The sequence below is a fragment of the Thermodesulfobacteriota bacterium genome, assembly GCA_035559815.1.
Taxonomy (GTDB): domain Bacteria; phylum Desulfobacterota_D; class UBA1144; order Nemesobacterales; family CSP1-2; genus DATMAT01.
Map to the genome: position 1 here is coordinate 57,672 of DATMAT010000010.1, position 47,182 is coordinate 104,853.

The 47,182-nt window shown below is 45.0% G+C and carries 43 protein-coding genes and 2 pseudogenes (1 of these 45 running past the window's edge); 25 read left to right on the top strand and 20 right to left on the bottom strand.

From position 1 onward, the window contains the following. A protein-coding gene (locus VNN20_02175) for a PstS family phosphate ABC transporter substrate-binding protein (GenBank protein ID HWP90992.1) crosses the window boundary here: on the bottom strand, positions 1-344 show its 5' portion. 622 nt of this gene lie to the left of the window's left edge; only the first 344 of its 966 coding nucleotides appear in the window; its start codon is at positions 342-344; its stop codon lies off the left edge, out of view. A 228-nt stretch (positions 345-572) separates the two neighbouring features. On the opposite strand from VNN20_02175, the gene VNN20_02180 reads away from it, so the two are divergent. Together VNN20_02180 and VNN20_02185 are read left to right on the top strand one after the other, a co-directional pair. Next, positions 573-926, top strand: a complete 354-nt coding sequence (locus VNN20_02180; GenBank protein ID HWP90993.1) for a metalloregulator ArsR/SmtB family transcription factor — start codon at positions 573-575, stop codon at positions 924-926. A 75-nt stretch (positions 927-1,001) separates the two neighbouring features. Next, positions 1,002-1,391 (top strand): arsenate reductase ArsC, encoded by a 390-nt coding sequence (locus VNN20_02185; GenBank protein HWP90994.1) that lies wholly within the window; start codon positions 1,002-1,004, stop codon positions 1,389-1,391. A gap of 297 nt (positions 1,392-1,688) precedes the next feature. On the opposite strand, the gene VNN20_02190 is transcribed toward VNN20_02185, so the two are convergent. The 5 genes from VNN20_02190 to VNN20_02210 form a co-directional block, all read right to left on the bottom strand. Then, complete coding sequence (locus tag VNN20_02190) at positions 1,689-3,392, bottom strand: hypothetical protein (GenBank protein ID HWP90995.1); 1,704 nt, start codon at positions 3,390-3,392, stop codon at positions 1,689-1,691. Positions 3,393-3,607: 215 nt separating this feature from the next. Further along, positions 3,608-6,868: a molybdopterin-dependent oxidoreductase gene (locus VNN20_02195; GenBank protein ID HWP90996.1), complete on the bottom strand. Its 3,261-nt coding sequence runs from the start codon at positions 6,866-6,868 to the stop codon at positions 3,608-3,610. Beyond that, the gene (nrfD, locus tag VNN20_02200; GenBank protein ID HWP90997.1) at positions 6,865-8,130 is read right to left on the bottom strand and encodes an NrfD/PsrC family molybdoenzyme membrane anchor subunit; all 1,266 of its coding nucleotides are present in this window, start codon (positions 8,128-8,130) and stop codon (positions 6,865-6,867) included. The genes VNN20_02195 and nrfD overlap by 4 nt, the downstream gene beginning before the upstream one ends. A 12-nt stretch (positions 8,131-8,142) precedes the next feature. Next, a complete protein-coding gene (locus VNN20_02205; protein HWP90998.1) occupies positions 8,143-9,087 on the bottom strand; it encodes a 4Fe-4S dicluster domain-containing protein in 945 nt (314 codons plus the stop codon). A gap of 569 nt (positions 9,088-9,656) precedes the next feature. Beyond that, the gene (locus VNN20_02210) at positions 9,657-10,082 is read right to left on the bottom strand and encodes an OsmC family protein (protein HWP90999.1); all 426 of its coding nucleotides are present in this window, start codon (positions 10,080-10,082) and stop codon (positions 9,657-9,659) included. Here VNN20_02210 and VNN20_02215 point away from each other — a divergent pair. The 18 genes and pseudogenes from VNN20_02215 to VNN20_02300 all read left to right on the top strand — a co-directional run bounded on the left by VNN20_02215 (position 10,040) and on the right by VNN20_02300 (position 25,246). Next, on the top strand, positions 10,040-10,759 hold the full coding sequence (locus VNN20_02215) for an ArsA family ATPase (protein ID HWP91000.1): 720 nt from the start codon (positions 10,040-10,042) through the stop codon (positions 10,757-10,759). The genes VNN20_02210 and VNN20_02215 overlap by 43 nt on opposite strands. 941 nt (positions 10,760-11,700) lie before the next feature. Beyond that, entirely contained in the window at positions 11,701-11,967 is a 267-nt protein-coding gene (locus tag VNN20_02220; protein ID HWP91001.1) for a ferredoxin family protein, read from the top strand. 11 nt (positions 11,968-11,978) lie between these two features. Then, positions 11,979-13,097 (top strand): 2-oxoacid:acceptor oxidoreductase subunit alpha, encoded by a 1,119-nt coding sequence (locus VNN20_02225; protein HWP91002.1) that lies wholly within the window; start codon positions 11,979-11,981, stop codon positions 13,095-13,097. 16 nt (positions 13,098-13,113) lie between these two features. After that, positions 13,114-13,953 carry a 2-oxoacid:ferredoxin oxidoreductase subunit beta gene (locus VNN20_02230; GenBank protein HWP91003.1) on the top strand — a complete coding sequence of 280 codons (840 nt, stop codon included), beginning with the start codon at positions 13,114-13,116 and terminating at the stop codon, positions 13,951-13,953. A gap of 5 nt (positions 13,954-13,958) precedes the next feature. Then, a complete protein-coding gene (locus VNN20_02235) occupies positions 13,959-14,513 on the top strand; it encodes a 2-oxoacid:acceptor oxidoreductase family protein (GenBank protein HWP91004.1) in 555 nt (184 codons plus the stop codon). A 138-nt stretch (positions 14,514-14,651) separates the two neighbouring features. Further along, positions 14,652-15,941, top strand: a complete 1,290-nt coding sequence (locus VNN20_02240) for a citrate synthase (protein ID HWP91005.1) — start codon at positions 14,652-14,654, stop codon at positions 15,939-15,941. A gap of 311 nt (positions 15,942-16,252) precedes the next feature. Then, positions 16,253-16,540 (top strand): hemerythrin domain-containing protein, encoded by a 288-nt coding sequence (locus VNN20_02245; protein HWP91006.1) that lies wholly within the window; start codon positions 16,253-16,255, stop codon positions 16,538-16,540. Between the two features lie 512 nt (positions 16,541-17,052). Next, positions 17,053-18,423, top strand: coding sequence for a porin (locus tag VNN20_02250; protein HWP91007.1), 1,371 nt, complete (start codon positions 17,053-17,055; stop codon positions 18,421-18,423). Between the two features lie 59 nt (positions 18,424-18,482). After that, a pseudogene (locus VNN20_02255) lies at positions 18,483-18,701 on the top strand (radical SAM protein). A gap of 2 nt (positions 18,702-18,703) precedes the next feature. Next, complete coding sequence (locus VNN20_02260) at positions 18,704-18,901, top strand: MoaD/ThiS family protein (protein HWP91008.1); 198 nt, start codon at positions 18,704-18,706, stop codon at positions 18,899-18,901. Beyond that, positions 18,898-19,215, top strand: a complete 318-nt coding sequence (locus VNN20_02265) for a carboxymuconolactone decarboxylase family protein (GenBank protein HWP91009.1) — start codon at positions 18,898-18,900, stop codon at positions 19,213-19,215. Before VNN20_02260 ends, VNN20_02265 begins: the two co-directional genes overlap by 4 nt. A gap of 74 nt (positions 19,216-19,289) precedes the next feature. Further along, a complete protein-coding gene (locus VNN20_02270; protein HWP91010.1) occupies positions 19,290-19,682 on the top strand; it encodes a hypothetical protein in 393 nt (130 codons plus the stop codon). Positions 19,683-20,086: 404 nt separating this feature from the next. Continuing rightward, positions 20,087-20,569, top strand: a complete 483-nt coding sequence (locus VNN20_02275) for a hypothetical protein (GenBank protein ID HWP91011.1) — start codon at positions 20,087-20,089, stop codon at positions 20,567-20,569. 204 nt (positions 20,570-20,773) lie between these two features. Further along, on the top strand, positions 20,774-21,358 hold the full coding sequence (locus tag VNN20_02280) for a hypothetical protein (GenBank protein ID HWP91012.1): 585 nt from the start codon (positions 20,774-20,776) through the stop codon (positions 21,356-21,358). Positions 21,359-21,562: 204 nt separating this feature from the next. After that, positions 21,563-21,742 (top strand): hypothetical protein, encoded by a 180-nt coding sequence (locus VNN20_02285; protein HWP91013.1) that lies wholly within the window; start codon positions 21,563-21,565, stop codon positions 21,740-21,742. Positions 21,743-21,762: 20 nt separating this feature from the next. Next, positions 21,763-22,119 (top strand): preQ(1) synthase, encoded by a 357-nt coding sequence (queF, locus tag VNN20_02290; protein ID HWP91014.1) that lies wholly within the window; start codon positions 21,763-21,765, stop codon positions 22,117-22,119. A gap of 335 nt (positions 22,120-22,454) precedes the next feature. Beyond that, positions 22,455-23,225 (top strand): ABC transporter permease, encoded by a 771-nt coding sequence (locus VNN20_02295; GenBank protein HWP91015.1) that lies wholly within the window; start codon positions 22,455-22,457, stop codon positions 23,223-23,225. A 5-nt stretch (positions 23,226-23,230) separates the two neighbouring features. Next, positions 23,231-25,246: a transglycosylase SLT domain-containing protein gene (locus VNN20_02300; GenBank protein ID HWP91016.1), complete on the top strand. Its 2,016-nt coding sequence runs from the start codon at positions 23,231-23,233 to the stop codon at positions 25,244-25,246. 220 nt (positions 25,247-25,466) lie between these two features. Here the strand turns inward: VNN20_02300 and hisH are convergent, their stop codons facing one another. Together hisH and hisB are read right to left on the bottom strand one after the other, a co-directional pair. Continuing rightward, positions 25,467-26,105 carry an imidazole glycerol phosphate synthase subunit HisH gene (gene hisH / locus VNN20_02305; GenBank protein ID HWP91017.1) on the bottom strand — a complete coding sequence of 213 codons (639 nt, stop codon included), beginning with the start codon at positions 26,103-26,105 and terminating at the stop codon, positions 25,467-25,469. Positions 26,106-26,296: 191 nt separating this feature from the next. Continuing rightward, on the bottom strand, positions 26,297-26,884 hold the full coding sequence (hisB, locus tag VNN20_02310; protein ID HWP91018.1) for an imidazoleglycerol-phosphate dehydratase HisB: 588 nt from the start codon (positions 26,882-26,884) through the stop codon (positions 26,297-26,299). Positions 26,885-27,557: 673 nt separating this feature from the next. On the opposite strand from hisB, the gene VNN20_02315 reads away from it, so the two are divergent. Further along, positions 27,558-29,936 carry a hypothetical protein gene (locus VNN20_02315; GenBank protein HWP91019.1) on the top strand — a complete coding sequence of 793 codons (2,379 nt, stop codon included), beginning with the start codon at positions 27,558-27,560 and terminating at the stop codon, positions 29,934-29,936. A gap of 399 nt (positions 29,937-30,335) precedes the next feature. Here the strand turns inward: VNN20_02315 and VNN20_02320 are convergent, their stop codons facing one another. Genes VNN20_02320 through thiL form a run of 3 tightly spaced genes read right to left on the bottom strand, consistent with a single transcriptional unit; the run spans position 30,336 to position 33,866 of the window. After that, on the bottom strand, positions 30,336-31,559 hold the full coding sequence (locus VNN20_02320; protein HWP91020.1) for a hemolysin family protein: 1,224 nt from the start codon (positions 31,557-31,559) through the stop codon (positions 30,336-30,338). Beyond that, a complete protein-coding gene (locus tag VNN20_02325; protein HWP91021.1) occupies positions 31,549-32,889 on the bottom strand; it encodes a hemolysin family protein in 1,341 nt (446 codons plus the stop codon). The genes VNN20_02320 and VNN20_02325 overlap by 11 nt, the downstream gene beginning before the upstream one ends. Then, positions 32,889-33,866 carry a thiamine-phosphate kinase gene (thiL, locus tag VNN20_02330; GenBank protein ID HWP91022.1) on the bottom strand — a complete coding sequence of 326 codons (978 nt, stop codon included), beginning with the start codon at positions 33,864-33,866 and terminating at the stop codon, positions 32,889-32,891. Before thiL ends, VNN20_02325 begins: the two co-directional genes overlap by 1 nt. Positions 33,867-34,193: 327 nt before the next feature. Between thiL and VNN20_02335 the strand changes: the two genes are divergently transcribed. Further along, positions 34,194-35,267, top strand: a complete 1,074-nt coding sequence (locus tag VNN20_02335) for a hypothetical protein (protein ID HWP91023.1) — start codon at positions 34,194-34,196, stop codon at positions 35,265-35,267. Positions 35,268-35,994: 727 nt separating this feature from the next. Here the strand turns inward: VNN20_02335 and VNN20_02340 are convergent. The 4 genes and pseudogenes from VNN20_02340 to VNN20_02355 form a co-directional block, all read right to left on the bottom strand. Continuing rightward, entirely contained in the window at positions 35,995-37,152 is a 1,158-nt protein-coding gene (locus VNN20_02340) for a carbon-nitrogen hydrolase family protein (protein ID HWP91024.1), read from the bottom strand. A 255-nt stretch (positions 37,153-37,407) separates the two neighbouring features. Further along, entirely contained in the window at positions 37,408-37,839 is a 432-nt protein-coding gene (locus VNN20_02345; protein HWP91025.1) for a DUF4231 domain-containing protein, read from the bottom strand. A gap of 132 nt (positions 37,840-37,971) precedes the next feature. Then, positions 37,972-38,184: pseudogene (locus VNN20_02350) on the bottom strand (DUF4071 domain-containing protein). Positions 38,185-38,288: 104 nt separating this feature from the next. Then, entirely contained in the window at positions 38,289-38,645 is a 357-nt protein-coding gene (locus VNN20_02355) for a hypothetical protein (protein ID HWP91026.1), read from the bottom strand. A 572-nt stretch (positions 38,646-39,217) separates the two neighbouring features. On the opposite strand from VNN20_02355, the gene VNN20_02360 reads away from it, so the two are divergent. Further along, positions 39,218-40,909, top strand: coding sequence for a thiamine pyrophosphate-binding protein (locus tag VNN20_02360; GenBank protein HWP91027.1), 1,692 nt, complete (start codon positions 39,218-39,220; stop codon positions 40,907-40,909). Positions 40,910-41,085: 176 nt separating this feature from the next. Here VNN20_02360 and lepA read toward each other — a convergent pair whose 3' ends face one another. Beyond that, positions 41,086-42,879, bottom strand: a complete 1,794-nt coding sequence (lepA, locus tag VNN20_02365; GenBank protein ID HWP91028.1) for a translation elongation factor 4 — start codon at positions 42,877-42,879, stop codon at positions 41,086-41,088. Positions 42,880-43,073: 194 nt separating this feature from the next. Here lepA and VNN20_02370 point away from each other — a divergent pair, with 194 nt between their 5' ends. Continuing rightward, positions 43,074-43,721, top strand: coding sequence for a hypothetical protein (locus VNN20_02370; protein HWP91029.1), 648 nt, complete (start codon positions 43,074-43,076; stop codon positions 43,719-43,721). A gap of 520 nt (positions 43,722-44,241) precedes the next feature. Then, entirely contained in the window at positions 44,242-44,505 is a 264-nt protein-coding gene (locus VNN20_02375; GenBank protein HWP91030.1) for a type II toxin-antitoxin system MqsA family antitoxin, read from the top strand. Between the two features lie 45 nt (positions 44,506-44,550). Here VNN20_02375 and VNN20_02380 read toward each other — a convergent pair whose 3' ends face one another. The 4 genes from VNN20_02380 to VNN20_02395 all read right to left on the bottom strand — a co-directional run. Then, positions 44,551-44,952 (bottom strand): type II toxin-antitoxin system VapC family toxin, encoded by a 402-nt coding sequence (locus tag VNN20_02380; GenBank protein ID HWP91031.1) that lies wholly within the window; start codon positions 44,950-44,952, stop codon positions 44,551-44,553. Beyond that, positions 44,888-45,175, bottom strand: a complete 288-nt coding sequence (locus VNN20_02385; protein HWP91032.1) for an AbrB/MazE/SpoVT family DNA-binding domain-containing protein — start codon at positions 45,173-45,175, stop codon at positions 44,888-44,890. The genes VNN20_02380 and VNN20_02385 overlap by 65 nt, the downstream gene beginning before the upstream one ends. A 349-nt stretch (positions 45,176-45,524) precedes the next feature. Continuing rightward, complete coding sequence (amrS, locus tag VNN20_02390; GenBank protein ID HWP91033.1) at positions 45,525-46,607, bottom strand: AmmeMemoRadiSam system radical SAM enzyme; 1,083 nt, start codon at positions 46,605-46,607, stop codon at positions 45,525-45,527. Positions 46,608-46,983: 376 nt separating this feature from the next. Continuing rightward, positions 46,984-47,182, bottom strand: a 199-nt coding sequence (locus VNN20_02395) for a hypothetical protein (protein HWP91034.1), incomplete at its 5' end; no start/stop codon positions are given.

A 47,182-nucleotide genomic window follows, 5' to 3' on the forward strand; every position in this document is an offset into this window, starting at 1 on the left:
TCAACCCAATTGTTATTAAGGTTAACCAGATTTGCGAGGGCATCAAAGCAAACCGGAAGTTCAACGTATTCGATTCCTGCTTGTTGACATGCCTCGATCTCAGAGGTTTTAATGGGTCTTGAGGCATCAGAAATGTCAGTTTCCCCCCTACAGAACTTCTTAAATCCGCCACCTGTTCCGGAAATGCCAACAGTTATATTCACCTCGCCTCTTCTCATATTTTGAAAGTCCTCTGCGGCTCCTTCCGTAACCGGGTATACCGTGCTAGACCCGTCTACTTTTATTTCCTTCGTAGCCGCCCTAGCTACATCAGTTACATCCACTGCAAAAAAAAGTGAAACCATAAAACTTAGACCTAAAAGCAACTTTCTAATCATTTTCCTGACCTCCTTTGAAATTTTTAATAGGCTATAGGCTAAATGTTAAGAGAATGTTAAGAAGATGTTAAAGCCCAGCTAAAATCTTTTAAATTAATCGCTTAATTATTTATTTTTTTTAGGATTATAACAATACTATGCAAAATACTCATAAAAAGCATTTAGATGATTCTATATTTTTACTATAATAGAAATATGAAATCAACGGACTTGGATAAAAATAATGATGCAACAGGTTATGCCAATATTTTATCAGCAATGGGAACCGAGCCACGTCTCAGGATTATGCGGCTACTGCTCTCTGCACATCCAGAGGGCATGGTAGTTGGCGATATACATGCGGAACTGGGAATAGCTAACTCTACACTTTCTCACCACTTAGAGAAGTTAAAAAACGTAGGTCTGGTTACGGTCAGGCGTGACCGACAGTTCCTATGGTATACGGCCAATACTAAAGTATTGCAGGAACTATTAGCTTTTTTGTTTTCTGAGTGTTGTTCCCATAACCGTGCAATCAAACCCGAAACCATAATTTCATCGTGCAAATAATAATAGCTAATGGGCAAAATTTAGGATGTCGTTTAACACAGCAAAAGCATGTGTCGTATACCGGTAGAGGAAGTGATGAAGAAGAAAGTTCTTTTTGTCTGCGTCCATAACAGTGCTAGGAGCCAAATGGCGGAAGCGTTTCTCAAACTATATGGTGGTGAATTCTTCGAAGCTGAAAGTGCTGGCATAGAACCGGGTACTCTCAATCCACTGGTTGTTGAGGCAATGCAAGAAATTGGAATCGATATTTCAAAGAATAAGACCAAAAGCGAACTTGATTTCCTCAAGCAAGATAAAACCTTCCACTATGTTATACCAGTATGCGATGAGACGAGTGCGGAGCGATGTCCTTTATTTCCGGGAGCAGTGCAAAGACTCCACTGGAGTTTTGAAGATCCCTCCATTTTTAAAGGAACGAAGGGAGAAAAAACTGGCAAGGATAAGAGAAATTCGAGATTCCATTAAAGCTAAAGTTCTTCAACTCGTAAAAGACATAACTAATAAAAAAAATGAACCCGGTCAAAACGTGGGCCATTATACGGTTTATGCTCGGCATTGCACAGATGTTTGGAGCCGTATTCTCAGTTCGCTTACTCATCAAAACAGGTTTAAACGAGTATTCCTTAATTGCGGTCGTGGTTACATGCATGCTGACGATCATTAGCGTTGTTTTATTTGGAGGTAGATCAAGGAAGAACGAGATTGGGAATGAAAATATAATAAAAGAATAATCAAATGAAAGCATTATCTGATCTAAGTTATTCAAAACTCCAATTGTATCCTTGAAAACAGCTCGTAAATATTTCTATCAAGCTGCTGATCCTCTGCTATAAGCGATTCGAAGAAGTTCCCTAATCTCGCGTAGGCAAAACCAATATTTACGTTAAGCGGCCTAACTATGGGAAAAGTAAACATCCCACCTACTTCGGTGCCCATGTAGTTAGCTCCTGCTCTTTTTTTAGCAGACCAAAAGCTGCCACTTTCCAGTTCTAATCTAATCAGTCTATGTAAAGGCAAATTTAACTTGACTTGCGCAGTAAGAAGGCCCGCTCCGCTACCCAGTCTTGTGTTTCCAATATCAAGCCCAAAGTCATTGACATCGGAAGGTCCGTTTGCCGTGAATATATGGGTGTAAGCCCAATATCCCTCCGTGCCTACCAAACCTTCAATTGTATTGAAGCGATTATCCATTTTTCCTTCTTCGTCTCCAGTGGCAAAGATAAATAGACCACTCAGAAGTAATGGACCGTAGGGAAGATCAGTAAGGGGAACTACACCCTCGCCTTTGAATGCCACTCCTTGGTGTGAACCCTCCGGTATTGTGAGACCCGAGGGAAGAGAGGTTGGCTGGTCAAACTCACCCACATTTAAAACAAAGAAACCATTTAATCCCACTAAACCTATTTCTGTTCTTCCGCTGACTCCAATCCATGCTTCCTGAAAATCCCCCACGGAAGGTTCATCAATGTCATTTAGAATATAATAAACATGAAGTCCCACCCTTGTGGCTTCATTAAAAAAAGGTGTGGTAAAATCGGCAAGGATTAGGTGAGCATCTTCTCCCAGTTCATTGATTATGTTGAATCCGAGTCCGTCAATGAGTCTTAAATAGCTTAACCTGTAAGTAAAGTCACTAATCTCCCCGGTAAGAGCCACCCCTCCGACATTAAAATCCCAGTCCGCACTGAACTGTGTGTCTCCCAAGTAGTCTGAAGATGGGATAATCCCTGCTACAAACGTAGCTTCTTTAATCGGGGAAGCATAGAAATAAGCGTAACGGAGTCCTCGGTCATCTAACCTATTGAAGGCAATATTATCAAAATCAATTCCCTCTCTCGGATCGCTAATGTCGGGCCCAACTCCTAGTCCGCTTCTATACTCAAGCTGTACATAACCGCCTACGTTCTCTAACGGTCTTATATCAATCCCTAATCGCGCTCTCTGACGTAGGAAATCGTAGTTCTTAGTGTTGCCAAAATTGGTGTTTGCCGGACCAGGAATATTACTTGCGTTGTACATAAGGCGCTGCTGAACCCAGAATCCTACGCGGAGCTTGTCTAGTGAAACTACTCTTTCAGGGAGGTTTTCGTTAAGACCCAGTCCTTCAAAATATAGATGCTCATCAGAAGGCGTTTCAGGAGAAATTTCTGCATCTGTCTCATAACTGGTTTTAATCTCCTTCTCTTCTTCACCCGGTTTTCCCTTCATCTCGCTTAGTTCTCTAGTGAGTTGATTGAGCTTCTCTTTTAGCTCCGTCATCTCTTGCTTTTCTTCAGCACGGTCTTCTATTACTTTCTGAAAATCTTCACTCAGCTTCTCCAGTTTTTTCTCAAATTCCTCCATTTTGCTTTTCTCGGTAGTTTCTTTCTCCGTAATCTCTTCAGCAAAGACTAGGGATAATCCTGCACTGAAAATAATTCCCAAAAAGACGGCAGGAATACAAAGAATAAGGGAACTTTTTCTCATTGAACTTTCCCTCCTAAGCTTTGAATTACAGGTAGCTATAAACTCAAACACACCGGTACGGATTCGTTTTGAAGATGCGATTCTGCTCTTAGGTAACTTGGGGGCTAATTTTTCATAACGGAGCGTAGAGTGATTCCCTAGGAGGTAAGAAGCCCCAGACGTCAAGATTGTTAGCTCCGCACCCCATCGATCTCCTCTACGCTCCGGCATTACGTTTATACTTTCAACAATTTTACTTTCGTGTCATAAAAAGAAACGCTTGCGCCTACGAGGTCGGACAACGTACTTTTCAGGTAAGGATCTATCAACATCGCTGCGTTCGCGTGAACCCCTTTTCCTCTTCGTGAATCACCCTCAATTCTCTTACCATCAATCACTATGTCTTTTGAACCGTAAGACCAGTGTCCCCATCCTAGGCCAAACGTAACCACTCCCGGCCTTATTCCCTGGACCACTTTCAACTTACCAATCATCTTCTTTTCCACGCCGTTTCCTATATCCCATACCCCTTCGGGGTTAGAAGGAGATATTACTAAGACCTCGTCACCATTCTTCAAGCCGAGATTGTCGGCGTCGCGTTTGTTTATGACAATGGCGTTATCGGGCATAAGAGAAAGCAACCAGTAATTGGAAGGCGTTCTGGATTTAGTCATGGATATTTCTCTATGAGTTATGAGATGAAGATTGTATTCATCGAACTTGATTTCGTTACCTTGTGAATCGGTTATGGGATAGTGTTTTGCGATACCGCTAAATTTTTTGCCGGTTATACTATTTTTGGTTGTTGCCGCTTTTTCCGAGTAGAGGTTTACGAGGGTACCGTATTTGTTCTTGACCAGATCACCTTCGTAGCCATCTTCATAGTTCTGGTATCTACCGCCGCGATTTAGTACATAAACAACCCGACGCCAGGTTTTCTCATCATCGCCTACCGCTTTTTTCCATCTTTTAGCGTCATAAATGGTATCTGGCAAGTGTCTTCTTGTTTTTTCAAACATTTCTAACTCTTGCCCATCAGCTTCAGCTACTGGTTTTCCGTCGAAACCGACATTCGCCACCATTTTAAGGTACAAGTCTTCTTCTCTTTTAAAATCCATACCGTTTCCGAAACCATTCTCACCAAAACCCGGCAAGCCCATCTTTTCAGCGATTGCCAGAATAGTAGCCTCAAGCGAAATTGGCATTTTCTGGCCAAAGACCTCAACCGTTTCGGTAATGGGTGGAATCACCGGCTGGCGGACAGGCTGTATTTTGTGAGCGAACCCAGGATGTGAACCTTGGAACTCCCACCGCTCTAGGTATGTTAGGTCGGGGAAAATGTAATCGGAGTAGAGGGAGGTCTCGCCTATAGTTATATCTATAGTGATAAATAGAGGAAGCTTATTTACGTCCATCAGAACCTCTATAAGCCTGTTTCCCCCCGGTAATGCGTAAACTGGGCTTCCCATGTACAAAAACATGGCTTTTACCGGATACGGATACTCATCCCGTATCGAAGGTATTATTTCTTGATATATGTCGGACGCGAGGGGGAAAAATGGTCTTTTTGCAGGATAATCATTATAAAGAGTAGTTTCCTCGTACTTAACGTCATGTCGTATTATGCTGATGCCCGATGTGGTTAGTTTGCCCGGGTGTAACTTTTCAATGTTGAAAGGGAATCCCTCTTTTTCACCAAGGTGATTCCACTTGCTAGCGGTTATGTAACCTCCTTTCCAGTCATAGTTTCCTATCATCAGGTTTAAAGAGTTCCATGCCAGACAATTATAAAAACCGTTCGTGTGTTGTGAGACACCTCTATGTATGTCAGCTACCGCTTTTTTGCCGTGACTGGTGAATTCGTTTGCCAACTCTAGAATGTCCTGTGGTTTTGACCCGCAGATTTCTGCCCATTCCTCTAATGTGTGTTCCTTTGACGATTCGAAGAATAATTGAAATGCACTTTTCACACGAATTCCGTTTATTTCGCTTTCCATTAAAAGATCCCCTTCAACGGCGTTTTCTTCGTCGTAGGGGTTTACCGGGATTGGTTTTCCGTCCTTCATGGCAACAAAAAGCTCATAGTCGAATGTCACCCCATCCTTTGTTTGCCTTTTGATCGGCTCTGAAAGCCCTATCTCATTAGCTCTGAGGAACTTGTCCGGTTCTCCTTTTTCATTTATTTTCACAAGCCATGTAGCGTTACACCAGGTTGGCTCCCCGTCCGCTTTAGCGGCGGCTTTATTGGCGTTCTCAAGGTATTTTTGATCATATTTTCCATTCTCAATTATCCATCTGGCCATTGCCAGAGCTAGAGCGCTTTCCATACCCGGTTGTATAGGTATCCACTTCCAGGCCTTTGATGCTGTTTTTGAAAACCGGGGATCGACAACTGCGATTTTCATTTTCCCATCTACTACGTTATTAACTATTCTAGGGGTTCTCCCTGGCGGACCGTAGTTCCCCTCGAATGGAGAGGCGCCAACGAAGATTATAAATTCAGCATTACCAGTATCTGCTTGCCAGTAGAATTTTTTCCCGCCCGTCCATTTTACTTCCTTCGATTTTTCGTCGTAATCCCATTGCTCGCTCATAGCTTTTCCGGTGAAATAAAGTGAACCCTGACATACAGTTGTGTGTCCATGGGCATTAAGGGAGCCAAAGGAGCCCATGAACCTCTTTATGAAGTCACCTCTACCGTCTTTTACTCTCCCCCATACAAAAGCCAGTTGATTGTTCTTGGGGCCAAGATCGGGGTGATCGGGGTCAATAAGGATATCCAGGTATTCTTTGTTGACTTTCTTGAAATTGCTTATTTCCTCTTCAAGAGCGCTTTCAGGTAATTCCCCTTTTCTCACCTTCTTTATAACTTTTTTGAGTTTTTTTAGCTCCTCATCTATATTCTTCGAAGTCTGCTGGTCACGTAGTGCCCATATTTCTTTCAGACCTGAAACATATCTTTTTTCTTCACCGGGCACATTTTGGAATAGGTATCCCCCTTCAACAACCTCCTGGACTGCTTGGTCAAAAGGAATCGTTATCCACCTGTTCTCACCCCGTTTTCCGGCACGTTTTAATACCTTTCTTATCCTGTAGGGGTCATAAACATTCATTAATCCCGCCTGACCTTTGGGGCAGATTGCCCCGTCTATGTTTGCCACCTCAGTAAGTGATGACTCATAGTTAATGTGCGGATAAAGGGCGTGGGGAGCCAGGGGGTTTCCATCAACTTTAACGGCTACATCATCTAGGATTTTGACCTTAATTCCGCATCCCGTGTTGCACATAAGGCAAGATGAATAAAGAATGTTTTCAGGTTCATTCAAAGGGTATGCTTCTATGGTTTCAGGATTGTCAAGGGCTCCCGATCGTATCTGGTCACATCCGGAAACAACGGTGGATAAAGCGGCGGTTCCACCAAGTAGGGCCGTAGTTTTTAAGAACTTCCTTCTACCCGTGACTGTACCGTTTTCAGCTCCTTCTTTCTTCGTAATCATCTCTCGCTCCCTCCTTTGAATTTCATTCCCAACTCCTCAACCATAGGCAAGAGCTTATAGGCAAGAGCAAAAAGAAACACGAATAAGGCGATGGGAAATATAGTGGTAATCCACTCGAACGCACTGGGGAAGTAAAAGTAATTCCATCTTTTATCGAAGTAGGCTTGGTCAAGTCCACTAATGGGAGGTATAACAAATGCCGGTATGACCAGGTTCAATCTTACGGTCACCAGTCCTATAACCGCGCTTAATCCGGCCAGGCCTAGCCAAGTAGGATCGTTCCTTCTAAATACATAAATCAGAACAGGGATAATGGTTCCTAGTAATAACTGTCCAAACCAAAATGTATAGGGAAAAGGCCCGAATAGTATTTTACGAAAAACTTCAGCGCGTTCCGGCACCCCGCTATAGAGTCCGATTAGAGCCTCGAAAAAAAGCATAATTGGGATTAAAAGTATGAATACAATCATAAAGGTGGATACTGTCTTTACCACGTCGGCATAATGTTTATCCTTACTCTCTCCGAGAAAAGAATAGAGAAAAACTATTATTCCTGTTCCCGCTGCTAAAGCTGATACCAAAAATACAAAAGGGACTGTTGCGCTAAACCAGAATGGTTTTGCAGCAACCACTGCAAATAAAGCTCCGCCCAGTCCTGCCGCTCCTATCGCCGCTGGAATACCGATTATTCCAAGGACTTTTATAGTTTTGAGACTACTGGTGTGGCATTTATTGTATTCACTCTCAGATTTCGGGCACCTGAAATTCAAAGAAAGAATTTTATAGATGGATTTCCTCAAGCCGATTGAGTTGTCAGCCATATCAGCTAAATCACACCTCATGAGAAACCATAGCGATGCAAGAAGGGCCAAAACATAAAAAAGATAAAACAATGTCTCCCAGGCCAGGACGGACGTGTAATTCCAGTTCGTAAAAATTCTCCAAAATCTTTCAGGATGCCCCAAATCGATCCAAATAAAGAGCATTCCGGCTACTAATGAAAACACTGATGAAAGTAGGGCCAGTCTCCCTGTCTTCTCCAGTTTTTGAACACCAAAGACATATATTAAAGTCGAATATAAGAATAATCCGATGGATAGGCCGATGAAGTATGTGTAGAAAGCGACCCATATCCCCCAGGGTATCGTGCTGGATAAATTGGTCTCCGTTTCACCGGCGGAAAAGCGCCATATAATTGATAGAACTCCTATTACCGCCCCGATACTGAATAATATCCAAAAAGCTCTCTCTGATTTTTTCATGACTAAGCCTCCCTATGTTAGGTAATAAACATTAGGCTCGGTTCCTAGTTCCTCTTTTAATCTCATGACGTTGGGTTTTGTTATTAGCCCTGCAACCAAGCTGTCTGGGTCATTCTTGTCTCCAAAAAATGTGGCCCGTCCAATACAGCTCGTGACGCACTGAGGTAAAAGACCCCTTTCTATCCTGTGAAGGCAGAAGTGACACTTCCTCGCATTGCCAACCGGGGATTCATGTCCTGCCCTTTTCCATTTTCGATGGTATTCAAAGTTAGGAGCCTCTTCTATTTCGGAAAGCGAAGGGGTTGCATCTGTATAGTTCTCTCCGAAATCATAACTTCTTGCGCCGTAAGGGCACGCCGTAATGCAGTATTTGCACCCTATACACTTTTCATAATCAATGGCCACTATCCCATCGGGTCTTTTGTAGGTAGCTTTTACGGGGCAAACCGGTGTGCAAGGAGGGTTTTCACACTGAAAACAGGGGCGGGGAACAAATCTTCTGGCGACGTTAGGGAATTCGCCAATCTCCTCATCAATAACAGGCCGGTAGACAACTCCGGGTGGTAGTTTATTTTCGACGATGCACGCCACAGTACAGGCATGGCAACCAATACACTTTCTCAGGTCAATTACCATTACCCATTTTCTCTGCTCAATGGGTTTATTCAAAGCTCTCTGCAAGTCTCTCATCATCCTTATAAGTACATCTTCGTTAGGTCGAGGCTCTGGGAGTTCTATTTCCTTAAGGTTGGGGAGTTTATAATGATATTTGTTTGGCTCTTCAGAAGTTTCTTCCGCTTTAGAGCTGCTTACAAACCCAAGGGCTGGAGCTACAAGGCTGGCAAAAACACCGCTTGCAAACTTTTCCAGGAATTCTCTTCTAGCTAAATCATATTTTTCCAAATCGGTTTTGCGGTTGTTTTCTTTATCTATCCTACCATTGTCTGTATCCTCCATCGATTTAACCTCCTAGTGATTTTCTAGTTATTCATTCCTTTATAATCTCGTTCTCTTCGTTTGTTCGCTGAATATATCCCCTAGATTTCCTCACCGCCCATGCCTACTGCAAATTTCGTGATTTTATTCCCATCAAAAATCAATGTGGTCATGGCTAGTATCAAAGGAAATTCTTGCATTTTTTAGCCCATAACTAAGCTCCTTTCGGAGGAAAAAGCAAGAATCAAGCCAATGAAATTTCCTTTTCTTAGCTAGCATTTACAGGTTTCGACTTTGAAAAAGGTGTCGGATTGTCAGAAAATAGTACATTATCTGACGGTGCAGGAACGGAGTATTGTGGATATTTATTTTACAAATGCGCCCACATTCGACATTCCGGATTCAGGGGTTTACGATCGCAATGGTTAAGGAGGGCAAACTAATAAAAAAACTGGGCCGGTTGGAGAAAACCCTGATTATCTTATAACTGCCACCGTTCTCTGTTTAGAAAGCTTCGGAACGCAATATTTAACCATTAGTTTAATACCACCGGGAATGACCGGTTCAGTTTTTTCACCTAGCCAGCTTTACTATTTGCCCGGTTCATTCTCTGGACTAATGATTATTTCTCCTGAAATCTCACAAGCATTTGCTACTGTATTGTAGATCGTTCCATATTTTTCGAGATTGCGGCGGAGAAGATCTATTCTTTCTGGTGATTGATTTGTATATAAAGTCAGTTCGTATTTAACCGTAGTGAGACGTGGGGGAGGTTCCTCTCGTACACCGTGAACCTTTATAGAAGCTTTGTTATAGGCAAAGTGCAGCCTCTCCGAAAAACGCTCGACGTTCTTCAAAATACAGGCGGCAAATGCGCTCAGGAATAACTCAGCAGGGTTAAATAAATGCTCGCTTTGTCCGGGTGATGAATCGAAGTAAATTTGTGCCTCCTTAGTTCTCACTGTAGAGACGTTTGGCACCACCTGCTCTGCTTTTACTTCATATTCCATGCCCATGTATTCAAATTTCCATTGCAACGATCATACCAGAGACTATCCCTATTATTAGAGTAAGATACGATCCTGCTTCCCACATTGGCGAAGTTCTTGAGCAGAAAATCGAAGACACTATCAGGAAGGTGGAAGGAGTTGGTAATCTCTGGGCCGTTATAATCGACCAGGAGAAGGCCGTAGAAGAATACAAGAAAAGGATTCTAGACGATGCAAGTAAGAGATACACGGATGATATGCTTGTGGCAATTAGCGAGGAGCTGGAATCACCCTGTACGGAAGAGATGGCCGCATTTGATAAGTTCATGACTTATGCAGAGAGCGAAGAGTACGATGTAATCGTATTCGATACCGCGCCGACCGGTCATACATTGAGGCTTCTTGAGCTCCCATTTGATTACAGCGAGCAGGTAGGCTTGATGGCGGCGACTACAGAGAAAAGCGAAGCGGTAAAAGGAGAGACGGAGAAACGTCTCGATCGCATAATAAATAGGATGAAGGATCCGAAACGTTCGGTCTTCGCTTTTGTGTTTTATCCCGAGTCCACTCCTGTTGTTGAAGCCTACCGTGCAATGATGGATTTAAAAGAAGCAGGCATACCGACTCAGTTTGTTGTTGCCAATCACAGAAAACGCTCACTCAAGAAGATATCGATAGTATCAGAAATCTTAGGCGGAAAATAAATGCCCACCCCGTCACACAACGTCACGCTCAATCGCAGCAAAAATTAATGGCCGAGCTCCTGGAATATAGCAATGTAATCAGCGGCATCTTGGGATTTGACTTTGAGGCAACCGTTTCGCCTAAATCCAGTTGTTAGTGTTGAGATAGTTAAGATAAGCCCTATGCCGATTGAGATCAATAACAATAGAGGCTGGATTCTATCCACATATGCCAGTTTCTTTTCCATACTACTAGTTAGTTCATCGGATCCGGCAGTTTTGGAGAGGAATTTCTAGAACTCATCGCATAAATTTTGTCATGCTGAGCGCAGAGAAGCATCTTGGATTTAGGTTTACCGGATGAGATTCTTTAGTCGCGGAGTTTACCCGGAGTAGCCGAAGGGCTTCTTCAGAATCACCCTAGGGGAATTTTTGAGAGGGCTTCTATTAAGCAGTATTAATTAGGAACGGATGGAAGTATTAGGAGACTTCCATCCATCAGCTTTAACAGTCGCTATAACGCAAGGTTCGCTTCTTTTATTCTCTTTATTCCTTCATTTATATCCTCATCAGAAGTGGCGTAGGTTATTCTCACATAACCTTCCCCTTGGCAAAGTAGCACTGAACAGAGCATGGTCACACGGCACCGACCGTGAGCATTTTTAATACTTAATACACCCTGGGCTGTGTGAATGCCACTGGTTACAGCTAGGTCGGCTGACGAAGCATTCTGGATATGTTTGATTTTCTGACATCTGACATTTTATCCAAAATTTTTTTATAAGCATTAATTACTAAGGTTTATACTTAAAAACTGCGTCCCTCCTAACCGCGTGCACGCTTTGACTTTTTTAACCTTTCTAGAATTCAAGATTCCTAAACAAAGTAAAAATTCTTTGGCACAAATGTTGCCGTAATAATTAAGAAGAGAGGTTACCACGAGCTGTGGAGGGACTAAAAGAATGAGTCAAAAGGGCATAGGCATGTTAGTCGAAAATATAGGGGAAGTGAAGGTTTGGAGTGGATTCAGCCAAAAAGCTCGGGGAAAACTGACTAACATCACCTTAAATCAAGGATTCTGCAAGGGTTGTGAAATTTGCGTTGAGATATGTCCGAATAAATGCCTGGAGATGGAAGGCTCTTATCCCTCAGTAAGGGATATAAACCTCTGCAGCAAGTGTATGCTTTGCGAAATGGAATGCCCTGATTTCGCCATATCCGTTGAATAAAGAGAGAAAAAATGGAAAGAATAAAATTTCTCCAAGGTAACGAGGCATGTGCCGAAGGAGCTATCTATGCAGGGTGCAATTTCTTCGCCGGCTACCCCATAAGTCCCTCCAGTGAGATCGCCGAGTATATGGCCTATGAACTCCCCAGAAGAAAAGGCGTTTTCATCGAGATGGAAGATGAAATTGCCTCTATGGGTGCCGTAATCGGCGCCTCTCTTGCCGGGGCCAAGGCGATGACGGCAACAAGCGGCCCCGGGTTCTCCTTGAAACAGGAGCATATCGGGTTTGCCTGCATAGCGGAGGTGCCTTGCGTCATTGTCGATGTGATGCGTGGAGGACCTAGTACAGGAACTCCTACCGGTCCTGCTCAAGGCGATGTAATGCAAGCCCGCTGGGGAACTCATGGGGACCATCCGGCTGTTGCGATTGCACCCTCAACCGTGGAAGAGTGCTTTCATGAAGCGGTGAGGGCTTTTAATCTATCCGAGAAATTTAGAAACCCGGTCATCCTTCTAATCGATGAAATCGTTGCTCATATGAGGGAGAAGATTCAAATACCTATACCGGGCGAAATTGAGGTCGTAAACCGGAGAAAGCCTAATGGAGCTTCCGATAACTACCTCCCATTCAAGCCGGACCAAGACGGGGTTCCCAATATAGCAAACTTTGGGACCGGGTACAAGTTTCACATAACCGGTCTTATTCATGACTGGAGTGGATTTCCCACTAATGAGCCTAAAAGAATAAAAGAGCTTGTGGAAAGACTTACAAAGAAAGTCAAGGATGGAGAAGAGGAAATACTCCGCTGGCAGGAGTATATGCTCGATGATGCAGAGACGGTGATCGTTGCATACGGCTCCGTTGCCCGGTCAGCCAAGTTCGCAGTTAAGCTCGCCAGAAATGCAGGTAAGAAAGTAGGCCTTTTTAGGCCCATTACTATCTGGCCGTTTCCGGTAAAGCCGCTAAAGCGGCTAGGGGAGCATATCCGGAAGGTAATTATTCCGGAAATGAACCTCGGGCAGATAGCCCTAGAAGTAGAAAGGGTAATAGGTGGCGAAGCGGACGTGGTACCAATAAATCGGGTGGACACAGAGCTAATATCACCCGATGAGATCCTGGAGAAATTATAGAAAAGGAGCATGGGCCATGGCTTTTGATTATTCTAAGTATTTGAGAAACGATAAAATGCCCCATATCTGGTGTCCCGGATGCGGAAACGGGATAGCGATGAAATCCATAATAAGGGCTATTGATACAGTGGGCTATAAAAAGGAAGAAACTGTGATTGTCTCTGGGATAGGTTGTTCAGGCCGGATTTCCGGCTACCTGGATTTTAACACGCTACATACGACCCATGGCCGACCCTTGACATTCGCTACCGGAATCAAGCTAGCCAATCCCAAGCTCAACGTGATAGTGGTCTCGGGCGACGGGGACTGTGCCGCCATTGGCGGGAATCACTTTATACACGCCTGCCGTAGAAACATCGATATGACGCTCATAATTTTTAATAACAACATTTATGGAATGACCGGGGGACAGCACTCTCCTACAACGCCAGGCGGTTCGTATTCCACCACAACTCCTTATAGGAATATAGATCCTCAGTTTGACCTTTCCAAACTGGCCATCGGTGCAGGAGCCACCTTTGTGGCCAGGGAAACTACCTATAATATTTTTGCGCTGGATAAAGTCATAACGGAGGCGTTCAAACACAAGGGATTTTCGGTGGTAGAAGTAATGGTCGGATGCCCTGTCTATTACGGAAGAAAGAACGGATTTAAGACGGCATTTTCGCTTTTAGATTGGCAGAGAAAAAATGCCGTTCGAATAGACCGGTCTCAAGCCATGAAGTCCGAAGAGCTAGAAGGGAAATTTACCACGGGTGTACTTCATCGGAAGGAAGCACCCGAATATACCCAGCTATACTATACCCTTGCCCATAGCTTTGATAAATCGGTCGATAACGTGAGCATGGAGAACTAATAAAGATGGAAAGATACGAGGTAAAGCTTAGCGGCTCCGGCGGACAGGGGCTCATACTTGCCGGTCTGATTTTAGCGGAGGCGGCAGCCCTATATGACGGAAAGAACGCCGTTCAGACTCAATCATACGGGCCCGAGTCCAGAGGCGGATCTAGCAGCTCGATCGTAATAATTAGTGATGAAGAAATAGATTATCCCAAGGCGACGAAGGTTGACGTGCTCCTTTCTCTTACCCAAGAATCGGTCAATAAATATTCAAGCGACATCAAAGACGGAGGGATACTGATTGTAGATGCAGAATCGGTAAAGGATATACCGGCAGGTAATTTCAAGATATATAAACTGCCGGTAATTGCCACGGCAAGAAAAGAAATAGGAAAGGTAATTGTAGCCAACATCGTTGCCTTAGGACTGATAGCCGGCATTATTCGGGTGGTTTCGATAGATGCTATAAGAAAGGCGCTATTTGCTAGAATTCCCAAAGGTACAGAAGAATTAAATTTGAAAGCTCTTGAGGCAGGGGTTAACTTGTCAAAAGAAGCCCATCTCTCTGCCGATTAGAATCCAGAAAGCATTTTTTGTTGGATAATTTATCAAACGTGAAAAAATCAAGCACTAAAAAAGTTTTGGCAGTTAAACAGGCGAACGTTTTTGTAGTTTGCTCAATAATAAAAATATTACCTATAGGGGGGACGTACAATGGCCAATGAAACCTTAACCATTACCGACAACCGTACGGGCAAAAGTTATGAAATCCCCATAACTCATGGAACGGTTAAGGCAACAGAGATACGCCAAATCAAGGTATCAGAGGATGATTTCGGGCTTATGAGTTATGACCCCGCCTTCGAGAACACCGCCTCTTGTAAGAGTAGGATAACTTTTATCGATGGAGATAAAGGCATTCTCCGCTACCGAGGATTCCCAATCGAACAGCTAGCGGAAAAAAGCACTTATCTTGAAGTAGCTTACCTACTTCTATATGGAGAATTACCTTCTAAAGCCCAATATGAAGGGTGGATTTATGATATAACACATCATACGATAATTCACGAGAATATTAAAAAATTCATGGATGGATTCCGCCACGATGCTCATCCGATGGGCATGCTTTTAGGTACGGTAGGTGCTCTATCAACTTTTTATCCAGAGGCTAAAAATATTTTTGACCCAAACGTGCGAAAAAAGCAGATTCATCGCTTGATTGCAAAAATGCCAACCTTAGCGGCATTTGCGTACCGACACAGCCGGGGTTTGCCTTATGCATATCCAGATAATGATCTGAGCTATACCGGGAATTTCCTGAATATGATGTTTAAGATGACAGAGCCAAAGTATAAACCCAATCCGGTTATAGAAAGGGCTTTGGACATACTCTTTATACTGCACGCTGATCATGAGCAGAATTGTAGTACTAACGCTGTGCGCGCTGTGGGGAGTTCCCATGCCGATCCATATTCTGCCGTAACCGCGGGTATCGCTGCACTTTATGGACCGTTACATGGCGGAGCAAATGAAGCGGCACTGCGTATGTTAATGGAAATCGGTTCCAAAGATAGGGTTCCCGATTTTATCAAAAGGGTTAAGGCTGGTGAAGGCAGGCTTATAGGTTTTGGGCATCGTGTTTACAAAGCCTATGACCCAAGGGCGAAAATTATTAGGGAGACAGCAAACAAAGTGTTTGAGGTCACCGGTATGAATCCACTACTAGAAATAGCACTGGAAGTGGAAAAGATAGCGCTCGAGGATGAATACTTCATTAAACGCAAACTATATCCCAACGTGGATTTCTATACCGGATTAATCTACCAGAGTTTAGGCTTCCCGATTGATATCTTTCCTGTACTCTTTGCTATTCCCCGAACCTCGGGTTGGTTGGCGCAATGGATGGAAATGCTGTTGGATAAAGAGACAAAAATAGCTCGTCCCAGACAGATCTACCTGGGATATGAGGAGCGTGACTATGTACCAATTGAAAAGAGAGAATAGAAATTACCCCTAAATTTAAGCCTGGGGTAATTCAACTTGGTACAGGTGTTTGTTAATTCATGACTTGAGTTAAGCAAAAGGCTGATGAATAAATAGGAGAAAACAAAATGACAGTGCAAAAGATGCTTGAATTGGAATCCAGATTACTTACTCGCAACTCTACGAATAGCTCTTGGTGCGATCTTTGTCATCGGAGGAATCAAGATCGCCTTTCCTACTAATCCTGAAGCATTAGCAGCAAGCTATATAAATCCCTAGAAGGGATGGAGTTCAGCATTTTTTGCAGACATCGCTCGCGGAGGAAATAGAACATGATGAAAAATCCTGATCCTATCAAAACCCTAATGGAGAGACATGTCGGACTCGTTGACGAGTTGGATCTCTTAAAAATAACGATACACCGTCTTAAAAAAAGATTCTCTCCTCATTTGCTTGAAGCATTAAAGAGGGAAATCTTATCCTTTTTGAAAAGCATGGAGCAACATATAAGGTGTGAGGAAGAGGCTCTCTTCCCAGTATTAGAAGTGGTTCTTGGAAACAAAAGAGAGCAGATCATCTCGACGGCAAGGGATCATTCAAATTTGAAAAAAGAAATATAAAAACTCAAAACTCTTATTACAAACCTAGATAGCGAAACCCTCGAAGAATACAGAAAGATAATTAACCTGCTAGAGACGATAATTGCTTCCCTAACAGACCTCTTCTCTAAACACATAGATAATGAAGAGAACCACTTATTCAAACCGGCAAAAGAAACATTGCTCGAAAAGGAATTAGTAGAGATTGAGAGAAGAATGCAAAGTATAGAAGAATAAAAAACTGATCCATAGTCGGAAAAACACAATCTCTCAGAATTTCAACTAGACATTGTTCTTTTTGATCCATTCCGCTAATATAACGATTCTTCGTATCGCAGAGAGAAAAGAGCAAGTTAAATTCCTCGTAAATATGCCAACCAAAAAATCAATTGCTTATCTGTACAATTTTATGACAAAAGACACGTCTGAAAGTAAGCAATACAATAAAACTTAAATCTATCTAATTAGTTACGCTCGGCACATAGTTTGCCGGAGTATGGTAGATTAAAAACCACAAGAAGGAGGGTGTAGTCATGATAGGATCCAGGGCAAAGCTATGTCTAACTTCTATTTTTTTATTTCTTTTCCTTTTTTCAATGGATTCCTGGGGAATAAGTTCAACAGAACAACAAATTAAAGAGCTTAAGAGGCAGATTGAGCAAATCCAGCAGCAAAACCAGCAGCAAATAGATGCGCTTAGACAAAAGATCGAGGCGTTAGAGGCCCAAAAAGAAGTCGACCAGAAAAAGATCGAGGAGCTGACTAAAGAGGATGAGGATGCCTGGTATAAGAAGGTAGAGGTAGGCTATAAGAAACCGGGAGACGGTTTTACGGTTAAGTCCAAGGATGGACTTTTTTCCTTAAGAACCAGGCTACGCACCCAGTTTCAGTTTTCCATCAATGACACGGACGATGAGGACGTGGCTACCGATTTTAATGTAAGAAGGTTAAGGCTTTATTTTGACGGCAACGCCTTCACCCCCTGGCTACTTTATTACATTCAAATTAGCGGCGATAACAACGGTGAATTTACGCTTAGGGACGCCTATTTTGATTTCGCATACAATACCATGTTTGTACCGAGGCCCGGACAGTACAAGGTTCCGTTCAACAGAGAGGAACTGACTTCTTCATCCGAGCTTCAGCTTGTGGAGAGGTCAATCGTGAACGAACAGTTCGCCTACGGCCGGGATAGAGGCATGTCACTCTACGGGGTTCTTGGGAATTATATAATCTATGGGGCCGGGGTATATAACGGCGATGGAAGAAACGGTCTCAGTGTTGATTCCAACATGTTATATGCCGGTAGGGTAATGCTTACCCCATGTTGCGGAGAGTTGAAATATGCTAACTCTTCTTTTCCGGCAGGGGGAGATTATAAGATTGAGCCTAACTTTGGAGAAGATAAACCTCTGATCGCTTTTGGAGTTGCCGTTGCTGGTATCCCCTGGCTCAATATTGACCAAAAAACCCCGGATAATGGCGAGCTAGAGGACAGATTTGTAGAGATTGGCACTACGGACGCGGACGTGTTCTCGCTGACCGCCGACGTTAACTTCAAATACTCTATCTTCAGCATAGAGGGAGAGTTTGACTATAGAAATATATCTCCCGAGGAATCCGGTCTGGATGAGGCAAACGACTATGGGGTAAGGGTTCAGTCGGGTGTATTCCTTCTTCCTGACTTTATTGAAGTTGCAGGCAGATACGCCCAGATATGGTTTGACACAGACATAGAAGGGCCAGATACCCAATGGGAGCTTACACCAGGACTCAATTTTTACCTGTCTAAAAGCCATAAGTACAAAATACAGCTTAGCTATTCATTCATCAGAAACGAGTTTACCGACAGCGATGATATAGACGAGAACATATTCCGGGCTCAGCTTCAGCTTTACTTCTAGGTCGGCTTTCTGTGGAGACGGGCATGCAGGAACCCGGAGTCTTCCAGAGGGATCGGACTATTTCTGATCGCTTTGGGAGAAAGATAGATTACCTAATAATATCTGTTACTGACCGCTGTAATCTCAGGTGCGCGTACTGCATGCCCCGGGAGGGGATAGAACTTTTTGAAAGAGGCCGAATGCTTACCTTTGAAGAAATGGAAAGGTTCTCAAGAATTGCCGTAAATCTTGGAGTTAGAAAAATAAAGCTAACTGGAGGAGAACCACTGGTCAGAAAAAGATGCTAACCGATTTGAAAAATCAATGCCCGAGAGCTGCAAAGATAATCGACTGTTCTTTCATCGCCCTGAACGAGGGCTATGTATCAGGCCATGCTGTTTTAAAAAATGGGGACACGCTAGCTATAATACCGCCAGTTAGCGGTGGTAAAAAAAGTATAGTAGTATGTAAAAAACTAAAGCGAGGAGAAATAATATGAATAAACTGCTTCCAAGACCACTAAGAGAATTCATAAAAAAGTACCCGGATATATGGGATGCTTATGAGAATTTAGGCAATAAGTGCCACGAAGCCGGCCCACTAGATGATAGGACGAGAAGATTAGTCAAACTTGGAATAGCAATTGGAGCTCGATTAGAAGGGGCGGTTCATTCACACACTAAAAGAGCAAGGGAAGGAGGGATATCTGAAGATGAAATTCTCCATGTGGCCTTACTAGCTATTACTACAATCGAATTCCCATCGACCATCGCGGCAACAACATGGATAAAAGACGTACTAAAGAAAAAATAAATGAAGAGATATGATCGCCTTACGTTGTAATTCGATTGAAGTTGATTCCGGGAACGTCATACAATCAAATCGGGATGATTAAAAAAAGACAAAGAATACCTAATATTCGGCCACTAGTTACTTTACCACAAAAGTGTACATGGTGTGGGAAAAGCATATCAGATGAACAAGAAGTATTTGGCTTGGAAGCGGCGGTTAATCCAGCGTACAAGAATATATTAAAGAAAGCGGAAGGAGCAATAATACCACAAATCCTCACTCTAACTGAGAAGATAGTTCATGCTGTAGTTGTAACACAAGATTCAGAAGTAAAACGTGAAGGATTTGATATTTTGTTTATAGTATGTAGTGAACCATGTGCATTAATGATCGAGAAGGCTCTCAACCAAGAGCAAGCTATTTGGGAGTGGTTGTTCTGTAACGCATCAAGTACCCGATGGATTAACTTTCCTTGTTTTACTTTCTAGTATCCAGAATATCGAGGGGCATATTGGAAAAAGGTTTTCCGCAAAACATAATGCGGAATAATCAAAAATACGGTCAAATGTCAGATCAGAGTGTACCAAAGGAAAGGGGCTTGGATAATTAAAATCAACACTTACGCTCCAAATTTTGATTGCATTGTAATTCACTGTTATTATTAATAAAATTTATTTTGGAGTGCCCCGTAACTACAGTAATCATTAGAAAACGAAGAAATTTGTTATATAGCTATGTGCATTATAGTGCGATAAAGACTAATTCTCTAAAATTTTACTGGACTAGAACCATCCAAATTCTCAGTTAACCAAACGTTAATACTCTTTTAATACCGCATTAACCCCCTTTTGATAATTTCATAGCTCGATATAAATCCTCGAGGAGAAAAGACATGGACAAGAAAAGGAGGTTAAAAAAGATGGATGAGGTAAAGAAGGACATTAATCTGGAGAAAATGGAGGAAAAGGTTTTTGAGAAGAAAGGGGATGAAACCCTTAAGGTCTGTGATTTTACGGATACGGCAAGAGGGCTAACCGGACTGGTGAAAGACACCTGTATTTCCGGCTTTCAACTGTGCTTATCCTTTTTGGAGACAAATCTGGGGATAATGCGGGCTCAGTCCGAATATTGGGTCGCCGCCCAGGAGGAACAGGCAAAGAGGACTGGAGAAATGCTTAGCCGGTTTCAGGCCGATGCAGTTGATTTTTGGGCTCGCGACTCAAAAAACCAAATTGGTAACATAATTTCCTTTCAGAAAAATTACTATGATGGGGTCTTCAAGGCCTCGGATAAGATAATGAAAGAGAGCCTGCAACTTATGAAGAAAAACGTAGAACAAACGTTTACGGCCATTAATCAGTATCTCACTTATTGAAAGTCGAATAAGACTAAGTCTATGGACAAGAAGGAGTCAGGGGGTTTACTCGGTATAGACTCCGCAACGAAGCAATCTGATAAGGTGTCATTCCGAACCTTGTCCTTAGCTGAGGCGAAGGAGCAGTAAGGAATTTAAGCGGATTGCTCCGCGATAACAGTTCATTAGAAGCTCCATAATAAAATCATCGATTTAAATTTGAACATGGACATACAAACCGAATTTCAAGTACTGAGAAGGGAATGGGAGAACATAAAGCTATCGCTCGAAATATGCGGCGATATAGGGGATTTTGATTTCTGGAACGACCCATGTTTAAGCTCTGACCTAGCCAGAAACCTAATGGAAATGGACAATAAAATCCTGGTTAACGGTTATCTCACCCTGGAGGCGGCCTATGTTTTTACTACGCTGGCCACAAAGGCAGGGGAGAACCTGGGACTCTCTGGAGATTTTGCCAAAACGTTCGGCAGCGGATATGGATGGGTTCGAACGGGCTGGTTTGACCTGAGATGGATTAACCAGTCCAAGAGGGTTCGTTTGAAGGACTGCGTCGTGAACCAGGTCCTTTTCTTCAAGCTCTTCTTTCCCTCCTCCGAATGCGACTTCTGCTGGAACTTCGACTCGCTTCTGGTCAGAAAAAAACTGAAGATAATATTCGACAAATTTTTCACCTGGCAGAACGACCCCAGAAACCACGTAGAGGACTTCGTGTACTACAAGTCCGAATTGGTCCCTCTATGGCATGGGCTGGTGCTTACGCTCGATTCTCTCGCCGGGAGATGCTAGCTTAGAATGGAGGAAAATAATATAATCTAACCGGCCTGGGAACTGCCGACCATGCCAGCCCTGCCCGTCGACTCGATTACCGGCAAATCACCTATCCGGAAAAACTTCGAAATGGTAGATTCTACCTTTCCTAAATTGAGTATCTTTGATAAAATAAATCAAAGGTAAATCTAAAGCATGCAAATGAAGGAGAGGTGAGCTAATATGCCCGCTATGATGATAACGGTGAAAGCTAAGACTAAAGAGGAGCTGAAGAAACTAGCAACAAAAAGGATTAAAGAGGCAGCTAAGAAAGGGCTTCAATACGTCAAACAGGGTTATGACGACAGGAGGGTAAAGAAGATAAAAGACGGATACGAAATCGAAATTTCAGTTCACTCTTAAAACATTCCCAAATCGATAAGATGGGGGGAAATAAATTAGAAACTTTCCAGAATCAGTATAGGGGCAGGGAGTATGAGATCGAAATAACCTGTCCTGAATTTACCTGTGTGTGCCCACGCACCGGTCAGCCTGATTTTGCCGTGATCAGAATCAAATATGTGCCGGATGAGCTCTGTATAGAGCTAAGATCTCTCAAGCTTTACATGTTCTCATACCGGGATAAAGGCGAGTTTCACGAGCACGTAACTAATAAAATCCTGGATGATATCGTCGAGTCATGCAAACCGATTAGAGCGGAAGTGATCGGAGACTTCAACGTCAGAGGCGGAATCAAGACAGTGGTGAAAGCCAGTTATTCAAAGGGAGCTACCGGGTAACCGAGCCAGTTACGCAGTATTTGTTTTTCTCGAATCAAGACGATAGAAGAGACAGGGTCATAAAATCGAAAAGGAACAACAACAGAAGTAAAAAAGGGGAATTTGGGAAGGATAATGGAAAATGTCCCAAGTGCGGGGCACCCATCCGGGCAGGATATGATACGAGAGAAGGGAAAATCGTAGTCTGCGAGAATTTCCCCAATTGCAACTACATCCTCATTATCGGCAGAAAACCGAAAGGGAAAAAATGACCCCTTGCGGCTAGTTCGATATCGTTAGCGGAGAGAAGAAAGTTGCTGTTAAAGGTTCAGGTCTTATCAACAGGGATCATCATAATGCTGATAATTTTTGTGGCGGCGGCGGCACCATACATTTCACCGTATGAATTTGACCAGACCGATTTTGCAAACACACTCAGCCCACCCAGTAAAAAGCATCTCATGGGAACAGACCAGGAAGGCAGAGACCTCCTCAGCAGGGTCATATACGGGGCCCGGGTTTCCATCACCGTAGCGCTGGGCACAGCATTCATGGCCATCGTTATCGGGACGGCTTATGGGGCGATATCCGGATATGTCGGGGGCAAATTAGACGAGTTAATGATGAGGATCGTAGACGTTTTTTACTCGCTCCCCGACCTGCTCCTCATCGTTCTTATCACCCTTATCGTGGGAAAGGGCGTGGAGGGGATAGTGTTTTCACTGGCATTGACCGCATGGATGAGGGTGGCCAGAATCGTTAGAGGAAGCGTGATCCAACTGAAGAACCTGGCATTCATAGAATCGGCCAGGAGCCTGGGAGCTTCTCCATTCAGAATCTTCACAATACACATACTACCGAATATACTTAGTCCGCTCATAGTAACCCTTACCTTTTCCATACCTTACGCGATACTGGCAGAGTCCACCCTGAGCTTTTTGGGCTTGGGAATAAGCCCGCCTCAAGCAAGCTGGGGAACACTGGCCAGCACCGGATGGCAGGGGATAAGAACGTTTCCCCATCTCATAGCCTTTCCCAGCCTGGCTATATTCATCACCGCATTTTCTTTCAACCTATTCGGTGAAGGACTTAGGGATATGCTCGACCCAAAAACTATAAGGGGGTAACGCGTTTGAAGTCGATAAGAACCAAGCTTCGGAGAAACCTCTTTTATTTATTTTCTTCATCGTGCCTATTTTTGATTCTTAATTTCCCGGCTAGGGCGGCGGAAGAAATAAATTGTCAATGGCTGGTGAACGAACCAATCAAGCAAAATCCCAAAGAAAAATACAAGAAAGGCTATTGCAGCATACAAATGGGCAGGTTCGACCAGGGAATCACCCTCCTGGACGGACTTGAGGATGAGCTTCCGATTATCCAGGATTACATCCTCTACTACCGGGGCGTGGGAGAGAAGGGCTTGAAGAATAAAGCCCGTGCCCAGGAGCTCTTTAATTCCGTCCTAAACAACTACCCGGACAGCGGAATAAGAAAGAGAGCGCTTTCTCAACTGGCCGAGGTTTATACCGACATTGGTGATTATGAAAAGGCGGAAAGAACATACCGGTCGCTCTATGCCCTGGAGAGCGATGCCTGGCTCAAATCAAAGTACCTAAACCACATAGCGGAGGCTCTGGAGAGGCAGGGCAGATATCAAGAGGCGCTCGGCACCTATAGGCAGCTCTGGGTCGAGTTTCCAGAGTCCGGCTATGCGGATACGGCATTCGGCAAGGCATCTCAGGTAAGCAAGGCCCGGGGAGTTCCATTCGTGGTTACGGAATATGATTACCTGGCGAGGGCGGAGAGGTTATTTAAACTCTATCGCTGGGAATCCGCGCTTAGAAACTTTGAGAAGGCCCCAAAAACGAATGACGTCAAGCTCAAAATCGCCATCGCCAAATTTCGCTTGGGCTTACTCAGCGAGGCATCGAGCTTGTTAGCCCAAATAAGCTCCCCTGATTCGCTTTACTGGCAGGCAAAAATAAGCTCTAAACTGGGACAGGACGATGTTGCTTCACAAACCTACTATCAGATTTATCTCCTTTACCCCCAAAGCAGTTTAGCGCCCGAGGCCCTCTTCAACGCAGCCAGGCTCTACCAGATCAACTCCAGCTTTAACCAGGCAATTGAGTTATACGACCTTTTGGTAAGGACTTACCCTAAGAGCGATTACGCCGAAGACGGGGCATGGAACCTGGGATGGATTTATTACCGGATGGGAATGCTGAGAGAGGCCCTAGCCACTTTTTCCGCATACACCTCTTCGAGCTCCACTTTTAATTCTTCCCGGGCAAGCTACTGGAAGGCAAAAACCCTGGAAAAGCAGGGAAAGAAAGCCGAGGCGCAGGCTATATACCAAGCCTTATCCCGTCTATCCACTCCATCCTACTATTCTTATTTAGCACAGAGGAAAACGGGACTCGTGCCCAATCTTTACTCATCGGACGCTTCCGCTAAAGGAACCGTCAGCCAAATAAGGTCAGAGAAAGCCGAACTGTTGATAGAGCTGGGCATCCTTGAAGATGCCACCCTGGAAATAGACAAGATAAAAAGACAGGCAAACGGTAGCCAGGAACTGCTTTATGTGAGCACGTTATATGCCAAGGCCAATGACTTCTATAACTCAATAGCGATTGCCCAGGAAATCGGTCTTCCCGAAGCGAATGGACTTTCCTACCCGCAGGGATTCAACGAGATTGTAAAAGGCTATTCGGCCAAATACAGCGTGGATGAGTTCATAGTGTATTCGATTATCAGGGAGGAAAGCAGATTCCAGAAGAAGGCCGTTTCACCAGCTAACGCTATCGGCCTCATGCAGCTTATTCCCCCGACCGGAAGAAGCACGGCGGAGGAGGTGGGAATAAGCGGATACAATACAGACATGCTTTATGTCCCCCGGGTTAACATTGAATTGGGCATAGCCTACTTCAAAAAAGTCTTGGACCAATTTGGCGGAAACGTTCATCTTGCCCTGGCCAGCTATAACGCCGGTCCGCACAACGTAGCCAAGTGGATAGTTAGATTTCCCGGTTTAGACATGGATGAATTCGTAGAGGAGATACCCTTTCAAGAGACTAGAAACTATGTGAGAAGGGTCCTTAGAAGCTACGGGGTTTACAAGGCGCTGTATGACAATAAATTTTTCTAGTAAAGTAATTAACAGACAGGAATGTCTGTTCTACCATAATAAAAAAATTACATTATGGTAGGTCAGACATTCCTGTCTGACATTAGATGCTTCACTACCTGAATGGAGCTCTAATATTATAAGAATTCAGAAGCCAGAATAAATTAATGAAAATCGTTTTTCTTCTGACTTCTGGCTCCTGGATTCTATATTCTAAATCGGTTTGTTCGTGTCGCTGTGGTTAAAAACGGGCTTGTTTCCTTTCTCCACAAATCTGAGCAAAATTCTCCAGGATCATTAACCCCATCGTGCTGCTTTTCTCCGGGTGAAACTGACAGGCGAATATGTTTTCGCTCTGCACCGCCGAAGTAAACTCGACCCCGTAGTGGGTTTTCAGTGAACTAATACTCTTATCCTCCGGCTCCGGATAATAAGAGTGGACAAAATAGAACCAGCTTCCTTCCGGAATTCCTTTCAATACCGGAGTTGGCTTCTTTATTTCTATTTGATTCCAGCCCATATGGGGAACCTTTAAGCCCTCTTTCTCGAATCTGGGAAATCTCACCACCTTTCCCCTTAACACTCCGAGTCCTTTCACGCCGGGAGATTCCTCACTCTCTTCGAAAAGGAGCTGGAGCCCGAGACATATTCCTAAAAAGGGCTTTCCCGTTTTTATGAAGGCTTTGATCGGTTCCACCAAATCATATTCCTCCAGGTTCTTCATGCAGTCCCCGAATGCACCCACGCCGGGGAGAACCAGTCCGTTTGAATTCAGTATTTCTTCTGGGCTCCTGGTTACATTTGCCGGAAAACCCAGGTTCTCAAACGCCTTCTTTACACTCCTAAGATTTCCCATTCCATAGTCTACGATGGTGATCATTGCGCTCACCGTCAATCAGCCACGAATGAACACGAATTTACACTAATAGGATGAAAATATAATCTTTAGATTTTCTTCCCCCTTGCGGGGGAGGATTAAGGTGGGGGGTATTATTCCTCCCATCCCAACTTTTTATTTCCATTTAGCCTCGGATATAAGATTTGTCATCCGTGTCGATTCGTGGCTATAACCTATAGTTTTCCCTTCGTCGAAGGAATATCCTCCGAGCGCGGGTCGATCTTGGATGCCTTATCCAGTGCTCTTCCCACGGCCTTGAAAATTGCCTCCGTGATATGATGGAGGTTATCTCCATATTTAAGCTCGATATGCAGGTTGCATTTCAGAGTGGTAGAGAGCGATTTAAAAAACTCCTCTCCTAACTCTGCATCGAAATCCCCTATCTTGCCCTTGGGCGTATCAACCTGATAAACAAAATATGGTCTGCCGCTCAGGTCAACCGAAGCAAAGGCCAGGGTTTCGTCAAAAGGGACAAAGGCCTCTCCAAACCTGGCTATTCCCCTTTTCTCCCCTAACGCTTTGAGGAAGGCTTCGCCAAGAGTGAGTCCCACGTCTTCTACCGTATGGTGAAAATCTACCTCTATATCGCCCTTTGCCTTCAGGGTCAGGTCGAAATACCCGTGCTTTGCAAACTGGGAGAGCATGTGGTTGAAGAAAGGAATTCCGGTCTCGATGTCGAATTTTCCTTTCCCATCTAGGTTGATATCAACCGTGACTTCTACCTCGGATGTTTTTCTGTTTACCTTAGCCCGCCTGTCCATTTACAGGGATAAAATCATATCTGAAATTCGGGCTATATCCAAAATATTCGCTTACGGCAATCTGTGAACAGATTTTCATTAATGTAGGGAACGCAGATCTGCGTTCCCTACATTTAAAAAAGCCTTTTGGTAATGTCAGACAGGAATGTCTGACCTACCGTATAATAATTTTTGATATTCGGCATAACAAACATTCTTGTCTGTTAAATTTGGAATAATCCACGTCAACCGATCTCCTTATAAGCTAAGTCTAAAGTAGTAAGCTTCGGTTAAATCTAAAACTATTTCCAGTTAAAAAATATGGACTTGACTTAAAAATATGGATTTGATTAAATTGTTATCGTTATTGAGCAGACGCGAAACCGGTTCATCGGAGCTTAAGGTGGCGGACTCTTGGAATTTTGGGGTTATTCCAAGGCTACTACCGCACTAAAATAATTTAGAACTTATCTCAAAATAGCTTGTCATGCTGAGTGCAACGAAGCATCTCATAACAAAGGGTGATAAGTACCGCACAATAAGTGAGATTCTTCAGTCGCATGGTATTCAGAATGACACCTTAGGATTTTTGGGATAAATACTAATCTTCACCTCCGTCCCTCCTCCTTCGGATTCAATCCCAAAGCTGATAACCCGGTGATTAATCAAAAGAATGCTGAAGGAGGGTAAGGTCATGAGAGCCTTAATTTTAATTCTAGGTCTCATAGCCATAGCGGTGTGCATTATAGTACTAACACCCAAAGCCCAAGCCCAGTTAAATCCAGGAGACATATTGGTCGTAGACCTGAATGCCGGTACAGATTCCAGAGGAGCTTTATTCAGCATTAACCCGGTTACCGGCAACCGCACCGTCATAAGTGATTTCGGCAATGCCTCTCAAGGCACGGTGGGATCTAATCCATTTGGTGTTTCTCTGGGCCCTTCGGGAGACATTCTGGTCATAGATGCGGATGCCGGTACAGATTCCAGAGGAGCTTTATTCAGCATTAACCCGGTTACCGGCAACCGCACCGTCATAAGTGATTTCGGCAGCTCTTCTCAAGGTACGGTGGGAGCTACACCAGTTGGTGTTGCTCCGGGCCCTTCTGGAGATATACTGGTCATAGATCAGGATGCCGGTACAGGTTCCATAGGAGTTTTATTCAGCGTTAACCCGGTTACCGGCAATCGCACCGTCATAAGTGATTTCGGCAGCTCTTCTCAAGGTACGGTGGGAGTTACACCAAGTGGTGTTGCTCTGGGACCTTCTGGAGACATAGTGGTCGCAGATGGGGATGCCGGTACAGATTTCGCAGGAGTTTTATTCAGCGTTCACCCGGTTACCGGCAATCGCACCGTCAAAAGTGATTTCAGCAACCCTTCTCAAGGTCCGGAGGGAGGTAACCCAGTTGGTGTTGCTCCGGGACCTTTTGGAGATATACTGGTCATAGATGATATTGCCGGTACAGATTTCGCAGGAGTTTTATTCAGTGTTCACCCGGTTACCGGCAACCGCACCGTGATAAGTGATTTCGGCAACTCTTCTCAAGGTACGGTGGGAGATATATTTGGACTAGTTGGTGTTGCTCCGGGACCTTCTGGAGATATACTGGTCATAGATCAGGAGGCCGGTACAGATTTCAGAGGAGCTTTATTCAGCGTTAACCCAGTTACCGGCAACCGCACTGTCATAAGTGATTTCGGTATTCCTTTGCAGGGTTCCTTAGGAATTGCTCCAGTTGGAGTAGCTGTATTTCCACAGCTCAAACCGGGAGACATATTGGTCATAGATCAGGATACCGGGACTGGCTCCAGAGGAGCCCTATTCAGCGTTAACCAATTTGACGGCACACGTAAGGTTTTAAGCAACTTCGGGATCTTCCCCCAAGGGGATAATCCAGATGGCTTGGCTGTCGGGGCTTTCGGGGACACGCTGGTTATTGATGAGGATGCCGGAACAGGAGAAAGGGGTGCATTATTCAGCGTCAATTCATTCACCGGTATCCATACTATGATAAGCGATTTCGGTGACCCCGCTCAGGGTCAACTGGGAGTTGAGCCGGTCGGCGTGGCAAGAGAGGCTTCAGGTAATATCCTGGTCATTGACCGAAGTGCTGGAACGGAAGGAAGAGGAACCCTATTCAGGGTTAATCCGACAAACGGCAACCGCACTATTGTAAGCAACTTTGGTAATTTTTCCCAAGGTGAGCTTGGACTTGACCCGGTCGGCATCGCTCTTAATGCTTCGGGTAATGTATTAGTCATAGATAGTGGGGCAGACATTTTGTTCAGCGTTAATCCATCAAACGGCAACCGCACAGTTATAAGTGATTTCGCTGATTCTGGTCAAGGTCCTCTTGGAATTGTCGAATCCGGCTTAGCGCTGGGAACTTCGGGAAATATACTGGTTATAGATGAGGATGCCGGTACTGATTCAATGGGTGCTCTCTTTAGCGTTAACCCGGCTAATGGCAACCGTACAATCATAAGCAATTTCGGTGACCCCGCTCAGGGCCAACTGGGACTTGACCCGAATGGCGTGGCCTTGGGCCCCTCAGGTGACATATTGGTCGTAGACCATGGCGCCGGTACGAACTTCCTCGGCGCTCTTTTTGATATTAACCCTGCTAATGGCAATCGTGTTGTGATAAGTGACTTCGGCAATTCTTTAAAAGGCCCGTTAGGAGGCGACCTGCATGGATTAGCTTTGGTCGTAAGCTGTGGCGGGAAGCTGGCTACGAGGGTTGGCACCGTGGGTGCCGACAATATTACAGGCACCGCAGGGCCTGATGTTATAAACTTACTGGGTGGCAACGACACGGCAAACAGCGGAGACGGTAATGACATCGTCTGCGGCGGTGCTGGCAACGACACGATGAACGGAGGCAACGGAAGGGATCGTTTGTTGGGGCAAGGTGGTAATGACATACTGAACGGAGACGCAGGTAACGATAGGTTGAAGGGCGGCGGTGGCAACGATAATATGAATGGGGGAACAGGAAACGACAGATGTATCGGTGGTCCTGGAAGTGATACTGCTTCAAGCTGTGAAACTACCACTGGTGTGCCGTAAAACTGTAAATGTCGACATTAGATATACAGACGGTGCCGGTAAAAGTTACATCGAAACAGCGGCGATTCCCAGTCTGTCATTCTGAACCGAAGGTGAAGAACCTAAATATTATTAGATGCTTCACGGAGTTTATCCTGAGTGCAACGAAGGGTTCAGCATGACAACCATATTTTTCGCTTAGTTTAATCTGAGTTTCGTAAGGAACGCTGCGTTCCATTTATATAAGACGCTTTCCGAAAGGTCAGACAGGAATGTCTGACCTACCAAATTACAATTTTTATATTCCGGTAGAACAGACATTCTTGTCTGTTAAACTCGAAAGATTAAAACCCACGTTATTTAGCAACCGCAGTTCGACCGGCTCACCGCAGGCAAGGGTTGCCACTTCAATTTCTCGACCTAGCTCTTTATCACCAACTTCACTTCCTCTATGGAACGGGGAGTGGCTTTGGTGACGATGAAGGTATAATTCCGGTAGGTAATTCTGTCCTCGACTCTTGGTATGGAGCCCTTTTTAGAAAGAAGAAAACCACTCAGCGTGTCGTAATCCCCCTCCGGGAGACGGAGTCCCAATTCGTCATTTATATCATCGATGTAAACCTTTGGATTGATGAGGTACTCATCTTCCGAGATCTTCCTCCACAGTTTGGTGCCCTTGTCGTATTCATCCTCGATGTCGCCAACCACTTCTTCCAATATATTCTCCAGCGTTACCACCCCTACGGCGCCGCCGTACTCGTCAACCACCACCGCCATTCCGGCGCGACCCTTTTTCATCTCGTCTAAAAGCTGGTCCACCGCTTTTGTCTCCGGGACGTAAAAAGGCGGATGGGAGAAATTCTTCACCGGGTCTTCCGGTTTCGCCCCAAGTATGTCAAACGCATAGAGCATCCCGTTGATGTTATCTATTCTCTCATGATATATAGGGATTCTGGAATGCCCGGTTTCTTTAATAACCCTCACCGCTTCCTTCACCGGGCTATCCTCGTTAAGAGCAGTCACCTGAATAAGCGGAATCATGATTTCCTCTATCGTAGTCTCGGAGAATCGGAATATTCTCCTTATGACTTTTTCCCTATATCCCTTTTGAAGCTCCGTTTCATTTCCTTCGATCGCATAGAGAAGCTCCTCCCTGGTGATGAACCGGTTTTCAGTATCCCCGATTAGCCTCATAAGCCCTCTCAAGAATATGTTTATCAAGAAGAGAATCGGAGAGAAAATCTTGGACGCAATCCAGAGGGGATAAATCGTAAGTAGGACGAGCGTGTTTCCCCTTCTCTGGAAAATGGCTTTGGGCACAACCTGGCCGAAGACTACTATCAACGGGGAGAGAATAAGAATGGTGTAAAGCTCTCCTCTATGCCCGTAACGGTCCTGCATGAAGAAGGTCATGAGAATGGTGTTGATGATGAGGGAGAGATTTATTCCGACGAGGGTAGTACTTATAAAACGCTCTACCTCCTGATAGCATTTAAGCACCAGCCTGGCGCTTTTTGACCCCTGGTCGGCAAGGGACCTCATCTTTATTTTATCGCAGGAGACAAGAGCTATTTCCGAGCCGGCAAAGAAGGCCTGAAGAAGGAGAAACATTGCTGTAACCAGGATAAGCAATTCAAGCGACATCGGCTACCTCTTTTTTAGACCTTTCTACCTTGATCTCGGCGATTCTCTTTCCGGAAACCTTGTTTACAGTAAATTTTATGCTTCCATAAGTCACCTGCTCCCCCTCGTGCGGGAACCTGCCAAAAAGGTCAAAAACAAATCCACCCACTGTTTCATGGTCTTCCTCCATGGGAAGTATCGCTTCTTCAATCTCTTCCCCCAGATTTTCGAGCCCGCCGAACCTTAGCACCGTAAATAGGAGGTCGTCGTTGAATTCATCTATCTTCATGCTTCCCGGAATGATCAGTGAGGAGTCTTCAATCCTAACCAGGGGCTCTCTCGTTATTCTTCTTTCGTCCTCGATTTCTCCAAACAGCTCTTCCAGTATGTCTTCCATGGTGACGATCCCGTCGACCCTCCCGTACTCATCCACCACGACCGCTATGTGTATTCGCTTCTGCTGAAACTCGCGAAGAAGGTCGAATGCCCTTTTGGTTCGGGGTATGAAATAAGGCGGCCGGGCAATATTTTCGACAGTGATTGTTTCCGAGGGGTTGGCCGAGAGAAGGTCCTTGACGTAGAGAATTCCGATTACGTTATCTCTGTCGGTCTTATATACTGGAATCCGGGAGAAGCCTCTTTTCTTGGCTTCGTATATGGCTTCTGCTAGGGGTGTGCCTGCAGGTAGAAAAAAACAGTCTATGCTCGGGGTCATGATCTTATAGGCCGGAACCTCCTCCAGTCTGAAGAGGCTACTTACCAGTTTTCTCTCTATCTCGGTGACCACACCCTCTTCACTTCCTATCCCCACCAGTACCCTTAATTCGTCGGTATTAAATCCCTCGGCGTGCTCGTATTCCGCCTTGCCGCCGAAAAGCCATGTAAAACCTATAGAAAGAACCATAATGACCCATCTAAGCGGGGTGATAAGCGTGTGAAATAGGTTTAGGGGATATGAAACAATGCCTGAAATGACCCTGGAATATTTGACACCGATTGTTTTTGGACCTATTTCTCCGAGAAGGAGAAGACTGGGAGATGAAATAAGGATGCAGATCGCTGTAAGTAGCTGCTCCGGCGGACCGTGTATTATGCTCCTTACCGTTGAAGCTACTACGCTGGCATAGGCGACATTTATCACCTCATCCGCTAGGAGAATGGTTATTATAAGCTTGTAAGGCTCTTTCAGTAGCCTTTCAATAAGAGAAGCACTCTTTCTCCCCTCTTTTTTAATTTTTTCACGTTGGTGTCTCCCCAGGGAAAAAAGGGCGCCCTCAGACATGGAAAAGAAGCCTGAAAGCACCAAAAGAATGACAATCAAGAAAAAGTTACTTAAAGGCAGGTCATCCATTAGCTGCTAAAATGTATAAACCCTTTTCGTTCTATGCTTAGTTCTTCGCCGTCCGCATCCAAGAGGATTATGCCGGGTTCTAATGTTACATGGCCGATCGCCGTAACCGGGATTTCCAAAATCCTTGAAACCTTGTTTATGGCGCCGATATTCCCCCCAGGAGACGTAAACAGAAGCTCGTAGTCCTCTCCTCCGGAAAGGGCTAATTGGTACTGGTCGGACATGAAATCGGATATGCGCTTTCGATAGCTTGAGGAAAGAGGTATTTGGCCGAGGCTTATTCTGGCCCCTAATCCATGCTCTAACGTTATTCGCTCGAGGTCCAGGATAAGTCCGTCACTTATGTCTATCATGGAAGAAACAAGCCTTCTTTTTGCAAGCTCACGCCCAAGCGCCAGTCTTGGCTGGGGGGCCGTATACCTACCTATCAGATGCTCGTCTTCCTTTCCTCCGGCTAAAAGCGTTTTTAACCCAAGCGCAGAGTCACCCAACGTTCCGCTTACATATATAATGTCCCCGGCACTTGCTCCGGTCCTTTTAACCATGATATCAGGCTCCACTTCTCCCAAAACGGTTACGTCGACGAAGAGTCTTTCAGAAGCGCTTATATTGCCCCCTATCAATTCCAGCTCGAATTCCCTACCCGCAGCCTCAAAACCATCCAACAGGCCTTCCCAGAAGTCTTCCCCATCGTCTTTCGAAAAGCCGAGAGAGGCTAGGAAAAATTTAGGCACCCCACCCATTGCCCCGATATCGCTTACAGACACGGCAACAGCCCTTCTGCCCAGTTGTTCGGCGGAAATTAGTCTTTTGATGAAATGAACATCCTCCACCTGTGAATCGGTGGTGACGAGGAGTTGCTTCTCCGGATGAATCTTTACGGCGGCAGCGTCATCCCCTATTCCCAGAGTAACGCTTTTTGATACGTTTCTAAACCGCTCTTTTATCCGTCTTAGAGCACTTAACTCATCTATCATTTTGACGAAAGCTTAAAAGCCGGAAATGTTTCTCTCCTGGCTACCGTTATCGGGCTTTTGTAAGCTCGGAGGAAACTTTAAACTGATAAGGTATTTTAAAAGCTCGGGCCTAGGATTTGATATAAAGCTTATTCTCTTTATGTGACTACTTGAACCGTCCATCTAGAAATCCTACTCTGCAATACCATTTTAGGTTATTTAGTTTTGTATGTCAAACCCGGTATTTAAACAGTGGCAACGGAAAACAAACACGGTTTAACTAGAGAAAAATGGAGATTTTGTATATAGTTGTGAAATATTCCTTTAGTGCAAAAGCCGCTCATCTTAATGGATAGGACCAAAAAAAAGAGCGCCTTTATACGCAATTTTGAGGCAGGAAATTATCTGGAAAATTTTCTGGTATCGGCCGTTTCGGCCATATTGGTTATAAGGCTTTTTCTCAAGCTGACCGGCTACCCCCAAATAAGCAACAGCACCTTACACATTGCCCACCTGCTCTGGGGTGGGCTTTTGATGTTAGTCTCCATAATCATTCTGTTGTCATTCCTGAGCAGAGGCGCAGAACACCTGGCCTCGATCCTGGGAGGGATCGGATTCGGCACATTTATAGATGAGGTCGGCAAATTTGTTACCCAGGACAATAATTATTTTTTCCAGCCGGCTGTAGCCATAATGTATGTCACCTTCATTTTGATTATTATTGCCATTCGCTCTATAGAGGCAGGGCGGAATTACTCTACCACGGAATATCTGATGAATGCGCTACGGGAGATGGAGGAGGTGGTACTGCATGATATGGATGAAGAAGGGAGAAAGAGGGCATTAAGCTACCTGGATAAGAGCGATAAGGATAACCCCTTGGTTGCCGCACTCCGTAATATCCTTCCCCAAACACATTTGATACCGACTTCGAAGCCCGGCTTTTATGCTCGTATGAAACTCAGTTTTCAAAATTTCTACTACAAAATCGTCAAACTTCGGGCTTTCTCCATAGGAATCATAGTCTTCTTTTTAGTTCAAATGATAATCAGCCTGGCTTATGCCGTAGTGCTTGTATTCTTTCTGGGGCTCGGCTGGGACAAAATTCTCGATGTTAAAGTATTCGACCATATCGCCAATCGTGTTGACAACTTGTCTTTTGTTGATTGGGCAGAACTTCTATCTTCGCTTTTGTCAGGAGTATTCGTATTCATAGGCGTATTCAACATTCACCGGTCAAGGCTTTTTGCTTTTCAGATGTTTGAGCGTTCCATTCTGGTAACCATATTTCTCACCCAGGTTTTCATATTCTACAAAGAACAGTTTGCCGCGCTTACAGGGCTATTCTTTAATATTTTAATCCTGATTGCAGTTCGTTATATGATCGAGCGGGAGCAAACGATGAGGATGAAACAGGCCTAGGTTTTAACTCGAATATTGACGGCGTCTAGAAATTTAATTGCTAATTAATAACAAAGGATAGTCAAAGATATTTTGTCATCCCCATCCCCGGTTAAGCCAGGGATCGGGGATCCTCTCCCCATGTCATCCCCGAATGTATTAATCGGGGATCCATAATTAAAAACTGGATTCCCACTTTCGTGGGAATGACAGATCGGGGGATTCCCACTCCCCGCATACGCAAGGACAAGCCTCACGGGAATGACTATGAAAATCCGATACATGGGCAAATTTTTATTCTCTAAAATTTAATTTGAGAAATCTCTTTGGCGTGCCACATGGTCTTCGCTGTCATTGCGAGCCGCCTGCAATACCCCGCACTTGTCATTGCGAGCGATAGCGAAGCAATCTCGTTTTTTTCAAAGGATTGCTTCGTCATTTCATTCCTCGCAATGACAGGCCGGGGGGAATTGCGACTCTCCTCTCGGACTCCCTCGCAATGCCATGTGAGAGTGCTTGCATATGTATTACTACCCCGTGGCTCGTCGCTGAGAGGTTCACTGATACAGAACAAGGGGGTTGTAGGGAACGCATACCTGTCCTGAGCACTTCGGCCTCGCTCAGTGTAAACTCTGTCGAAGGATATGCGTTCCCTACGATAACAATAAACAACGCAAACGCTATGGCGGAGATACCATTAATGGCTTTACTACAGCAATCCAATATCAAAATATGATTTTGTTATATATTAGGAACGGCTTCGTCTTCCCGGCCTTTTAATCTTCTGAATCTCCTCAAGCATGGATTCCAGCTTCTCCAAAGTTACTTCGAACTTCTCCGAAATCCTGCGAAGCTCGTCTGCCGGAAGCTCAACCTCTCCCGAAGAGGAATCGGCCAGAGGAGCCTCCGGATTCCAGGCTTCCTGTCGCACTGCCAGTTGGGCAATATCCCAGCGGGAATAGTGGCCGAGTGAATCAAAAACCGCTTTTACCGCCTTTATCTGATTCGCATAGCACTCAGCATAAAGAATCGCATCCTTCTCAAAGTTGGGCTCGGCCAAATATCTTCCGGCAGGGTTCACAATTGAGCTTCCGCCCTGCGCCCAGTCGTAATTGATATGGTTGCCGTCCCTTATGTAATGCCATCTTTCCGGGAAATCCTCCGGCGTCAAAAACCCACAGGCACTCAGCACAAACGCCCCGGCCTCGAAGGCGTGTACTTTAATAAGAGATTGGAGATTGCAAAGCGCGCCGCCTGGACTTGTGTCGGCATCAAGAAGGTGGGTTTCTCCTCTTTTCCAGTTACCCGGCCAGACGGCGATATGAAAATCCTCGCCCCTATGAATCATCGCTGCTCTTATGAGGGTCATGTGGTTTTCCCAGCATATAAGACCCCCGATACGGCCAATGTCTGTATCAAACACCCTTATATCGCTGGCATCCCCTTTGCCCCAATAGATTCTCTCCGTGTATGTGGGCATGGTCTTTCTGTGCCTTCCCATGACCTGACCGTCCTTCCCTATGAATAGCAAGGTATTGTAAACGGTGCAGCTTCCGGCACGGTCGTCCAATTCGTTCAAGCCCATGACCACGTATGCCCCCGCTTCCTTTGCCGCCCGTCCCAGAATCTCCGTGTCCTCGCTCGGAATAACGACGGAGTTGTCCTGGAGCGCAATCATGTAATCGGTCCACTCATGTGGGTTTGTTTCATAGCCTACGGTGTAATATGCCGGGTAGGTGGGAATGAAGGCTTCGGAAAAAGCGATTAATTCGGCCTTATTTCTTCCGGCGTCTTTTATTAATCTGCAGGCCTTCTCGATGGTCTTCTGCTTATCCATAAAAACAGGCGCAGCCTGCACGACCGCAACCTTCACTTTTTCCCTGCCGCCTAGAACTTTTTTGCTCATTGTTGCCCTCTGATTTTTGTTGATTTGATTTTGTAGAGACGCAAAATTTTGCGTCTCCACGATCTTTATTCAACCAAACTCTCGTGGTATTTCAATGTTTACAGTTAAAAGCTAGAATCGGAATTACCCGGTAATTATAGACGATTGGTCTTAAAGACTCAAAACAATCCTAAACTTTAATATCGCCATCAAATCGCAAAGAAAAACTCAAACGTTAACTGCCGGACTATATTCGGCAATCCCTGGATTAAGAGCTCAACCTGGTAATTCTTCTTTTACAGGTTTGCTTTCCACTTTGTGCTCTTCTTCCTTCTTTTTCCCATTCACCACTCGAGTAATATACACCTCCACATCGCCCTGGATTATCTCTTCCACCCGGGCGGCAAAGACGGGGTATGACTCTTCATGTTTTTTATAGCCATCATAAGAGGCGCTAAGCTGAAAGAATCTCCAGCCCCCAATCTTGAGTAACTCTACCGTGCGGCGATAGTGCCGCCACCTCTCCCCAAAATGGAAGAACTCCTCCACTGCTGGGCTGATTGCTACCACCAGTCCAAGTATTATAGACAAGTAGCGAAAAAGAGGCAGGTTAAAGGTCACAAATGCAGGTATAAGCACCCCGCCTATTATAGTGGCAAGACGAAGTCGGTAATACCAGTCGCGGGTGCGGTCGGCTCTGCCCTCCATACACAACACCTGTTCGAGCCAGCGGGAGTGCACGAGGAGTTTTTCAAATCATCAAGGTCCAGCCGGTCGATCAGTTCGTCGAGGTCCTGCTTCAAATATTCTCGGTAAGAACTTTCTGTGGGCACTTTTTCACACCGCAAATGGACAAAGAAGCAACCTTTCAAACATAGGCTTTTGAATGATACCCCCAGCCTGCTCTTCGTCGGCTCGTATCGGGTCGAGCACCGCTTCCTTGATGCCCGGAGCGATGTGTTCTCTATAGACAGCGTCGAAGTCTATCATTAACCCGGCGGCATCGGGCTTCTTACCAAAGGGCATCAGGACAAAACAAAGCGGACGGTTCATTGCTCTCCCCCCGAAAGAGGGCTGGTAAACGATAGTCCTCTAAGCAATAAGTCAAGAGTTGAGAATTCAGATTAACTCTTCTTTAATTCTTCATTCTTCACTTCTTATGGAGTGATTATATTACCGCCCTGCGGTTCGTCTGATTGCGCTTGGGATTGATTGATTTTTTCCTCAATTAGATTAAAAAGCCTGGTTTTAAAACCTTCGTCGTAGGCGCAGACTTCCGGGATTATATATCCGAGGAGAGCGATTTGTAGAAGGTGCTCGGTATTGGCTAGAAGATATTCTTCTGGATATTTAGCACCAAAGGAACGAGAAAGATTGGAGTAAATATATTGTCCAAGCTCGTTCGCTACATGAACGACACTCCTACCTTGGGATTGCCTTCGTGCAGATACTCCCATATTGAAAGCCATTGCCACCGAGTCCATTGCCGAGCCTTTCTGTTCTTGGCCTTCCATATTTTTTACCTCCTAATCAACAACCTGCAGTAAGCTGCAGGGTATGGTCTTAGAATAATAGCGTCTCATTTGTCATTGCGAGGAGTCCTTCGATTTCACTCAGGATAGACTCCGCGACGAGGCAATCCGTTAGATCCTTCGCTGCTCCTTCACTTCCGCTCAGGACATGGCTCAGAATGACACGCGGTGTCAGATTCCTTCACGGAGTTTACACTGAACACTTCGATTCTCTCAGTGCAGGCTCCGTGAATGTATTCGCAATGACAATATAGTGGTAACCCTGTGGCAAACCACAGGGAATTCCCAACTAAAGAGTTATTTTAACAGTTAACCAAGTAGATATACAAGTGTAGGCGATTATCTTTTACCATTTGAATATCCGTCACGAAAACCTTATTTGATTTACAAATGGATTAGTGTAAAAGTATTTTATGCTGACCCGGGTTCGATATAACTAAACCAACTCTTATGAATTTTTTTTCCCTACTTAAAGGGAGGAAATAAAAATCAGTTGACCCTCTGCCCATTAATGTTATTTCGAGCCCGGACCGAGAATAGATAGGAGGGAAACAATGTCCAAAGTTCACGGTGGATGGCTAGTAGTGAAAACCTTGCATGAGCTAGGGGTGCGGGAGATATTCTCCCTTAGCGGGGGCCATATAAACCCCATTTATGATGCCTGTGTGGATTTCGGCATAAGGCTCATAGACTTCCATCACGAGCAGGGGGCATCCATGGCCGCCGACGCTTATGGAAGGGTGAAGAGGCAACCGGGAATATGCCTGGTCACGGCAGGTCCGGGATTTACCAATACCCTTACCGGAATAGCCGGGGCATATCTCTCCAATTCCCCGTGCCTCCTTCTTTCCGGGAAATCGGGGATTGAGGAGAATGACCGGCTTCCTCTACAGGATATCGACCAGCAGGCGGTCATCACACCGATTACCAAATGGGCCAGGACCATTTTTGACCCGAAGCGGATCCCCGAATATGTGTCTACCGCTTACAAGAAGGCTATCTCCGGAAGGCCCGGTCCGGTCTATCTGGGAATGCCCTACGAGGTTCTGTATGCGAATTTAGAAGAAGGAAAAGTGGAACGATACAACACGGAAATCCCCTCCTACAAAGTGGAGGCAGCGAGAGAAGCTGTTGCACGTGCCGTCGAAATGCTTAAATCCGCCCGCCGTCCGGTGGTCATTGCCGGAAGCGGCGCCTGGTACTCCGGGGCAGATGAAGAACTCAAGAAATTTATAGACCGGGTCGGGGTCCCCACCTTCACCCTGAACTTTGGAAGGGGAATTTTATCGGATGACCACCCGATGTGCTTTGGTGCAGCAAGCCCATCTGCCCCGGTGGGCTTTAAGAAAATAACCTCCGAGGCGGACCTGATCCTGCTCCTGGGCATCAGGCTAAGCCTATACATCGGATTCGGCCGGACCTTTAACCCCGATGCAAAGGTTATTCAGGTGGACATCGACCCCGGAGAGATAGGGAGAAACAGGCCGGCAGATCTGGGGATAATTGGCGACGTGGGTAAGGTGCTCTTCCAGCTTTCCGAATATCTGGAGAGGCATTCCATTAACCTCGATTATAAACCCTGGGCAGAACTGGCTCAAAAGTGGCGTGAAGAGGAATGGCAGAAAGCCGAAGAGATCAGGAATTCCAACAAAACCCCCATTCACGCCCTCAGGGTAATCAAGGAGGTGGAGCAGGTTTTGGGCGGGGACGGCATGCTGGTAATCGACGGCGGAGATACTCAGGTCTGGACAGACACTACCTATCACGTAGCCAAACCGGGGCATTACGTTAAAGGAGGCCCACTTGGATGTATGGGAGTAGGAGTACCCTTTGCTATCGGGACGAAGGTGGCTTACCCGGATAGGCAGGTAGCGCTCATAAGCGGCGACGGTGCGATAGGGATGAACTTCATGGAGCTTGAGACGGCCATAAGGCACAAGATTCCCTTCGTCACAATAGTATGCAACGACCAGTCCTGGGGAATGACCAAGCATCAGCTCTGGCTAACCTACGGAAGGGAACGCCAGACGGTGGGAGTGGACCTTCCTTTTACCCCCTTTCATGAACTGGTTAAGGTGTTGGGGGGATACGGGGAACTGGTGACTGACCCAAAAGAGATACGCGGAGCGCTCTTGCGTGCTTTTTCCTCGGGGGTGCCAGCATTGATAAACATCCCCACCGACCCGGAAGCGATAAGCCCGGCCACCTATGCCCTGACCCAGATGATGCTGCCGAAGGAGAAATAGGGTAGTTAACCACAACGGCACCAAGACACTAAGTTAGAATACAGAATCCAGCACCCTGTAGTCAGAAGAAAGACGATCTTCATCGATTTATTCTGGCTTCTGAATTCTGACTCCTGGCTTCCAAATTTGTATCCATTATCTTTCTTTGTGTCGTCGTGGTTCCGTAATTCAACCAATCACGTTTTAAGCACTGCCAAAAACGCCTCCTGGGGAATCTCGATTTTGCCTATTTGCTTGAGGCGCTTTTTCCCCTCCTTCTGTTTCTCCAGGAGCTTTCTTTTTCTGGTCACGTCGCCTCCATAGCACTTTGCGGTGACGTCTTTTCTCACCGCTTTCACCGTCTCCCGCGCAATCACCCTGTTTCCTATGGCCGCCTGAAGCGCCACTTCAAAAAGCTGTCTCGGTATCAGTCTCCTAAGCTTCTCCACAAGCTCCTTTCCTCTTTCGTAGGCCTTCTCCTTGTGTACGATTATGGAAAGCGCATCCACCGGCTCACCGTTAATAAGCACATCGAGCTTTACCAGCTCCGACTCTTTATAGCCGATAAGCTCATAATCCATGGAGGCGTAGCCGCGGGTAACCGATTTAAGCTTGTCGAAGAAATCGAAGATTATCTCGGAGAGAGGAAGCTCGTACTCCACTATGACCCGGTCCTGGGTCAGGTATTTCAAATTCTTCTGAACCCCGCGCCTCTTCTCGCAGAGGTCGAATATGGCACCCAGGTGGGCACTAGGCGTGTGTATCATCACCAGCACATAGGGCTCTTCCATTATTTCTATCTTGTCAGCAGAAGGGAGCTTGCTCGGGTTATCCACTAAACTCACCTCTCTCTTTGTATCGGTAACCCGGTAAACAACCGTGGGCGCAGTAGAAATAAGCTCAAGTTCGAATTCCCTCTCCAGCCTCTCTCTAACAATCTCCATATGGAGAAGCCCCAGGAATCCGCAGCGAAATCCGAACCCGAGTGCAAGGGAAGTTTCAGGCTCGTACACAAAGGCTGAATCGTTTAACCTGAGCTTTTCGAGAGCATCGCGGAGCTTGTCATAATCCCCGGGGTCGATGGGGTAAAGACCGCTAAAAACCATCGGTTTCATCACCCGGAATCCGGAAAGGGGTTTATCTGTCGGCCTCGCCGCGTCGGTAATGGTATCTCCCACCTTTGCTTCGCTTATCTCCTTTATTGACGCCGTGACGAATCCGACCTCTCCTGTAGAAATCTCTCCTACCTCGATGGCTCTCGGAGAAAAAACACCGAGCTTTTTTACCTCATAGGTTTTGCCCGTGGACATCAGTTGAATTCTCATTCCCAGTTTGATCTTTCCTTCGAAGACCCGAACGAGCATTACTACGCCCTGATAGGAGTCAAACCAGCTATCGAAGATTAGGGCTTTTAAAGGAGCTTCGGCTTCCCCCTTTGGGGGCGGGATTTTCTTTACTACCGCTTCTAGTATTTCCTTCGTTCCAATTCCCTCTTTTGCACTGGCCAAGACGGCATCTTCGGCGCTTATCCCGATTATCTCCTCGATCTCACTCTTTACCCTGTCCGGCTCGGCCGCAGGAAGGTCGATCTTGTTTATGACCGGAACAAGCTCCAGTCCGGAATCGGCAGCGAGAAAGGCGTGTGCCACCGTCTGAGCCTCGACCCCCTGTGAAGCATCCACCACCAGGAGGGCGCCCTCACAGGCCTGAAGGCTCCTAGAAACCTCGTAGCTGAAATCAACATGGCCGGGGGTGTCGATCAGGTTAAATTCATAGGTAATTCCATCCTCTGCTTTGTAGTTGATCCTCACCGCCTGGGCTTTGATGGTAATTCCACGCTCTCTTTCTAAGTCCATCTGGTCGAGAAATTGCTCGGTCATCTCTCGCTCGGTCACCGTCCCGGTGAATTCTAGGATCCTGTCGGCAAGGGTGGATTTGCCATGGTCCACATGGGCAATTATGGAGAAATTCCTAATATATCTGGTTTCCATATTGGATTGCGTAAGCCGCAAGAAAACTAACGAAGGTATTATATAGGAAAAGGAGTGTTAGGCAAATTGAGGAGGTTTCCTAAATTTCATTGCCGTTTACCATGCTTAGCCAACGAGTCTTGCTCGTGGGCTGACGAGCGCTTACTTAATTAATAAAAACTGCTTGTTGAGAAAGGAGTTCTCGTTGAGAGATAATGGTGCTAATAGAGTTTAGGAAATACACTATGATGTTATTAAATACTCATCTAGAAATTATCGAAAATTCGGTCAAAAGAGTTTGGGAAAAACTACAGAATTGTTCATATTATTTCATTACTGAATCGGATTTTCAATTCGAACTCATGCGATGCATATCTGAAGAACTCGAAAGTTCCAAACTGCTCAGCCCCACCGAATACAATTTCTCCTGGAGCGGGAAAAGCATAAGGCCAAAGTTAAGCGTAATTCTCCACTCTGAATATCCTCGCACTAAAAAATCCGCCGACAGATTTAATATTGTTTTGCTTGACGACTCCTCGATGAAAAATGATGCCTACCACTGGAACGAAAAGATAATCTCAGTAGCAATACAATTAAAATACGGTTGGGGATTGAATAAGGCAATGAAAGATGGATTCCTTGCAGATATTAATAAACTTCGAGATCAAATTTCAAGTAAAAGAATTCATTATGGTATTGCTATCTTATTAGCCACGGAAGATATTTCCAAAGAAAAATTAAAACAAATATCAGAACAAGTCGAAGAAACTAAATCGGACAAAATAAAAACTTATATTATTACTCCATCAGGAATAATTCCCCCTCTCACCACCATATCCCCGGAATATTTGATGAATAACTAGGGCACTTACCATCACCAGTGATACAATGATTTAAAATCTTCTATCCATCCAGGAAGATTTCCGGCATAAACAAACCTGAGTCCCGCTTCATAACCGATTTATATCTATAGAGCTTGAGCCATAATCTGGTTTGAAAAAAGAAAATAATAGACTAGTACGGCTTTGATTTCCCAGCGGCACAGGATAATATAAGTCAACCTTTTTGAGCCGGAAGTGCACTTTTAACCATACTTAGGTAGCATGAACTTAAGTAAACTAAGAAAATGTATCAAATCTGGGAAATATGAGTGGAGACAACACACAATTAATCGTATTATTGAACGTGGTATTACTAGAGAGGAAGTGATAAAAGTTATAATGGATGGGGAGATTATCGAAGATTATCCAGAAGATAAACCATTTCCCAGTTGCCTTCTACTCAGTTTGACGAAGGGTAAACCGCTTCATGTAGTTGTCAGTCTTGATGAGAAAGAAAATACGGCATATATTATTACAGTCTATGAACCGATTTTAGATAAGTTTGAATCCGATTATAAAACTAGGAGAAAATAAGATGGGGCAGTGCCCGCTTTGTGGAGGGAATAAGGAAAAAGGACTTACTACCTTTACTGTAGACTTAGGATTTGGCCTCCTAATTGTGAGAGGTGTACCCGCCAATATTTGCTCTCAATGCGGAGAAAAGTGGATTCCCTCAGATGTAGCTGAAAGGCTAGAAAAGATTGCTGAGGATGTGAGAAAGAAAAAACCTGAGCTCGAAATTGTGAGTTTTGAAGAAGCCGCCTAAAACGTTGTTTTCGCAGTTTTTACATATCCGGGAAGGTTTCCACCTTCACCTTAACCATTCAATTTTTATCCTTTTCTCGACCTTCTTGAAATCGGTGTCACCGGTAACAAGAATTGCTTTTTCCTTCTCGGTCAGTGCAGCGGCAAAGGCATCGGCATAGGATACAGGGTAAAGTGCTTTAAGGTGTGCAGCACTCATGACTAGCTTTTCTTCCACGGGTGCGACTATATTTATGGGAAGAAGCCTCAACAATTGCTCAGCTCTTTTTGCCTCTTCAATACCCCTCGTCTTTGCGTAAGTATAGAAAACCTCTCCAAAGTTAACTATGCCCAGGATCAGGTTGACTTCTTTGTTTCGTGCTTTGCGAATCAAAGCATCAACTCTAAGATGACCGCTTTCTTCTTGGAGCCATGCGAGTACCGCCCATGCGTCGAGCAAGTATTTCATCCTCTTCTATCTCCTTTCTATGTTCCTCTTCCAACTCTTGTAGGGCGTTTGTGCCCTTGAGAATCCCATGCAATTCCTCGACGGGGTCTTTGATAACCGTCACCTCAAGGCGTTTATCGTCTATCTGCCTAAATTCAAGAAAGACGCCCGCTTTGATTTTCATTTTTTCTCTTATCTCATTTGGAATTACAACTTGCCCCTTTGACGAAACCTTTACTATCATCTTACTCCCTCCGTATAGTCTTACTACTAAGCATAGGTAAGACGAATGAGGTAGTCAAATAGGTATATTCCGCATATTTTTGGATAGCAAAGAGCTAAGACAAAACTATTATTATTAGATCAAGAATGGTTTGAAAACACTGCTGTGCAAAATAACTTCTTTAGATTTTATTTCCTCTCTCTCCTCATTCTATATGGCGTTCGTGGTGAGCCTGTCGAACCATGAACGCCCTTACGGGTTTCCCTCCGTTCTCCTCTCCCAGAAGTGAGAGAAATGGAAAATCCTTACGGGCTGTCATTGCCGGCGAAGTGAAGCAATCCATTATTTTAGACAGGTTTGGAAGGATAATTCACCACCAAATCCCGGGAATAGCGTAGGAACAATTGGGGCATTTCCCATCTTTAGTAATACAATAATCCAAAATCTTATATCCGTATCTCTCAACTAACAGTTTATGACAGTTTGGGCAGTAGGTGTTCTCGTAGTTTCTTACGTATCCGGGAAGGTTTCCTGCGTAAACAAATTTCAGCCCTGCTTCATAACCGATTTCTGCGGCGCGGATTAAGGTCTCAGGCGATGTATTATCCGGGTCGGTCATCTTGTAATCCTTATGAAACGCGGTGACATGCCAGGGAATATCCGGTGATATATCTTCGAGGAATTTTGCTGCGGATTTCAATTCTTCATCCGAGTCGTTGAATCCGGGTACAATCAACGTAACAATCTCCACCCAGAATCCCATCTCCACCAGCCGGGGAATGGTTTCAAGAACAGTGCCAAGAAGCCCGCCCAGCTTTCTATAGTTTTTATCCTGCATGGATTTTAGGTCCACTTTGTAGCAATCTGTAATCGGTCTTAGATATTTTAGAACCTCCGGGGTTGCATTTCCGTTTGAGATAAAGGCGGTTTTAAATCCCTGCTCTCTCGCCAGTCTAAAAACATCCGCAGCCCATTCCGCAGTAATAAGCGGTTCGTTGTAGGAGCTTCCGACCATACTCGCTCCATATCTTTTAGCAATACGAACCATCTGCCCTGCCGTAACAGCCATCGGGTCTATTCCCGCCGAAGAGTCCCGAAGGGCCTGGGAGGTAAGCCAGTTCTGACAATAGGCACAGTGATAATCACAGCCAAGCATACCAAAGGTTAGCGTTGATGAACCGGGAAGGACGTGGAAGAATGGTTTCTTCTCCGTAGGGTCGCACTGTAGTGCGGCCACGTACCCTTTTGGGACAAATAGTTTTCCATTCTTGTTGTATCTTACTTTGCATATTCCCCTTAAGCCGTCTCGTATCAAGCACCTGTGGCCGCAGGCGTAGCAGAGAACCTTGTTATCTTCTAATCTTTGATAAAGCTCGCCCTCTTGAGAGTGCTCATCCAATATTTCGGCAAGAGATGGCCTTGCCAGCGTCTTTAGTTCTTTCTTTACTTCCATGCCTCATATCCCCAGGAATATAGATAGTAAAAGTTTAGTCGTTTGGGCGTATGGGTGTCAAACATCGTTAAAACAAAGAAATGTAGTTACTCCGCTCTCAAAAGCGTCATTCCCGCTTAAATCTGTCCACTAAGGCATTTATAGGAGAAACATTCAGGCATGACGACAAAGAGAGTGTCTTTCCCACGAAGCTTGTCCTCGCGGAAGGGGGGAGTGGGAATCCCCCCCGATCTGTCATTCCCGCGCAAGCGGGAATCCAAAAAGTACATGGATCCCCGATTAATGATTTCGGGGATAACAAATAGGATGATGCTCGATTGCCCCCTACTTTAATCGAAGTAGAGACACAACTAGCAAAGAAAAAGGTTTCTGCTACTTATTTAAATACAGTGTAAGATATCACGAATATCGTGGGGAACAACCTTGGTATTTCTAGGATTATAAGTGGCTTTCTGCAATTCATAGCTACTACATAAAAGTAGTCATACAAAAACCGGTTAATGAAGAAGGATATATCCAGAAATACTATAATAAAACCGTCAGGTTCATCCACAAAGCTACGGAAATAGAAAAAA

Bases quoted from the DNA above. Each gene is read 5' to 3' on its own strand.
- VNN20_02285 (HWP91013.1), top strand. From the start codon at position 21,563: ATGCCCGCTATGATGATAACGGTGAAAGCTAAGACTAAAGAGGAGCTG.
- queF (HWP91014.1), top strand. From the start codon at position 21,763: ATGGGGGGAAATAAATTAGAAACTTTCCAGAATCAGTATAGGGGCAGG.
- thiL (HWP91022.1), bottom strand. From the start codon at position 33,866: ATGATAGATGAGTTAAGTGCTCTAAGACGGATAAAAGAGCGGTTTAGA.
- VNN20_02380 (HWP91031.1), bottom strand. From the start codon at position 44,952: ATGAAATACTTGCTCGACGCATGGGCGGTACTCGCATGGCTCCAAGAA.
- VNN20_02295 (HWP91015.1), top strand. From the start codon at position 22,455: ATGCTGATAATTTTTGTGGCGGCGGCGGCACCATACATTTCACCGTAT.
- VNN20_02260 (HWP91008.1), top strand. From the start codon at position 18,704: ATGCTAACCGATTTGAAAAATCAATGCCCGAGAGCTGCAAAGATAATC.
- VNN20_02340 (HWP91024.1), bottom strand. From the start codon at position 37,152: ATGAGCAAAAAAGTTCTAGGCGGCAGGGAAAAAGTGAAGGTTGCGGTC.
- hisB (HWP91018.1), bottom strand. From the start codon at position 26,884: ATGGACAGGCGGGCTAAGGTAAACAGAAAAACATCCGAGGTAGAAGTC.
- VNN20_02220 (HWP91001.1), top strand. From the start codon at position 11,701: ATGAGTCAAAAGGGCATAGGCATGTTAGTCGAAAATATAGGGGAAGTG.
- VNN20_02270 (HWP91010.1), top strand. From the start codon at position 19,290: ATGATTAAAAAAAGACAAAGAATACCTAATATTCGGCCACTAGTTACT.
- VNN20_02320 (HWP91020.1), bottom strand. From the start codon at position 31,559: ATGTCGCTTGAATTGCTTATCCTGGTTACAGCAATGTTTCTCCTTCTT.
- VNN20_02190 (HWP90995.1), bottom strand. From the start codon at position 3,392: ATGAGAAAAAGTTCCCTTATTCTTTGTATTCCTGCCGTCTTTTTGGGA.
- VNN20_02325 (HWP91021.1), bottom strand. From the start codon at position 32,889: ATGGATGACCTGCCTTTAAGTAACTTTTTCTTGATTGTCATTCTTTTG.
- VNN20_02345 (HWP91025.1), bottom strand. From the start codon at position 37,839: ATGGAGGGCAGAGCCGACCGCACCCGCGACTGGTATTACCGACTTCGT.
- nrfD (HWP90997.1), bottom strand. From the start codon at position 8,130: ATGAAAAAATCAGAGAGAGCTTTTTGGATATTATTCAGTATCGGGGCG.
- VNN20_02385 (HWP91032.1), bottom strand. From the start codon at position 45,175: ATGATAGTAAAGGTTTCGTCAAAGGGGCAAGTTGTAATTCCAAATGAG.
- VNN20_02355 (HWP91026.1), bottom strand. From the start codon at position 38,645: ATGGAAGGCCAAGAACAGAAAGGCTCGGCAATGGACTCGGTGGCAATG.
- VNN20_02250 (HWP91007.1), top strand. From the start codon at position 17,053: ATGATAGGATCCAGGGCAAAGCTATGTCTAACTTCTATTTTTTTATTT.
- VNN20_02280 (HWP91012.1), top strand. From the start codon at position 20,774: ATGGACATACAAACCGAATTTCAAGTACTGAGAAGGGAATGGGAGAAC.
- amrS (HWP91033.1), bottom strand. From the start codon at position 46,607: ATGGAAGTAAAGAAAGAACTAAAGACGCTGGCAAGGCCATCTCTTGCC.
- VNN20_02360 (HWP91027.1), top strand. From the start codon at position 39,218: ATGTCCAAAGTTCACGGTGGATGGCTAGTAGTGAAAACCTTGCATGAG.
- VNN20_02265 (HWP91009.1), top strand. From the start codon at position 18,898: ATGAATAAACTGCTTCCAAGACCACTAAGAGAATTCATAAAAAAGTAC.
- VNN20_02275 (HWP91011.1), top strand. From the start codon at position 20,087: ATGGACAAGAAAAGGAGGTTAAAAAAGATGGATGAGGTAAAGAAGGAC.
- VNN20_02235 (HWP91004.1), top strand. From the start codon at position 13,959: ATGGAAAGATACGAGGTAAAGCTTAGCGGCTCCGGCGGACAGGGGCTC.
- VNN20_02370 (HWP91029.1), top strand. From the start codon at position 43,074: ATGGTGCTAATAGAGTTTAGGAAATACACTATGATGTTATTAAATACT.
- VNN20_02245 (HWP91006.1), top strand. From the start codon at position 16,253: ATGATGAAAAATCCTGATCCTATCAAAACCCTAATGGAGAGACATGTC.
- VNN20_02185 (HWP90994.1), top strand. From the start codon at position 1,002: ATGAAGAAGAAAGTTCTTTTTGTCTGCGTCCATAACAGTGCTAGGAGC.
- VNN20_02180 (HWP90993.1), top strand. From the start codon at position 573: ATGAAATCAACGGACTTGGATAAAAATAATGATGCAACAGGTTATGCC.
- VNN20_02335 (HWP91023.1), top strand. From the start codon at position 34,194: ATGGATAGGACCAAAAAAAAGAGCGCCTTTATACGCAATTTTGAGGCA.
- VNN20_02225 (HWP91002.1), top strand. From the start codon at position 11,979: ATGGAAAGAATAAAATTTCTCCAAGGTAACGAGGCATGTGCCGAAGGA.
- lepA (HWP91028.1), bottom strand. From the start codon at position 42,879: ATGGAAACCAGATATATTAGGAATTTCTCCATAATTGCCCATGTGGAC.
- VNN20_02195 (HWP90996.1), bottom strand. From the start codon at position 6,868: ATGATTACGAAGAAAGAAGGAGCTGAAAACGGTACAGTCACGGGTAGA.
- VNN20_02210 (HWP90999.1), bottom strand. From the start codon at position 10,082: ATGGGCATGGAATATGAAGTAAAAGCAGAGCAGGTGGTGCCAAACGTC.
- VNN20_02205 (HWP90998.1), bottom strand. From the start codon at position 9,087: ATGGAGGATACAGACAATGGTAGGATAGATAAAGAAAACAACCGCAAA.
- VNN20_02240 (HWP91005.1), top strand. From the start codon at position 14,652: ATGGCCAATGAAACCTTAACCATTACCGACAACCGTACGGGCAAAAGT.
- VNN20_02230 (HWP91003.1), top strand. From the start codon at position 13,114: ATGGCTTTTGATTATTCTAAGTATTTGAGAAACGATAAAATGCCCCAT.
- hisH (HWP91017.1), bottom strand. From the start codon at position 26,105: ATGATCACCATCGTAGACTATGGAATGGGAAATCTTAGGAGTGTAAAG.
- VNN20_02315 (HWP91019.1), top strand. From the start codon at position 27,558: ATGAGAGCCTTAATTTTAATTCTAGGTCTCATAGCCATAGCGGTGTGC.